The 51,167-nt window shown below is 63.5% G+C and carries 48 protein-coding genes and 3 pseudogenes; 25 read left to right on the top strand and 26 right to left on the bottom strand.

Annotation, left to right across the window (positions count from 1 at the left end; genetic code table 11):
• Positions 1-273: 273 nt before the first annotated feature.
• Genes FJ039_05430 through FJ039_05420 form a run of 3 tightly spaced genes read left to right on the top strand, consistent with a single transcriptional unit; the run spans position 274 to position 3,232 of the window.
• A complete protein-coding gene (locus FJ039_05430) occupies positions 274-2,163 on the top strand; it encodes a HAMP domain-containing protein (GenBank protein MBM4405612.1) in 1,890 nt (629 codons plus the stop codon).
• Positions 2,052-2,324 (top strand): ATP-binding protein, encoded by a 273-nt coding sequence (locus FJ039_05425; protein MBM4405611.1) that lies wholly within the window; start codon positions 2,052-2,054, stop codon positions 2,322-2,324. Before FJ039_05430 ends, FJ039_05425 begins: the two co-directional genes overlap by 112 nt.
• A gap of 11 nt (positions 2,325-2,335) precedes the next feature.
• The gene (locus tag FJ039_05420; protein ID MBM4405610.1) at positions 2,336-3,232 is read left to right on the top strand and encodes a response regulator transcription factor; all 897 of its coding nucleotides are present in this window, start codon (positions 2,336-2,338) and stop codon (positions 3,230-3,232) included.
• On the opposite strand, the gene FJ039_05415 is transcribed toward FJ039_05420, so the two are convergent.
• The gene (locus FJ039_05415) at positions 3,129-3,605 is read right to left on the bottom strand and encodes a peroxiredoxin (GenBank protein ID MBM4405609.1); all 477 of its coding nucleotides are present in this window, start codon (positions 3,603-3,605) and stop codon (positions 3,129-3,131) included. The two genes, FJ039_05420 and FJ039_05415, sit on opposite strands and share 104 nt — an antisense overlap.
• Positions 3,606-3,773: 168 nt before the next feature.
• Here FJ039_05415 and FJ039_05410 point away from each other — a divergent pair, with 168 nt between their 5' ends.
• Entirely contained in the window at positions 3,774-4,217 is a 444-nt protein-coding gene (locus tag FJ039_05410; GenBank protein MBM4405608.1) for a hypothetical protein, read from the top strand.
• On the opposite strand, the gene FJ039_05405 is transcribed toward FJ039_05410, so the two are convergent.
• Positions 4,214-6,745 carry a CoA transferase gene (locus tag FJ039_05405; GenBank protein MBM4405607.1) on the bottom strand — a complete coding sequence of 844 codons (2,532 nt, stop codon included), beginning with the start codon at positions 6,743-6,745 and terminating at the stop codon, positions 4,214-4,216. The genes FJ039_05410 and FJ039_05405 overlap by 4 nt on opposite strands.
• Between FJ039_05405 and FJ039_05400 the strand changes: the two genes are divergently transcribed.
• From FJ039_05400 to FJ039_05390, 3 genes are read left to right on the top strand one after another with little or no spacing between them, the layout of a single operon-like run.
• A complete protein-coding gene (locus FJ039_05400; protein ID MBM4405606.1) occupies positions 6,699-7,853 on the top strand; it encodes a CoA transferase in 1,155 nt (384 codons plus the stop codon). The genes FJ039_05405 and FJ039_05400 overlap by 47 nt on opposite strands.
• Complete coding sequence (locus tag FJ039_05395) at positions 7,789-9,117, top strand: CoA transferase (GenBank protein ID MBM4405605.1); 1,329 nt, start codon at positions 7,789-7,791, stop codon at positions 9,115-9,117. Before FJ039_05400 ends, FJ039_05395 begins: the two co-directional genes overlap by 65 nt.
• A gap of 1 nt (position 9,118) precedes the next feature.
• Positions 9,119-10,366: a CoA transferase gene (locus tag FJ039_05390; protein MBM4405604.1), complete on the top strand. Its 1,248-nt coding sequence runs from the start codon at positions 9,119-9,121 to the stop codon at positions 10,364-10,366.
• A 255-nt stretch (positions 10,367-10,621) separates the two neighbouring features.
• Here the strand turns inward: FJ039_05390 and FJ039_05385 are convergent, their stop codons facing one another.
• Positions 10,622-13,036 (bottom strand): CoA transferase, encoded by a 2,415-nt coding sequence (locus tag FJ039_05385; protein ID MBM4405603.1) that lies wholly within the window; start codon positions 13,034-13,036, stop codon positions 10,622-10,624.
• A gap of 88 nt (positions 13,037-13,124) precedes the next feature.
• Between FJ039_05385 and FJ039_05380 the strand changes: the two genes are divergently transcribed.
• The 8 genes from FJ039_05380 (at position 13,125) to FJ039_05345 (ending at position 18,734) form a co-directional block, all read left to right on the top strand.
• Positions 13,125-13,691, top strand: a complete 567-nt coding sequence (locus tag FJ039_05380; protein MBM4405602.1) for a CoA pyrophosphatase — start codon at positions 13,125-13,127, stop codon at positions 13,689-13,691.
• A 12-nt stretch (positions 13,692-13,703) separates the two neighbouring features.
• Positions 13,704-14,258: a pyridoxamine 5'-phosphate oxidase family protein gene (locus tag FJ039_05375; protein MBM4405601.1), complete on the top strand. Its 555-nt coding sequence runs from the start codon at positions 13,704-13,706 to the stop codon at positions 14,256-14,258.
• Positions 14,258-14,629: a DUF385 domain-containing protein gene (locus FJ039_05370; GenBank protein MBM4405600.1), complete on the top strand. Its 372-nt coding sequence runs from the start codon at positions 14,258-14,260 to the stop codon at positions 14,627-14,629. The genes FJ039_05375 and FJ039_05370 overlap by 1 nt, the downstream gene beginning before the upstream one ends.
• A gap of 6 nt (positions 14,630-14,635) precedes the next feature.
• Positions 14,636-15,490: a hypothetical protein gene (locus tag FJ039_05365; GenBank protein ID MBM4405599.1), complete on the top strand. Its 855-nt coding sequence runs from the start codon at positions 14,636-14,638 to the stop codon at positions 15,488-15,490.
• A 395-nt stretch (positions 15,491-15,885) separates the two neighbouring features.
• On the top strand, positions 15,886-16,011 hold the full coding sequence (locus tag FJ039_05360; protein ID MBM4405598.1) for a hypothetical protein: 126 nt from the start codon (positions 15,886-15,888) through the stop codon (positions 16,009-16,011).
• Positions 16,012-16,069: 58 nt separating this feature from the next.
• Positions 16,070-16,825: an SDR family oxidoreductase gene (locus FJ039_05355; protein ID MBM4405597.1), complete on the top strand. Its 756-nt coding sequence runs from the start codon at positions 16,070-16,072 to the stop codon at positions 16,823-16,825.
• A gap of 90 nt (positions 16,826-16,915) precedes the next feature.
• A complete protein-coding gene (locus FJ039_05350; protein MBM4405596.1) occupies positions 16,916-17,926 on the top strand; it encodes a C-terminal binding protein in 1,011 nt (336 codons plus the stop codon).
• Between the two features lie 115 nt (positions 17,927-18,041).
• Positions 18,042-18,734: an RraA family protein gene (locus FJ039_05345; GenBank protein ID MBM4405595.1), complete on the top strand. Its 693-nt coding sequence runs from the start codon at positions 18,042-18,044 to the stop codon at positions 18,732-18,734.
• A 212-nt stretch (positions 18,735-18,946) separates the two neighbouring features.
• Here FJ039_05345 and FJ039_05340 read toward each other — a convergent pair whose 3' ends face one another.
• The 6 genes from FJ039_05340 to FJ039_05315 form a co-directional block, all read right to left on the bottom strand.
• Positions 18,947-19,882, bottom strand: a complete 936-nt coding sequence (locus FJ039_05340; GenBank protein ID MBM4405594.1) for a TIGR03619 family F420-dependent LLM class oxidoreductase — start codon at positions 19,880-19,882, stop codon at positions 18,947-18,949.
• 262 nt (positions 19,883-20,144) lie between these two features.
• Complete coding sequence (locus tag FJ039_05335) at positions 20,145-21,035, bottom strand: SDR family oxidoreductase (GenBank protein MBM4405593.1); 891 nt, start codon at positions 21,033-21,035, stop codon at positions 20,145-20,147.
• Between the two features lie 54 nt (positions 21,036-21,089).
• Positions 21,090-21,515 carry a Zn-ribbon domain-containing OB-fold protein gene (locus FJ039_05330; GenBank protein ID MBM4405592.1) on the bottom strand — a complete coding sequence of 142 codons (426 nt, stop codon included), beginning with the start codon at positions 21,513-21,515 and terminating at the stop codon, positions 21,090-21,092.
• A gap of 117 nt (positions 21,516-21,632) precedes the next feature.
• A complete protein-coding gene (locus FJ039_05325) occupies positions 21,633-22,817 on the bottom strand; it encodes a hypothetical protein (GenBank protein ID MBM4405591.1) in 1,185 nt (394 codons plus the stop codon).
• Positions 22,818-22,840: 23 nt separating this feature from the next.
• Positions 22,841-24,169 carry a CoA transferase gene (locus tag FJ039_05320; protein MBM4405590.1) on the bottom strand — a complete coding sequence of 443 codons (1,329 nt, stop codon included), beginning with the start codon at positions 24,167-24,169 and terminating at the stop codon, positions 22,841-22,843.
• A gap of 37 nt (positions 24,170-24,206) precedes the next feature.
• Entirely contained in the window at positions 24,207-25,523 is a 1,317-nt protein-coding gene (locus FJ039_05315; protein ID MBM4405589.1) for a CoA transferase, read from the bottom strand.
• Positions 25,524-25,618: 95 nt separating this feature from the next.
• Here FJ039_05315 and FJ039_05310 point away from each other — a divergent pair, with 95 nt between their 5' ends.
• Both FJ039_05310 and FJ039_05305 read left to right on the top strand, forming a co-directional pair.
• Positions 25,619-27,301, top strand: coding sequence for a hypothetical protein (locus FJ039_05310; GenBank protein ID MBM4405588.1), 1,683 nt, complete (start codon positions 25,619-25,621; stop codon positions 27,299-27,301).
• A 466-nt stretch (positions 27,302-27,767) separates the two neighbouring features.
• Positions 27,768-28,763 (top strand): cyclase family protein, encoded by a 996-nt coding sequence (locus FJ039_05305; GenBank protein MBM4405587.1) that lies wholly within the window; start codon positions 27,768-27,770, stop codon positions 28,761-28,763.
• 300 nt (positions 28,764-29,063) lie between these two features.
• Here FJ039_05305 and FJ039_05300 read toward each other — a convergent pair whose 3' ends face one another.
• The 5 genes from FJ039_05300 to FJ039_05280 all read right to left on the bottom strand — a co-directional run bounded on the left by FJ039_05300 (position 29,064) and on the right by FJ039_05280 (position 34,087).
• Positions 29,064-29,381: a hypothetical protein gene (locus tag FJ039_05300; protein ID MBM4405586.1), complete on the bottom strand. Its 318-nt coding sequence runs from the start codon at positions 29,379-29,381 to the stop codon at positions 29,064-29,066.
• A 1,652-nt stretch (positions 29,382-31,033) separates the two neighbouring features.
• Complete coding sequence (locus FJ039_05295; GenBank protein ID MBM4405585.1) at positions 31,034-31,381, bottom strand: histidine triad nucleotide-binding protein; 348 nt, start codon at positions 31,379-31,381, stop codon at positions 31,034-31,036.
• Positions 31,382-31,450: 69 nt separating this feature from the next.
• A complete protein-coding gene (locus FJ039_05290) occupies positions 31,451-32,584 on the bottom strand; it encodes an acyl-CoA dehydrogenase (protein ID MBM4405584.1) in 1,134 nt (377 codons plus the stop codon).
• Between the two features lie 30 nt (positions 32,585-32,614).
• Positions 32,615-33,793 carry a hypothetical protein gene (locus FJ039_05285; GenBank protein MBM4405583.1) on the bottom strand — a complete coding sequence of 393 codons (1,179 nt, stop codon included), beginning with the start codon at positions 33,791-33,793 and terminating at the stop codon, positions 32,615-32,617.
• Positions 33,794-33,847: 54 nt separating this feature from the next.
• On the bottom strand, positions 33,848-34,087 hold the full coding sequence (locus tag FJ039_05280; GenBank protein ID MBM4405582.1) for an Lrp/AsnC family transcriptional regulator: 240 nt from the start codon (positions 34,085-34,087) through the stop codon (positions 33,848-33,850).
• Positions 34,088-34,290: 203 nt separating this feature from the next.
• Here FJ039_05280 and FJ039_05275 point away from each other — a divergent pair, with 203 nt between their 5' ends.
• The 4 genes and pseudogenes from FJ039_05275 (at position 34,291) to FJ039_05260 (ending at position 36,298) form a co-directional block, all read left to right on the top strand.
• The gene (locus FJ039_05275) at positions 34,291-34,494 is read left to right on the top strand and encodes a type II toxin-antitoxin system HicB family antitoxin (protein MBM4405581.1); all 204 of its coding nucleotides are present in this window, start codon (positions 34,291-34,293) and stop codon (positions 34,492-34,494) included.
• Positions 34,491-34,700 (top strand): annotated as a pseudogene (locus tag FJ039_05270) (type II toxin-antitoxin system HicA family toxin). Before FJ039_05275 ends, FJ039_05270 begins: the two are co-directional and overlap by 4 nt.
• 13 nt (positions 34,701-34,713) lie before the next feature.
• Positions 34,714-35,573, top strand: a pseudogene (locus FJ039_05265) (6-pyruvoyl tetrahydropterin synthase).
• Positions 35,555-36,298, top strand: a complete 744-nt coding sequence (locus FJ039_05260) for an SDR family oxidoreductase (protein ID MBM4405580.1) — start codon at positions 35,555-35,557, stop codon at positions 36,296-36,298. Before FJ039_05265 ends, FJ039_05260 begins: the two are co-directional and overlap by 19 nt.
• Before the next feature lie 3 nt (positions 36,299-36,301).
• On the opposite strand, the gene FJ039_05255 is transcribed toward FJ039_05260, so the two are convergent.
• On the bottom strand, positions 36,302-37,393 hold the full coding sequence (locus FJ039_05255; protein MBM4405579.1) for an amidohydrolase: 1,092 nt from the start codon (positions 37,391-37,393) through the stop codon (positions 36,302-36,304).
• Positions 37,394-37,432: 39 nt separating this feature from the next.
• The gene (locus FJ039_05250) at positions 37,433-37,636 is read right to left on the bottom strand and encodes a hypothetical protein (protein MBM4405578.1); all 204 of its coding nucleotides are present in this window, start codon (positions 37,634-37,636) and stop codon (positions 37,433-37,435) included.
• 272 nt (positions 37,637-37,908) lie between these two features.
• On the opposite strand from FJ039_05250, the gene FJ039_05245 reads away from it, so the two are divergent.
• A complete protein-coding gene (locus FJ039_05245) occupies positions 37,909-38,448 on the top strand; it encodes a hypothetical protein (GenBank protein ID MBM4405577.1) in 540 nt (179 codons plus the stop codon).
• 180 nt (positions 38,449-38,628) lie between these two features.
• Here the strand turns inward: FJ039_05245 and FJ039_05240 are convergent, their stop codons facing one another.
• The 7 genes and pseudogenes from FJ039_05240 to FJ039_05210 all read right to left on the bottom strand — a co-directional run bounded on the left by FJ039_05240 (position 38,629) and on the right by FJ039_05210 (position 45,010).
• On the bottom strand, positions 38,629-39,033 hold the full coding sequence (locus FJ039_05240; GenBank protein MBM4405576.1) for a metallopeptidase family protein: 405 nt from the start codon (positions 39,031-39,033) through the stop codon (positions 38,629-38,631).
• 6 nt (positions 39,034-39,039) lie between these two features.
• Positions 39,040-39,585, bottom strand: a complete 546-nt coding sequence (locus FJ039_05235) for a YbhB/YbcL family Raf kinase inhibitor-like protein (GenBank protein MBM4405575.1) — start codon at positions 39,583-39,585, stop codon at positions 39,040-39,042.
• A 76-nt stretch (positions 39,586-39,661) separates the two neighbouring features.
• Complete coding sequence (locus tag FJ039_05230; protein MBM4405574.1) at positions 39,662-40,924, bottom strand: hypothetical protein; 1,263 nt, start codon at positions 40,922-40,924, stop codon at positions 39,662-39,664.
• Positions 40,925-40,960: 36 nt separating this feature from the next.
• Positions 40,961-41,275 carry an antibiotic biosynthesis monooxygenase gene (locus tag FJ039_05225; GenBank protein ID MBM4405573.1) on the bottom strand — a complete coding sequence of 105 codons (315 nt, stop codon included), beginning with the start codon at positions 41,273-41,275 and terminating at the stop codon, positions 40,961-40,963.
• Positions 41,276-41,601: 326 nt separating this feature from the next.
• Positions 41,602-42,051 (bottom strand): annotated as a pseudogene (gene rpiB, locus FJ039_05220) (ribose 5-phosphate isomerase B).
• Between the two features lie 77 nt (positions 42,052-42,128).
• Entirely contained in the window at positions 42,129-43,811 is a 1,683-nt protein-coding gene (locus FJ039_05215; protein MBM4405572.1) for an MFS transporter, read from the bottom strand.
• Positions 43,812-43,837: 26 nt separating this feature from the next.
• Positions 43,838-45,010, bottom strand: a complete 1,173-nt coding sequence (locus FJ039_05210; protein ID MBM4405571.1) for a hypothetical protein — start codon at positions 45,008-45,010, stop codon at positions 43,838-43,840.
• Positions 45,011-45,031: 21 nt separating this feature from the next.
• On the opposite strand from FJ039_05210, the gene FJ039_05205 reads away from it, so the two are divergent.
• Positions 45,032-46,342 carry an amidohydrolase gene (locus tag FJ039_05205; protein ID MBM4405570.1) on the top strand — a complete coding sequence of 437 codons (1,311 nt, stop codon included), beginning with the start codon at positions 45,032-45,034 and terminating at the stop codon, positions 46,340-46,342.
• Between the two features lie 68 nt (positions 46,343-46,410).
• A complete protein-coding gene (locus FJ039_05200) occupies positions 46,411-47,079 on the top strand; it encodes a mycothiol maleylpyruvate isomerase (GenBank protein MBM4405569.1) in 669 nt (222 codons plus the stop codon).
• Positions 47,080-47,099: 20 nt separating this feature from the next.
• Here the strand turns inward: FJ039_05200 and FJ039_05195 are convergent, their stop codons facing one another.
• Together FJ039_05195 and FJ039_05190 are read right to left on the bottom strand one after the other, a co-directional pair.
• Entirely contained in the window at positions 47,100-48,200 is a 1,101-nt protein-coding gene (locus FJ039_05195) for a Zn-dependent alcohol dehydrogenase (protein MBM4405568.1), read from the bottom strand.
• Between the two features lie 35 nt (positions 48,201-48,235).
• A complete protein-coding gene (locus tag FJ039_05190) occupies positions 48,236-49,501 on the bottom strand; it encodes an MFS transporter (protein ID MBM4405567.1) in 1,266 nt (421 codons plus the stop codon).
• Between the two features lie 484 nt (positions 49,502-49,985).
• Here FJ039_05190 and FJ039_05185 point away from each other — a divergent pair, with 484 nt between their 5' ends.
• Positions 49,986-50,768, top strand: coding sequence for a cytochrome c biogenesis protein CcdA (locus tag FJ039_05185; protein ID MBM4405566.1), 783 nt, complete (start codon positions 49,986-49,988; stop codon positions 50,766-50,768).
• Positions 50,769-50,794: 26 nt separating this feature from the next.
• On the opposite strand, the gene FJ039_05180 is transcribed toward FJ039_05185, so the two are convergent.
• Positions 50,795-51,167: transposase (locus tag FJ039_05180; protein ID MBM4405565.1), on the bottom strand; the 373-nt coding region annotated here is incomplete at its 5' end.

Genomic DNA, 51,167 nt, shown 5'->3' with positions numbered 1-51,167 from the left:
GGGTCGCCGCCGTGACGCCCAACTCCCGGGACAGCGCGTCCAACTCTTCCCCATGCAGCAGCCGCATCACCGCTCCGCTCTTGCGCCGAGAGGAGAATCTCCCTCGCTCAACGCGGCCTCGATCAAGTGCTCCCTCGCCCTTTCCATCCATCATGGACACCTCCTTAGAGTTTGTGGCATCATGCCCCAATTCCGTGTCCAAGAAAATCCTAGGGCGGGGGAGCGCTCATCATCGTTCTCTTCGTCGTCCTCTACGGCAGCTCTCGCGTCATTGTGCTCGATGGTTTTCGCAGCCGTGAAGAAACGGAATCCAAGCGAGACATCGAACGGGTCATCGGCGTTTTCAACCGTTTCCTAGACAATATCAAGAACACGAACATTGATTGGGGCGCGTGGGATGAAGCGCTGAGCTTTGTGGAGGGTCAAAACCCGGACTTCATCAGCGCCAACCTGGTGAACGAGACCTACTTGCGCCTTGGGCTCAGCGTCATCGTCTACACTAACGCCGAAGCAAGCATCGTCTATAGCGGCGGTTTCAACCAGGACGATGGAATCCCGACCCAGGTACCGCAAGGCCTGAGGCCGCTGTTGGCCCCAGGCCAGCCGCTGGTCTCCCATACAGGCCTCAAGAGCGGCATCGCCGGACTTCTCTCTTTGCCGGAAGGGCCGATGCTCATCACTTCCCATCCCGTGCTGACAAGCACTGAGATGGGCCCGATACGGGGAGCCGTCATCTTCGGCCGCTTTGTGGACAAGGGCGTGGTGGCCAGCCTGAAGGAGACCACCCTCTTTAATGTCGAAGCGAGAAACGCCAAGAACCCCAGCCTGCCGGGGGACTTCCGCAAGGCTATCGAGCAGGCCGATGAGAAAGGGCTCTACACCAAGAAGGTCAGCTCGGATACCATCGGCGGCTATGCCGTGATCAACGATATTTCCGGCGCACCTGGTCTCATCCTCCGCGCTGATATCCCGCGCGGCGCCCTGGCCCAAGGCAACACCACTGTCCTCTTTGTCATCATCGCCCTTATCGCCAGCCTCTTCGTCTTCGGCTTCGTCGTTCTCGTCCTTCTCGACCGCCTCGTCCTCTCGCGCGTGGAGCGTCTCAGCAACGGCCTGCGCGAGATCGCCGTCAGTGGGAGCCCGTCCAGCCGCGTCACCGTCCCGGGAAGCGACGAAATCACCAGCGTCGGCACCGCCATCAACGATATGCTCGCAGCCATAGAGCGCTCCCAGGCCGAGCGCGCCCAGGCGCAAGAGGCCCTCCTTGAAAGCGAAGCCGTCAACCGCGCCATCCTCGTCGCCGTGCCGGACGTCCTCTTCCGCGCCAACCGGGAAGGCAGGACCCTTGCCTTCGCCGGCGCCAGGCAGTTCGAATCGCGCCTACCGAACACCCGCATCGTGGAGAAGGCGGGAAGCGACGTTATCCCGCCTGAGTACGTCGCCGATCATGTCCGCAATATCCAGATGACGCTCGATACCGGCTCCTCCCGAATCATGGAGTACCAATCGCTGGATAACAACCAGATCCACTGGTTCGAGGCGCGCTATGTGGTATGCCAGCGCGACGAGGGTCTGGTCATGGTGCGCGATATCACCGAGCGTAAACTTGCTCAGGAGCGGGAGGACGCCGCGCGCCTCAAGTTCCTGCGCGTCCTCTCTCATGAACTTAGGACCCCGCTCACCCCTGTCGCTGCATCGGCCGGTCTCCTGGAGGACGTGCTGGAGCCGGAGCCGGACTCCCAGGAAGGCAAGCTCCTCTCCAACATCAAGTCTGGCGCCGACGTTCTACGCCGCCGCATCGACGATATGCTCGATGTGGCCGCCTTCCAGGCGCGCACCCTGCCGCTAGACCTTGCTGAGATAGACACAAAGGTCTTGCTTACTGAGCTCTGCGACCTTCGCGATGCAGAGGCGAAACGCCGTGGCGAATCCACTCAACTTGAGATCCGCGATCCGCTGCCCAAGGTTACCGGCGATGGGCCGCGCCTGCGCCAAGTAGTCTCCACCCTGCTCTTGAACGCCATCAGGGCGAACCCCCCCCAGGCAAGCACATATCCGTCCAAGCCTTCGGGGACAACACCTTTGTCACCGTCCGCATCCGCGACCACGGAAAGACGATCTCTAAGGAGGGCCAGGCCAAGCTCTTTGAGCCCTATTTCGTAGCGGCGCAGGACCGGCAGGAACAGCAGGGGCTGGGGCTGGGCCTCTCCCTGGCACGCCAGATCATCGAGGCCCATGGCGGAAAGATCGGCGTGCAAAGCGCGGACGGAGAGGGTAATATCTTCTCGTTCAGTATCCCCATTGACGGGCCGGCAAAGGCTTAGAGGGAAATGCAGTGAAAGTCCTTGTCATCGAAGATACCCGGGAAGTCCTGGATATCATCACCCTTTGCCTCTCCGTGCGATGGCCGGATAGCAACCTGATTACCGCACAAAGCGGAGCGACCGGCCTGAACTTCTTCAAGACTGAGAACCCAGACCTCGTCCTGCTGGACCTCGGCCTGCCCGATATTGATGGCATGGACGTCCTGGAGCAGATCCGCAAGTCGTCCACCGTGCCTATCATCATCGTCACTGGCCGGGGCGAGGAGAAGTCCCGCGTCAAAGGCCTGGAGGGCGGCGCGGACGACTATATCGTCAAGCCATTCTCCCACAATGAGCTCCTAGCCCGCATCCGCGCTGTGATGCGCCGGGGCGCACGGAAAAACTCCATCGCCGATGACGGCGTTGTCAAGGGCAGCGGCATCTCCATTGATTTCGCAGGCCATATCCTCAAGGTGGACGGCCAGGAAGTCAGCCTTGCGCCCACGGAATGGAACCTCCTGGCCCATCTCGCCAGCCGCGATGGAAAGGTGGCCACCCACAAGGAATTGGCCGAGTCCGTCTGGGGCGTTGACCAGATGGACCCCGCCGCTATCAAGATGCCGTCCGCCGCCTCCGCCTCAAGCTCGGCGATGATGCCGTCCCACCAAAAATCATCCGCTCCCACCGCGGCGTCGGCTACAGCTTCGAGCTCGGCGGCGAAGCGCCCCACGCCCCGCCCGAATAGTCGCTCCCGCCTCCCGGAATGGAAACGGCCCCCGGCGATCGCCGGGGGCCGTTGTATATCCCGTCCAGCTGTGACTGAGGCTACTTTAAGCCGGCAAGGGTTGCTTGGACCGCCGCATAATCCGGCTCGATGCCCGGGTTCGGCGCGATCCACTTCATGCGCACTACGCCGCCCTTATCAATGACAAACACAGCGCGCGTGGCGGAGACATAGCCCTCCAGCCCGGCCAGGTTCTTGAACCCGGCCCCATACTGCTGGATCACCTGCTTGCCGAAATCGCTCAGCAAGGGAAAGCCGAGCTTATTCGCATCCGCCCACGCTTTCTGAGCGAATGGCGAATCCACTGTCACGCCAACCACCTGCGCATTCAAGCTGTTGAGCTGGGCGGCGCTGTCCCGGAAGGTGCAGGCCTCCTTGGTGCAAACGCCGGTGAAGGCACCGGGGAAGAACGCCAGAACCACATTCTTCCCCTTGAACTCGCTGAGCTTCCGCTGCTTCTTCGTCTCCGCATCGTACAGGCTGAAGTCCGGTGCGGGCTGTCCTACGTCCACTGACATGCAATCCTCCATCTAGAATGACGTCCGCCTCTGGCGGACGGTTGGGATCAACCGCGCAATTGTAGCATGAAGAGCCTCGCTCCCAACGCCCTACAAAGACCAGTGTTTACATTGCTGTAACGGCACATTTACGCGGCTGTAACATGCCGAGTTTATCTTGGAACTCAAATGCTTGCGCACAACTTTGTACCGCGAACCCTCATCCTGACACGCCAGCGCTGTCGCCATTGCCAAGGAACCCTTTGGCTGGAAGGCGATGAGTGGAAATGCTCCGCCTGCGGGCGGGCCCTGCAAGCACCCAAGGTGAGCCAACCTGCGCCTGAGGTATTTCAGGCAAACAGCCTGACGCGATTTGTACGGGAGTGCTGTGTTTCGAGCCCAGGGGCGTTCGTGCCCGCAGCGCGCCTCTATGCCGTCTATGAGCGGTGGTGCCGCAACCATGCGATGGAGCCCATCAGCCGCATCGCCTTCTCTCGCGCCCTCGCGCAGGCGGGATACACAAAGCACCGCACACGGCTGGCGCGATACTGGAACGGCATCCGCTGCCTAACCGTAGAAGAGCCTCAGGCTCTTCGGGCGTCGCTGGCGGCTCCCATCAGCCAGGCTGGCTAGCTTGGCTCCGTCCATTTTATGACGCCGCGCCCCTTCAGGTCGGCGATGGCCGATTGGCTATAGCCGATGGAGGCCATGATTTCCCGCGTGTGCTGGCCAAGGATCGGCGGCGCGAGCACCGCCTGCCCCGGCGTTTTGGAGAGCCTCGAGCCGATGCCCGTCTGCCACATCTTGCCGTAGGCGGCGTGAGGGTACTCTGCCACCCAGCCGTTCTCCCGCGCCTCCGGGCTCTTAGGCAGGTCAACCCCGTCATAGCCATAGTGGACCTTGGATATCTCGGCGGGAACACGCGCTGCATCAAGCGCCGCCAGCCATGCCTCTGCCGTGCGCGATTTGAAGGCCTGCTCCAGCAGTTGCGCCAGGGCCGCCGCATTGCGCCCGCGCGCCGACGCATCGGCAAAGCGGGCCTCTTTGGCGAGTCCCGGCTGGCCGATTGCTTTGCACAGCCCTTGCCACTCCTTCTCCTGCACTGCCGCAAGGCAGATCCAACCTTCGCGCGTCTCGTAGAGGCGGTAGAGCGGACCGAAGCCGTAGAGTTTGCTATCCAAATCAGGCCGCTTGGGCGTCCCTTTGCCGCCTAAGGAGACATCCGAGTGTATCCACAGCGCCGCGTCCAGCATCCGTGAGCCCACGAACTGCCCCTCGCCGGTGCGTTCGCGGTGGTACAGGGCCAAGAGCATGGACAGGCCCCCCATCATCGCCTGCACGTAATCGCACAGGCCGCTCCGCAGCCAGGTCGTCGGCGGGTTGCCCTCGCCGGAGTCCCGGCGGAGCGCGCCCGTGTAGGCCTGCATGATCTGGTCCAGGCCGCCGCGTTCTGCCTTTGGCCCATCAAAGCCGAAGGGCACATTGTGGCAATAGATAACGTTCGGGTTGACCTTCTTGATCGTTTCGTAGTCCACCTTGAGCCGTTCGGCAACGCCCGGCCTCCAGTTGTGGTGGACGATGTCCGCCTCCGCCGCTAACGTATGCGCGATCTGCTGGCCCTCCGGAGAATAGAGGTCCACCGCGATGGCTCGCTTGCCGCGCTGGCAGCCGTAGAAGGCCCAGGCGTGGCGCATCGGGTCGCCGGTGGTGCGCTCCAGCTTGATAACGTTCGCGCCCAGATCGGCCAGGAGCTGCGGGCCAAGGGGGCCGGCAAGGAAATCGCCCATGTCCAGCACCTTCACGTGCTCCAAGGCCAGGCGGTTCATCTTGGCCCGCGGCGTCCCCTTTCCCGCGGACGGCTTTGCCGTTGGAGTAGAGGCCAAAACATTCGCCGTATGCTGGCCGGGCAGCGGTGCTGGGCCCTGCACCTTCGGAGGCGTCTTCCTCATCGTGAACGGCACGCCCACCTGCCGGATCTTGCCGTAACGTGGGTCGTTCACTTCGACGATGAACTTGTTATGTTGGATCTGGTCATCGGCAAAGGCCTCTTCCGATTTCTGCACAGGCAGCCAGATGCAGTCCGTCTTGGTGAAGATGTCTTCCAGCTCTTTCCAGGTCTTCTTCTTATACGCCTCGCACAGCTCCCAATAGATCTCCCGCTGGCGCGCGATGGGCACATCCAGCGGCACGTTCATATAGCCCTCTTTGAGGTCCAGGAGCTTGGCGAACTCATCCTTGAACCGCCGGGTGCCCATGCCGAAGAACCAGACGCCGTCCTTCGATTCATAGATCGTGGGAAGCCAGGGGATGCGCTCGCCGTTTACCCAGGATCCGGGGGAGTGCACCTGATAGCGCTCGGCGCCCCACCAGTTCATCGTGTAGTTCGCCATGGCGCCCAAGAAAAGCGAGGTCTCCACCAGTTGACCCTCGCCCATTCGCTCGCGCACGTCCAGCGCCGCCAGGGTGCCGTAGATCGCCATGAAAAAGGCCCCGATGTTCACATACGGCACGCCGATCATGATGGGGCCGGAGCGCTTCACGGAGGGCTGGCCTTCGCACAGCGGCTGCTCCGATTGGAAGCCCGTGCGCGCCTGTACCAGCGCCTCATAGCCAGGCCGGTCCGCCAGCCGGCCCGTGGAGCCGTAGCCCGTGATGCTCGTGTAGACCAATCGTGGGTTTCGGCGGCTCAGCCTCGCGTAGTCAATGCCCAGGCGCTTGGTGACGCCGGGGCGAAACGATTCCAGGACGATATCGGTCGTATCGGCCAGCCGCAGGAAATCGGCCAGGCCGGCCTTGGACTTGAGGTTGAGGTGAACGCTCTTCTTGCCGCGGTGCCAAGCGGTCTCGCCCGCCGGATAGGCGATGCGCGGGCCTCCGGGCGGGTCAACCTTGATGACCTCGGCGCCGTTATCGGCCATCATCATGCCCACAAGGGGGCCGGCCATGCCGTGGGTGAGATCGAGGACGCGAAGGCCGTGGAGCGCGCTTGGCATCGTGATGCCTCCAGTAGTGAAGGGAGCGCCGGGAAGATAGCATCGCCCCGGTAGTGTGTCAATTTCCTCCGTTGCTTCTTGACACCTGGCGGAAGCCGCCCATAGACTCGCCGCACACGCTATGCCAACAGCCCGCCACGCCCTCGATGGTCTTCGCGTCCTCTCCATCGGCCACACCTATCCCGGCCTCTACTGTATGGCCATCCTTCGAGATCTCGGCGCGCGCATCGTGCGCATCGAGCGTGTGGGCGAAGGGACCGTGGACCCCAAGTACGAGGGCCTGGGCGGCATGATTTCCACGGACTCCCTCAAGGCGGGAACCTCCGAGTGCCGCCTTGACTTGAAGCAGCCAAAAGGACGCGAGGTCTATCACCTCCTGGCCCGCAAGGCAGATGTCATCCTGGAGGGCTTCCGCCCTGATGTCGCGGACCGACTCGGCATCGGCTTCAAGTCCTTGGCAAGAAAAAACAAAAAACTCATCTACGCCGCCATCAGCGGTTACGGGCAACAAGGCGCCTGGCGGATGCGCCCGGGGCACGACCTCAACTACCTGGCCGATGCCGGCGTCCTGAACCTTAGCGGCGATCCGGGAGGCCCGCCCGCCACCGAAGGCGTCACCGTGGCCGATTGCACGGCAGGGCTCAACGCCGCTATCAACATCCTGGCGGCCATCCAGCTGCGCCAACGCACAGGCAAAGGCCAGTTCCTGGACCTCGCCATCGTGGACGGGCCGCTCTTCCTCATGGCGGCCGAGTTCGAGCACTCCTGGCGCACCGGCGATTCGCGCAACAAGGGCGCCATCCACTTCACCGGGCGCTACCCATGGTACGGCCTCTATGAGACCAAGGACGGCCGCCACCTCTCCGTCGGCGCTATCGAAGCAGGCTTCTACGCCAACCTCTGCCGCCTCATCGGCAGGCCGGACTTGGAGACCAAGCGCTTCGTCTCCAAGGACGAGCTTCCGGCCGTCCGTGGCGAGTTCGCCAAGGCGTTCAAACAAAAGACGCTGGAGGAATGGACGCGCCTATTTGAGGGGCAGGACGTCTGCATCTCTCCGGTGCTCACAACGGCAGAGACCCTCGCCTCGCCCCTGGGCAAGCGCATCGTGAGGCCGGGAGCGCCTAAGGGCGTCAAGCTCGTCCGATCGCCCGTGCGCGCGCCCCTCGCCAAACTGCAAGGGATACGTTTCACCTCTCAGGTTCTGCGAGAATATGGCTTCACCGCCGCAGAGGTCCGCGCACTCCAAGGAGCAGGCGCCGTTGGAAAAGATAGCTAAGCCGCAGACGCCTCTGGCCCTCGCCGGCTACCGAGTCCTGGACCTTACTGGGGAGATCGGCCATTACTGCGGCAAGATGCTCGGCGATATGGGGGCCGATGTCATCAAGATCGAGCCGCCCGGCGGCGATCCTGTCCGCTTCATCGGCCCCTACTACAAGGACCAGCGCGACCCCGACAAGAGCCTGCGCTGGTTCTCCGCCAACACCAGCAAGCGCGGCGTCACGCTGGACCTCTCCAAGCCACAAGGGCGGCGCATCATGGAAAAGCTCCTGCCCACAGCCCAGGTCATCGTCACCAGCTGGACGCGCAAGGAGGCCCAAGCCCTGGGCATGGACGAGGCGGCGGTCCGCAGGCGCTACCCCAACCTCATCTACACCTCCATCACCGGCTACGGGCTGGACGGCCCCTACGCCAACTATCGCTGGGCGGACATCACCGGCATGGCCCTTGGCGGCCTTATGTACCTCATGGGCGACCCGGACAGACCGCCCATCGTCTTCCGCGCCCCCCAGGCCTACTTCCACGCCAGCAGCCAGGGGGCGCTCGGCACGGCCCTCGCTCTCTACCACCGCACCCGCACCGGCATCGGCCAGCTGCTGGACGTCTCCATGCAAGAGGCCGTCACCTTCAACCTCAACGGCCCGGGCACCATCGTCAGCTGGTGGACCGTGGAGAAGAGCGGCATCCGGCGGGAGGGCGGCTCCCTCAACTTCCGCTTCATCAAGTGGCACGTCATGCTCCCTTGCAAGGACGGCTACACCGCCAATACCGGCGTCCTTGGCTGGGATAAGTTCCCGGTACTCCGCGACCTGATGGCCAAGGAGGGCGTGGCGGAAGACCTCCTGGACCCTAAATGGGAATCCGCCACCTCATTCCCCCCCGGGCCGGGACAGTGGCAATGCACCCAAGCCGAGCTGGACTACGTCTATGACGTCTTCACAAAATGGCAGATGCGCCACACTAAGGAAGAAATCCTGGAGCTGGCCGTCAAGCACGCCCTGCCCGTCTTTCCCGTCAACGCCTCGGACGATCTCCTGCACAGCAGGCAGCTGGAGGCGCGGGAGTACTGGATAGACGTGCCGCACCCGGAGCTGGGGACCACCATCCGGTACCCCGGCGGCCATGTGAAGCTCTCCGGCACGCCCATGCGCATCTCCCGCCGCGCCCCGCTCATCGGCGAGCACAATACCGAGATCTATCGCGACGAGCTCGGCATCAGCGAGAGCGAGCTTCGCGACCTGCGTGCGGCGAAGGTGCTCTGAAATGACCACGCCCCTGCCCTTCGAAGGCCTCAAAGTCATAGACTTCTCCTGGATCGGCGCAGGGCCCCTCACGGCGCAGTGGCTCGGCAACTTCGGCGCCACCGTCATCAAGGTGGAGCACCACCAGCGCTACGATATCCTGCGCAACTCGCCGCCCATCAAGGGCGGCAAGTTCAACGTCAACGGCAGCCACTACTTCGCCGCCTGCAACAACAACAAGCTCGGCATCACCGTGGACCTCAACACCCCCCAGGGCCTGGAAGTGGGCCGAAGGCTCGTGAAGTGGACCGATGTCATCGTGGAGAACTACATCCCCGGCACCATGAAAAAGTGGGGGCTGGACTACGAAGGGTCCCGCGCCATCAACCCCAGCGTCATCATGGTTAGCCTCACCCTCCAGGGGCAGACCGGCCCCCACGCCCAATCGCGCGGCTACGGGCCCATGATCATGGGCCTGGCCGGCATCGCCCAGCTCGGCGGCTGGCCCGATCGCCCTCCCGGCTGCGCCACCATCCCCTACCCGGACTGGCTCGCCCCCGTCTACACCACCTTCGCCCTCGCCGCCGCCCTCGATTACCGCCAGCGCACCGGCCAGGGCCAGTACATAGACGCCGCCCAGCTTGAAGGCACCATCCACTACCTGGGCGCATCCGTGCTGGACTACACCGTCAACGGGCGCGTCTGGAACCGCGAAGGCAATAAGCTCATGGAGACCGATGTCCCTTACGCCGCCCCCCACGGCGCCTACCCCTGCATCGGCGACGACGCCTGGTGCGCCATCGCCGTCTTCAACGATGCCGAGTGGGCCACGCTGGTGCGGCTCATGGGCGATCCTGCCTGGGCCAAGGACCAGCGCTTCGCCACGCACCAATCGCGCTGCCGCAACACAGAGGCCCTGGACGCGCACATCGGCGCATGGACCAAGGGCTATGCGCCCGTGCCGCTCATGGAGCTCCTGCAGGCCAACGGCATCACTGCCGGGGCCGTCCACAACCAGCAGGCCCTCTTTGAGGACAAGCAGCTCAACGCCCTTGGGCACTACCAGTGGCTTGAGCACCCCGTGATGGGCCGCTATCACGCCGAGCTTCCCGCCGCGCGCCTCTCCACGACGCCCGCCCAGCTCCGCCGCCACGCCCCGCTCCTAGGCGGGGATAACGACCATGTCTACCGCTCCATCTTGAGCTACACCCAGGAAGAGTACGACCTACTCCTCGCTGAAGGCATCGTCGGCTATTACGAGGCGACCTAGGCCGCCTTATCCCCTGGCCTCTTCCGTAGCCTGAAGACGAGCAAGTGTGGAAGGGGTCACTTGGCCTATCTAGAAAGTGGCGTCGGCTCTGGTCGGCAAAGCGTCCCTCCCTTCGTGTGCCATTCTGATGGCATGTGCTCATTCTTATGAGCTGTGCTCTTCTGAGAGCAACAAGAGGGATAAGAGGTCGAGTCCTTGAGATCTGTCCTCAGGCCGGACCTTCGGCCTCGATTACACATCGGGAGAGAGGTCTCCCTACGCCTTCGCCGCCTCCGGCTGGTGGCAGACGATGCTCCCCGCCGCCGCCATCTCCTCGATCGTCTCCTCGTCGTACCCCACCTCTTTGAGGATTGCCCTCGTATGCTCGCCCAGGTAGATGCTCGGCCCCCACGTCGGCGGCGTCTCCGAAAAGCTCCACGGCGGCCCGTGGCGAAAGTACTTCCCGCCCAGGCTTGGGTGGGAGGTCGGCACAAAGAATCCAGCCTCCTTCACCCACGGCGACACATTCAGCCACTTCCCGTGATCGAACTCCGCCACCTCCACGCACGGCACGTCCGCCGCGGTGAGCAGACGCTCCCACTCGGCCGCCGTCCGCGAGGCAAAGACTCGCTCTAACTCCTCGCCCAGCGCCGCGTCGTTCGCCCCTCGCGATTGCTCCGTCGCGAAGCGCGGGTCAGCCAGGAGCCGCTCGCAGCCCGCCACCTTCGCGAAGGCCCGCAGTTCGCTCTCCTTGGGGCAGGCCAAAAAGACCCAGCCCTGCCTAGTCCTATAGAGGCGGTACTGCGCCGAAAGGCCGTTCAGTTGCTCGTCGGGCACGGGGCGCTCAGGCTTTCCCTTGTACGAAAGCCCGTCGTCCGCGTTCACAAAAAGGTTGCCCCCCAGCATAGAGGTCTCCACATACTGCCCCTCTCCCGTCATGCGCTGGTGATAGAGCGCCAGCATCGTCGCCGAAGCCGTGGCCAGCGCCGCCGTCGGGTCTGGATTCGATTCGTTCGCCCGGCGCAGGATATTGCTCTTCTCCTGGATATCGCTCAGGTTATTGCCCTTTGATGTGGGATAGGCTTTGCCCAGCGCGTAGCGCGGGCCGCCTGTGATCGCCCCTGCGATAGGGTGAAAACCCGTCCGGTGCGAGTGCGGCCCGGTGGAGCCATACGCCCCGGCATAGACGTAGACGATGTTCGGCTTAATCTTCCGCGCGCTCTCATAATCTATCCCCAGCCGTAGCGGCGCACCGGGGCGGTAGTTGTGGATCAGCACGTCCGCCTTCGCGATAAGCCGCTCCATCGCCCGGCGCGCCCTCGGCGACTTGATGTCTATCGCCAGCGCCTCTTTCCCCTGGAGCGTCTTGCACATCCTGGGCCAGCCGATGGCCCGGTACAGATCGCCCGTCACCGGCTCCACCTTGATGACCCGCGCCCCAAGGTCTGAAAGGAGGCAGGTCACGACGGGCGTGGCGATGAATGAGGCGAACTCCAGGACAGTGACGCCGCTCAGCGGATGTTTCGGCACGCCGCCTCCCCTTGCCGCTATGCGCCGCGCGGGCTGAGCTGCCCGCAGCAGCTCCTGGTCCTGCCCCACCTCCGGCGCGGGCCTTGCAGGCGTTAGCGGCGTTGCCGTCAGCCTGCCGATGGGCCCCAGCTGCGTCGTCGCCCCCACTCGCGGGTCCGCAATCTGCACCGTGTTGCCGTTATGGATCGCCTGCGGGTGCTGCATCCCCTCCTGCGTCGTGCGGAACGGCTCGCACGCCACGTCCGACCTCATAAAGATGCCCATCCACTCGTCCCGCGTCTTTTCCAGGATCTTTTCCAGGCATGCCCGCTGGACCTCTGCCTCGCGCTTCGGGTCGGTGAAGTTCGGCATCGTCTTGTAGCGCTCGTCCTTCAGCATCCACTCCAGGCCGAGGACACGCATGTAGTTCCACATCGTATCCACCGTCAGGTTGGCTAGCTGCAGCCAGTAGCCGTCTTTGGTCAGCGCCGTCATGTACGGCGGGATCGGCCCGCCGGCATAGCCCCGACGGAACGGCGCCGCCCCTTGCCCCTCTAGCTGGGCCGCGATCCAGCTCGTCAGGTCAAAGGTCATCAGCGCCTGCACCATGCTCGTCGTCACCCGCTGGCCGCGCCCTGTCTGCCCCCGCACGATGAGCGCCGCCAACGTGCCCTGCACCGCCAGCATCGCCGCCCCGTACCCGGCAATGGGCAGCGCCGAATAGTTCGGCCCGTCCTTCTCGATGATGCCCCACACCTGGTCCATCCGGCCCGCCGTGGCATGGATGATGTGCTCGTAGCCCTTTACATTCGCCAGAGGCCCCTTCTCGCCGAAGCCCGTGATACTGCAATAGACCAGCCCCGGATTCTCCTTCGCCAGCGCCTCATAGCCGATGCCCAGCCGTTTCGCCACCCCCGGCCTGAACGACTCAATGACCGCGTCCGCGCTCGCCGCCAGCCGCTTCGCGTCGGCCTGCCCCTGCGCCGATTTCAGGTCAAGGACAACGCTCTTCTTCCCCCGATGCCACATGATGGAGGCATACTGCCTCCGCGTCGGGTCGCCTCCCGGCGGCTCCACCTTCACCACCTCCGCTCCCGCATCGGCCAGCACCATCGTCGCCAGCGCGCCGGGGAAGGCGCTCGTGAAGTCAACAATCCGAAGGCCTTGGCAGGGGCCGGACATACGCGTCTTGCTCCTGTGGAAATTGGCGGGAGTATAGCATGGTGAACCTGTCCCGCAATCGTAATCGTGCGCGTGGTATCATGCCCCCATGGACCTCTCTGAACTTGAGCGCCTGCTCAACCGGCGGTCCCGTGTCCGTATCCCCAGCGAAGGCCGCCCCATCGCCGCCGTCCTCATCGGCCTCTTCGGCCCGCCGCCCGATTACAAGATCGTCTACACCGTCCGCACCTCCCACGTCGAGCACCACAAGGGCGAGATCTCCTTCCCCGGCGGCGGCAAAGACCCGGAAGATGCCACGCTTGTGGAGACGGCCCTTCGCGAAAGCTTCGAAGAGGTCGGAATCGAGCCCGACGACATCACCGTCCTCGGCCTCATGGACGATATCGTGACGCGGAGCAAGTTCGTCGTCACCCCCGTCGTCGCCCGCATCCAGCGCGACCCCTACCCCTTCATCCCCCAGGCCCGCGAGGTGGACAAGGTCCTCGAAGTCCCCCTCTCTCACCTGCGCGACCCGCGCAACCTTGCCCCTCACCCCGACGACCCGACGGGCCAGCGCATCAAGATTCAGTCCTACCGCTTCGGCGAGCACATGATCTGGGGCGCAACCGCCCACATGACCAATCGCTTTCTTGACCTGCTCAAGCCGCTCTTCTAGTGGGAGAATCCCATGGGCAAACTGCACCCCGTCCTCGATGAACGATTGGCCGCCTTCATCCGCCGCCAGAAGCTCTTCTTCGTCGCCACCGCGCCTCTCTCCGGCCAGGGCCACATCAACCTCTCGCCCAAAGGCCTCGATACCTTCGCCATCCTGGACGATACAACCGTCGCCTACCTCGATCTCCCCGGCAGCGGCGCGGAGACCATCGCCCACCTCAAAGAGAACGGGCGCATCGTCATCATGCTCTGCGCCTTTGATGGCCCACCCAACATCGTTCGCCTCCACGGCCGCGGCGAGGTCGTCGAGCCTTCCTCCCCCGACTTCCAGAGCCTCCTCGCCCGCTTCCCCCGCCTTGATGGCGTCCGCTCCATCATCCGCGTCCGCCTCCACCGTATCTCGGACTCCTGCGGCTATGGCGTCCCCCTCTTCACCTACGCCGGCGAGCGCAAACAGCTCGTCCAGTGGGTGGAGCGCAAAGGCCCCGAGGGCATCCGCGACTATCAACGGAAGAACAACGTCCAGAGCATAGACGGCCTCGCCGGACTCTCAGATGGGAACGCCTGATGCCCGTAGACCCAGCCATCCTCAGAGCCCTCGAGGGCACAAAGATCGTGGACATCACCACCATCGGCCGGAAGAGCGGCAAGCCAAGGCGCATCGAGATATGGACCCACATGCGCGATGGCAAGCTCTACATCACCGGGCCGCCCGGCAAGCGCGATTGGTACGCCAACATGCTCAAGAACCAGGAGATGACCCTGCACGTCAAAAAGAAGGCCAAGGCCGATCTTCCCGCCCGCGCCCGCCCCATCCTCGAGAAGAAAGAGCGCCTCGCCGTTCTCTCGAAATTCACGGATAACGAGCTGGGCGATGGCCCGGTGAAGAAGTGGATCAAGAGCTGTCCCCTCGTCGAAGTCGTCCTCCTCGGTCGCTGACTCCCGATGCTCCTCGCCATCCTCCTCCCGCTCGTCCTCCTCCTGGTCGCCCTCGCCCTTTACGCCCGCCTCGTGGAGCCCAACCGGCTCCGCATCCGCCGCCGCGTCCTCGGCCTCCCCTCTTGGCCCGCCGCCCTTGATGGCTTCACCATCCTCCACATCTCCGACCTCCATATCGGCAGGCGTCCTACCCCTTCGCGCAAGCACCTTCGCCGTGCCGCCGGCCTCCATGCCGATCTCTACATCGTCACCGGCGATTTCCTCTCCAACGGCCAGGGCCTGGAGCAGGCGTGCACCGCCATGCGCGATTTCGCCAACGGCAAGACCGTCTACGCCGTCCCCGGAAATCACGAGCACATGAACTATCGCCTCGGCATCCCAATCCCCGGCAGGTTTCGCGGCAAGGGCATAGATGCTGCGGGCAACCTCCGCGCGCTCAGCCACGCGGGCCTCACCTTCCTCGTCAACCGCCACGTCGTCCTCACCCGTAGCGGCGCGAGCTTCGTCCTCGCAGGCTTAGACGATCGCTACAACAAGGCCGATGACCTCCCGGCTGCCCTCCAGGGCGTTCCCTCCGGTCTCCCCGTCATCCTCCTCAGCCACTCCCCCGATCTCTTTCCCCATGTCGCCCAGCGCAGCATCGCCCTCACCCTCAGCGGCCACGCTCACGATGGCCAGGTCCGCATCCCTCTCCTTGGCGTCCCCTTCACCGGCACCATCCACCCCCTCAGACCCGCCTCCGGCATCCACAAGCACGGCGACTCCCTCATGCACGTCAGCCCCGGCCTCGGCGCCAGCATGCTTCCCATCCGCTTCTGCGCCCGTCCGGAAATCACCCTCATCGAACTTCACCGCACATAGCAGTCTTCCCCTGTCGCCCTGAGGCGCGGCGATTCCCAATCGCCACGACGAACGGGCCTACGCTCCCCGGCTTGTCCCCGCAACCTACATTCTCCCGTAGGGGCGGTCCGATTCCATCGGACGAACGCGGTCCTTTCCGAAGGACTCCGAGTGCCGCACCGGAGCGCCCTCCCTGGCTTCCCACAGGGCTCCGATACATCGGAGCGGCCAGCCCTCCCCGCCGGGCACACCCTGTGCCCCTACCCTCTCCCAGCTTCCCAGTGCAACTCGGGAAGCGTCCGGGAGAGCCATTCTGATAGCTTGTGCTCATTCCTATGAGCTACTGCTCGTCTTCGAGCAACGAGAGGGCACTCCCATGTCGAGTCCTCGAGACCCCGATGCCGCATCGGGAGTGAATCCTCTTCCTCCTCCTTCCGTTGACGCACCCTAGCCCCAATGCTACCATCCCGCCAGCTTCCGAATGCCCCTTCCTCTCCAGCCGCATCTCCCAATCTCTGCAACCTGTGAAAATCGGTGGATGAAATCCGAAATTCCTTCCGAAAACCCCCGTGATCTGTGGATAAACTCCCCGGAGCTGCCATGAAACTCAAAGGAAAAGTCGCCATAGTCACCGGTGCCTCCCAGGGCATCGGCGAAGCCTACGCCTATGCCCTCGCCGGCCAGGGCGCCTCCGTCGTCCTCGCCGATATCAACGAAGAAAAAGGCAAAGCGGTTGCCAACTCCATCTCCCGCATGCGCAAACGCGCTACCTTCATGCGACTCGATGTCGCCGACGAAAAGAACTGCATGGATGTCGCGGAAAAGACGGAAAAGCTCTACGGCGGCATAGATATCCTGGTCAACAATGCCGCCATCTACCACAGCATGCGCATGGACACCTTCACCACCGTCCCCATGGACTACTACAACCGGTTCATGGCCGTGAACCTCACCGGGCAGATCCTCATGACCCGCGCCGTAATCCCCGCCATGCGCAAGCGCGGCAAGGGAAAGGTTATCTTCCAGTCCTCCGGCGCCGCCTACTCCGCCGCCAGCAGCCCCTACGCCCTCTCCAAGCTTGGCGTCCTCGGCCTCATGCGCGGCTTCGCCGTGGAGCTGGGCAAGGACAACATCAACGTCAACGGCATCGCCCCCGGGCCCATAGATACCGAGGCGACCATGGTCACCCTCCCCAAGCAATACATAGGCCGCCTTGTGGAAGGCCAGCCCCTCAAGCGCATGGGCCACCCCTCTGATCTCATCGGCGCCCTCCTTTACCTCTGCTCCAGCGAAAGCGACTACACCACCGGCCTCATGATGGTCGTTGATGGCGGCAGGACCGTAGACCGCATCTAGGAGCCCGCATGCTGAACCGAAACGCTCCTTATCCCACCGTTTTGTCCCTGGTAGTCACATAAGCGGATCACGCCGAGGTGTACGCCTTCTATGACACCCATCCTTGCCGTCCACTCCGATTCTCCTCCCGAATTCATCGCCAACTCCGCTGAGGCCAAGACCCTCGGCGCTCACGGCGTTAGCGTCACCGGCAAGCGTTGCGCCTCTGACGCCGACCTCATCGAACTCGCGAAGGATGCCCATATCATCCTCAACGGCCTTGTCCCCATCACCCGCAAGGCAATGGAGAACCTCCCCAAGACCATCGCCGTGGCCCGCTATGGCGTCGGCTACGATAACGTGGACATCGCCGCCGCCACCGAGCACGGCATCGCCGTCATCTACGTCCCCGATTACTGCGCCGAAGAGGTCTCCAACTCCGTCTTCGCCTTCCTTATCGCATTCGCCAAACAGCTCATCCCCATGGACGCCGCCGTCCACAAGGGCCAGTGGCCCCTTCGCGATTTCATCCCTAAAATCCGCTCCATCCAGCAGGAGCGCCTCGGCGTCATCGGCCTCGGGCGCATCGGCATGGCCGTGGCGCAAAAGGGCAAGGCCTTCGCCATGGATGTCGTCGCCTACGATGCCGTCCTCAAGCCGGAGCAGATCGCCGCCAAGGGCATGAAACCCGTCTCCTTCGATGAATTGCTCTCCACCAGCGACTACATCTCCCTCAATGTTCCCCTCTTGCCCTCCACGCGGCGCCTCATCGGCCGGGAGCAGTTCGCTAAGATGAAAAAGACCTGCTTCCTCATCAACACCGCCAGGGGCCCTGTGGTGGACGAAGCCGCTCTCATCGAAGCGCTGAAGTCGGGCCGGATCGCCGGGGCCGGGCTGGACGTCTTTGAAAAAGAGCCCCTCCCGCCCGATAGTCCCTTGGTCAGCATGCCCAACGTCCTCATGACCCCCCACTCCGGCTCCCAGTCCCCCGTCGCCAACGCTCGACTGCGCAAGCAGCTTTGCGAGGAAGTCCTCCGCGCCCTTCGCGGCGAATGGCCCCTCAACATCGCCAACCCGGATGTGAAGCCCCGTGCCCGCCTCTTCAAACGAACCCTTCCCTAACCCTTGGTAGGTAACGGCCTAAAGCCCTCCCCGAAGAATCTTGGTATGGGTAAGCCCTTAGGGCCACCCGAGCAAAAAATGGTCGCCCTCAGGGCTGCCCAAAAAGGAGACCCATATGCCCGAAGCTCCATTGACCGCCGATCAACTGGCCCGACTCGCCAAAATCACCTCGCCCACCATCTGCAACGCCATCGAAACCTTCAACGTCATCCCCTACAGCGAAGGCTTCATGACCCCTGAGATTAAGTGCATCCTCCCCAAACTCGGCGTTATGACCGGCTATGCCGTCACCGCCACCATCTCCGCCCGCGAGCCCGGCCCTAACCCGCCCCGCGTCAAGAGCGCCGACCTCTGGGATCACATCCTGAGCATCCCTGCGCCGCGCATCCTCGTCATCCATGATGAAGACTACCCCAACCCCATCGGCTCCTTCTGGGGCGAAGTCAACGCCAGCATCCACAAGGCCCTCGGCGTCATCGGCACCGTCACCGATGGCGGCGTCCGCGACTTGGACGAAGTCGAGCGCGCAGGCTTCCACTTCTTCGCCAAGGAAGTCCTCGTCTCCCACGCTTACGTCCACCTGGTGAGCTTCGGCCTTCCCGTCCGCGTCGGCGGCATGGTCGTCAACCCCGGCGACCTCCTCCACGGCGATAAGCACGGCGTCGCCAACATCCCCCTCTCCATTGCCGCCAAAGTCGCCGACGCCGCGACTGCTATCGAAGAGAAAGAACAGCGCATCATCCAGATGGCCCGCAGCGCCCCCTCCCCCGAAAAATTCCACGAAATGATGACCCAGCGCCGCTCATAACCCTCTCCCCCCTCCGTCACCCTGAGAAGCAGCTATGCCAACTGCTGCGACGAAGGGCCTACGTCCCTGGGTTACAAAGCAACCCCAAACCCATGTAGGGGCGGTCCGATTCCATCGGACGAACGCGGTCCTTTCTGAAGGACTCTCGTTCCTACGAGTCCGAGCCTCTCGGACCGTGTGCCGCACCGGAGCGCCCTCCCCGGATTCCTGCGCTACCCCTTGTGCCACCCCGGCACAACCTCCTCCGCCAGCCGCCGCGTCTGCTCCATCGTCTGCTCCGGCGGACATGCCGCCCGCATCACGAACTTCGTCACCCCGCGCTTCACATATTCCCCGATGAGCGCCGCTATATCCTCCGCCGTTCCCAGCGCATTCAGCTTGCCTATTGGCACTTCCGGCCGTGATCGCGCCCCTATCCCGTACTGCGCCGCCGTCCGCTCCGCCTCCTCCCGGCTCTTTGCGAAAAGATAGCTCACGATGGCCCCGTAGTGGTCCTCCGGCACCGTGCGACCCGCCTCCCTCGCATGCCGCCGTATCGCCTCGATCCCTCGTCCCGCCTCCTCCGGCGTCACCAGCGAGGCCATCCACCCATCCCCCAACCGCCCCGCCCGGCGGAAGGCCGCCTCCGTCCTCCCGCCGATCCAGATCGGCGGCGCAGGCTTCTGCACCGGCTTAGGCTCCACCGTCACCTTCGTCGTCTTGTAATACTTCCCCTGGAACGTCACCTCGTTCTCCGTCCACAGCCGACGCATCAGCGCCATCGCCTCATCCGTTCGGCCCGCCCGCTCCTTGATATCCGTTCCCGTCGCCTCGAACTCCGCCGCGTTGTCCGTCCCGATCCCCACGGCGGGCAGCATCCGCCCGCCCGAGATGAAATCCACCGTCGCGATCTCCTTCGCCAGCACCACGGGGTTCCGCAGCGGCAGCGCGAGCACGCTATTCCCGAACTTCATCCGCCTCGTGCGTGCCGCCAGCGCCCCCATGAACGTCATGGACTCTAAGCTGATCGTAGGCGCCACCACCCTGTCCGCCAGCCATATTGAATCAACCGCCGATCCCTCGCAAAAGTCCACCCACTCCCACAGCGGCGCCGCCTCGCGCCTCGGGAACGGCCATCCCATTAGTCCCACGCCTATCCGCACCTTCATCGGTTCCCCTCCATCTGCCCCTGTCCGGGTTGCCTCCGCAACCCAACACAGACTGGGTTGCTCAAGCAGCCCCTATCCCTTTCGAAGATTCTGTCCGCAGGCCGGACCTTCGGCCCGGTCTGCCGGAACCACTCGCAGGGAAGGGACCAAGGGATAGGTTCCCCATCCTCAACCAAAAAGGGGCGCCCCTTTTTGGGAGCGCCCCTTCACTCGCACAAATCGCGCCTCGTGCCGCGAGACTGCTGGCCGTCGCGCCGAGCGACTACTGCTTCTCCTCAGGCTTCGGCAGGCCGTTGTAATAGGCATATGGCGGCTTGCCCAACCCATAGTTCTCCAGCTGGCCGAAGTAGACTCGCTTGAACACTTCCTTCAGCGAAGGGATGTCCCATCCGCCCGGCTTGAAGATGCCCGTGTGGTACGTCGGCTGGCGCATGATCCGGTACAGCTCCCCCGTTGAATTGAACGCCTGGCCGTGCACCCAGAACGCCTCGTCGCTGCACAGATAGGCGATCAGCGGCGCCGTCCACTCCGGAGGCAGCGCGCGCCTGTTCGGGTTCTTTTGTGCATCAGGGATGCTCTGCGTCATCCGCGTATCGCCGCTGGGCGCCACGCAGTTGACGCGGATGTTGGACCGCGCCAGCTCAACCGCCCATGTATAGGTCATCGAAGCGATGCCGCCCTTCGCCGCCGAATAGTTCGATTGGCCGAAGTTCCCGTGGTGCGCCCCGGACACGATGTTCATGATGACACCGCTCCGCTGCGCGCGCATCAGGCGGATCGCATGCTGCCCGCAATAGAACGTCCCCTTCAGGTGGACGTTGATCACAGCGTCGAACTCCTCCACCGTCATATTCCACACCGTTTTATCGCGCACGATGCCCGCGTTATTCACCAGGATGTCAATGCGCCCGAACGAGTCAACGCACTTCTGGATGATCTTCCCCGCCGATTCGTACGGGTACACGCTCTCCGCGCTGACCACGACGGTTCCCCCCGCCTTCTTGATCCCTGCCGCCGTCTCCTCCGCCACGTCCCGGTCAACGTCGTTCACCACCACCTTCGCGCCTTCCTTCGCGAACAGCTCCGCGTACGCCTTGCCCAAACCCCGGCCCGAGCCGGTGATCACGGCGCACTTGCCTTCAAGGATGCCCATGTTGCCTCCTAAACGTGCTTTCTGCAGCGCCCACCCTGGGGCGGTGCGATGATACTATGCCTTCACGAACTTCGGAAGTGAGATCTCTTCGTTCACATCCTCAAACTGCACCTTCACCGCCATCCCGATGCTCACCTCTTCCGGCTTGCATCCCACGATATTGCTCATCATCTGCACCCCTTCATCCAGCTCGATGATCGCCACGATGTACGGCAGCTCGTCCCGGAACCCCGGCGCGATGTTCTGCCGGATCACCGTGAACGTGTGCACCTTCCCCTTCCCGCTCACCTGCACCCACTCCACCTTCGCCTTCGGGTCCCCCGGCGCCATGGCCCGGGGGTAGAAGAACAGCTTCCCGGTGGACATGTTCTTCTGGATGAGCAGCTTATGCTCCTTGCACCCCTTCCAGAACGGCTCGCTCTCGTCGTCTATGACCGGCAGCGTCTTTGCATACTTCTTCACCGGCGGTTGCGTCGTCATCGCGTCACTTCCTCCGGGCGGCCTTCCCGCCGCCCTCTCTTGCCAAGCTGATAATCCGTGTCCTCAGTGGTATTAAATCTTCCCCGCCTGTGCAATCTGTGGATAAACTCCCTACCCCTACTTGTTCGAAAGCAGCAGCGTCGTCGTATTGTGCCGCGTCCCCATATACCCGCCGATGCCGTTCACCAGCCCCACCTCCGGGTCCTTCACCTGGCGCGGCGTCCCCTTGAAGTCTCCCCGCAGCTGCTTCACCGCCTCCACCAGCAGGAACATCCCGCGCATGCCGGGGTGGCATGAAGAGAGCCCGCCGCCGTCCGGGTTGATCGGCAGCTGCCCCCCCACGCTGATGCGCCCGCCTTGCACAAAGGGCCCGCCTTCGCCCTTCTTGCAGAAACCCAGGTCCTCCAGCGTGATGAGGACGTTGATCGTGAAGGCGTCGTAAATCATCAGAAAGTCCACGTCCTTCGGCGAAAGGCCCGCCATCTTGAACGCCAGCGGCCCCGATTGCGCCGCCGCCGAAACCGTGTAGTCCCGGTGCCCGCTGGACGTGTGCATGCTCGTCTCCGCTCCCCCCATCACATAGACCGGCTTCGTCTTGCACTTCTTCACCACGTCCGGGTGCGCCACGATCACCGCTCCCCCGCCGTCGCTGATGATGCAGCAGTCCAGCAGGTGCAGCGGGTCGCAGATATAGCGCGACTTCAGCACGTCGTCCACCGTGATCGGGTCCCGGTACTTCGCGCTCGGGTTGTTCCCTGCATGCTTCCGCATCGTCACCGCCACTTCCGCCAGCTGCTCCGCCGTCGTCCCGTACTGATACATATGCCGCCGCGTGCTCAGGGCATACGCCCCGATCAGCGTCAGCCCGTAAGGCGATTCGAACTGGTCCTCCCGCGGCACCTCTGCGCCGCCTCCTCCGCCGCCCATCCCGCGCGTCCCGATCTTGCGCCCCTCGGAGGTCGGCAGGCTCCCGTACGCGATGCCGATGCACTTCGCCCGCCCCGCCGCTATCGCCTCCATCGCGTGCAGCACATACAGCACGTAGGAAGAGCCTCCCACCTGCGTGGACTCCAGGTACTGCGGGTAGATGCCCAGGTATTCAGCAAACGAGATCGGCTGCAAGCCGGGGATGCGCGTGGCGCACAGCCCGTCCAGGTCCTGCAGCGTCAGCCCCGCGTCGTCCAGCGCCGCCACCAGGCACTCCGCCTGCAGCTGCATCGCCGTCTTCCCCGGCATGGACCGCGAAGGATGCTCATACGCGCCCACGATCGCGCCTTTTTTGTAGTACGGATTGCTGCTCAACTGCGTCCTCCTGAAAGATATTGCTACGTCACATGCGGCACATAGTCCATCCCGATGTGCCCTTCGCGCTCTAGGCGCCCGTACGTCTCCTCTGCCACGCCCAGCACCTCTTTATACACAAACGCATTGTCCTCGCCTAGCCGTACATCAGGTTTCCTGACTGCGAATTGCACGCTTGACGATTGCCACAGCGGCCCTACATGCAGGTGCGTCCCCGCCTCCGGGCTCGTGATCGGCACAAAAAAGTCCCGCGCCCACAGCTGCGGGTCCTTGCTGATCTCCGCCTCGTCGCACAGCGCCCCCGCGGGCACGCCGGCCGCCTGGCAGCGCAGGAACAGCTCCTGGTGCGATTGCCTCCGCGTCCACTCGCTGATCCCCTTGTCCAGGTCGTCCTGGTTCTTCCACCGCCCCAGGCTCGTCCGGAATCTCCGGTCCTCCGCCCACGTCGGGCTCCCCATCAGCCCCTTCAGCGCCTCCCACTGTCTGTCGCTGGAGACCGCGATCGCGATCCACTTGTCCTGCCCCGCGCAGGGGTACGCCCCGTGCGGCGCCATCGAGCGGTGGCGGTTCCCCAGCGTCCCCTCCACCCGCCCGTTCATCGTATAGTCCATCACCACCTCGCCCACCTGGTTGATGAGCTTCTCTGACTGCGAGCAGTCCACCCACTGCCCCTCGCCCGTCCGGTTCCGGTGCGCCAGCGCGTGCATCACCGCCAGCACGATCCCCGCCCCTGCTGAGGCGTCCGAATGGTTCGTCATCGGCGTATCCGTCGGTTCCCCGTCCGGGTAGGCACGCAGCCACGTGAACCCGGAAAGGTCCTCCATCTGCGTCCCGAACCCTCGGTGCCCCGCGAACGGCCCCCGCGCCCCCATCCCGCTCGATGAGACAAAGACAAGGTCCGGCTTCACCTGCCGCAGCGCTTCATAGCCCACCCCCAGCTTGTCCATCACTCCCGGCGTGCTGTTCTCGATCAACACGTCGGATATGGAGGCCAGCCGGCGCACGATCTCCACGCCCTCCGGCTTCAGCAGGTCCACCGTGAAGCTGTACTTGTTCCGCGCCGCCGAATTGAACATCGCATGGCGGTTCCACGGCCGCTCCCCGGGGTCTTTGTCCACATACGCCCCGCCGATGGATCCCAGCGTCGCCACCAGCGCCTTGGAAGGCCGCGCCATAAAGCCGCGCGTATTCCACTGCCATCGCTGCGTGGACTCGATGAGGATGACCTCGGCCCCCATATCGGCCAGGATCATCCCGGCGTAGGGCCCGGCCCACGTATACGTGTTCGCCAAAACGCGGATGCCTTCCAGCGGGAGCCTCAAACCAAAGCCTCCAACCCTCTCTCCCTCGATGGGAGGGGAATGAGGAGAGGGTGTTCTTCTCTTGCCACTAAATCACCCCCGCCTGCCGCATATGCACCAGGTCCTGCTTGCTGAAGCCCAATTGGCGGCAATACACATCCTCGTTATGCTCGCCTAAGAGCGGAGCCGCCCTCCATCCCTCCGATGGCGTTCGCGCCATCTTGAACAGCGGACCCGGATACTGCGCCGTCCCCGTCTCCGCGTGCGTCACGTCCACGAAAAAGTTCCGCGCCTTCGAATGCGGACTTTCGATCAAGTCCTGCACCGTGAACAGCGCGCCGCACAGCACCCCGTTCTTCCGCGCCAGGTCCAGCACCTCTTGCTTCGTCTTCTCCAGCACCCACGGGTAGAAGAACTCCGCCTCGAACTCAGACCTCCGGTCTTCGTTCGCCTGCTGCTCCCGCGTGTTGAAGCGTGCGTCGTTCGCCAGATCCGGCATCCCCATCATCCGCACGCTGTTCGGGTAGAACTGCATCCCGCCCCAGATGTTTACATAGCCGTCCTTGCATGCGAAGACCCCGCACGGGAACCCTTGCCCTCGAGGCACCGTCCGTTCGATGACGATCCCCTGATACTGGTAGCGCAGCAGTCCCGTCAGCCGCCGGTCCACGCTTCCCGCCTCCGATTCGAAGATCGAAGAATCAATGTGTTGGCCGATCCCGTTATACCGCGCTCCGTAATAGCCGATCATCGTCGCCACCGCCGCCATATAGCCCGCATGGAACTGCGTCGTGCTCGCCGGCAGCCGCAGCGGATAGCGCCCCAGCGGCGCATTCCCCCACATCGGCCCTCCGGCCGCGTACAGCACCATGTCGGTGCCTAGAAAGTCGCGGTACGGCCCCGTCTGCCCGTAGTTGGAGATGGACGTCAGGGTAACGAGCGGATTGCTCTCCCGCAGCACGTCGTACCCAAGGCCAAGCCGCTCCATCGTCCCCGGCTTGAAGCTCTCCACCACGATCTCCGCCTCACGCGCCAGCTCCTTCGCGATCTCCACCCCAAGCGACGACTTCAAGTTCAGCGTGATGCTGCGCTTGTTCGTGTTCAGGTCCAGGAACGACCCGCTGCGCTCCGGCCCCGGCAGGTCCTGAGAAAAGGGGCCGATGCCTCGCGCCGGGTCCCCCTCCGGCCGCTCCACCTTCACCACATCCGCGCCGTAGTCCGCCAGCAGCTTCGTCGCGCACGGCCCCGCGATGTGGTGCGTCAGGTCAAGGACCCGTATTCCGGCCAGGGCTGAATGTTCCATCGGTGTGCTGATCACGCCCTGATCAATGTTCTGCCTTCGGCGCCTGCCATACCGGCTTCCGGCGCTCCACAAAGGCCAGCGACCCTTCGCGCACGTCCGCATGCACGTTGTGCTCGCCGATCACCTTCCACCCATACTCCATCCCCTCTTCGCGCCCGTAGTTCAGGCTCCCCCAGATCGCCTTCTTCGAGTCAATCATGGATTGCGGCGAGTTCGTCAGCAGCATCTTCGCGATCTCCCGCGCCCGCGCCATCAGCCGGTCCTTCGGCACTACTTCGCTGATCATCCCCAGCTCAAAGGCCCGTTGCGCGCTCATCCGCTCCTGTCCCCCCATGAGCGACATCCGCATCACCGCCTCGAACGGCATCCGCCGCACCAGGCCGATCGGCTCATGCCCGGAGACGAGTCCCACCTTCACGTGCGTATCGAAAAAGGTCGCGTGGTCCGCCGCGATCACGATGTCGCTGTCCGCCACAAAGTGCAGCCCGCCGCCCACCGTCATCCCGTTGATCGCCGTGATCACCGGCTTCCAGCATTGCGTGTGGATAGCCGTGAAATACAGGTCCCGGTGCTTCTCGTCCGGCTTCCGGATCGGCGGCGAATCGTTCGCCATCCCCTTCACATCAATCCCCGTGCAGAAAGCCCGATCCCCCGCCCCCGTCACGATGGCCACGATTGTCTTCGGGTCCTTCTTGATGTCCGCCCACGCCGCCTGCAGCTCCTCGTTCATCACCCAGTTCAGCGCGTTCAGCACCTCCGGGCGGTTCAGCGTGATGGTGGCGATGCCTTCCGATTTGTCGTACAAGATCGTCTTGAAGTTCTGCATCGCCGCCTCCTCTGGCGCGCTGTGGGCAAAGCCCAGCCTGCTATCAGGAAATGGGCCGTCGGCGCTGGCTATTATACCTGGGAAAGAACTAGGGTCAATCGCCCTGCAGCGTAGGCCCTGGCGGCTGCTCAAATCGTGGGGTACATCGCCCGTATCCCGTTCGCCTTGTCCGGCGCCCCCGCTGTCTGTAGAATGCCTTCCGCCACAATTGCATCGAGCCTTAGGAGTGCCACGCCCCTTGTACTGGTGCCATCTCATCAACTGCTTCCAGCCCGAGTTCAAAAGCGACGACATCATCCGCAAGGCCGCTACCGTCTGCTACCTCCCCCTCTTCGATCTCTTCGAAGCCACCCCCAAGGCCCACCTCACCGTCAACTTCGATGGCCGGCTCGCCGAGCGCCTCGATGCCGTCGGCCACGCCGAAGTCATGCGCCGCCTCGCCGCTCTCGTGAAACGGGGCCAGATCGAGCTCACCGCCAGCGCCTTCGGCGGCAAGCCCCTCAACACCCTCCCGCCCGACGAAGCCGCCGCCCTCATCGAGCAGAACACCGCCGCCTGCCGCAAGTACTTCGGCGAGCTCTACAAGCCCGTCGGCTTCTTCCCCCCAGAGATGTCCTACACCCCTGCCCTCGCGCCCATCATCAAAAGCCACGGCTATAGGTGGGTCGTCATGGACGAGATGGGGCACAGCGGCAGACCCGGCACTGCCAAGGCCGACCGCACCTATAAGATGAACAGCAGCCTCGGCCTCCAGGTCATCTTCCGCGATCGCTCCATCAGCACCGGCATCCTCTACGGCAACTTCGCCGATACGAAAGCCATGCACGAAGCCATCCGCGCCCGCGGCGAGCACAACGCCTACCTCTTCACCGGCATCGAGGCCGATATCTACGGCATGCGCCGCACCCAGCCGCGCGAGCTCCTCGCCGAAATGATCAAACACACACCCATGCAGATGGTCACCGTCTCCGAGCTTCTCCACGCCGTCCACCCCACCGAAGAAGTCTCCCCCGTCCCCGCCTCCTGGAGCACCTGGGACACCCTCGCCTTCTAACCCCCTCTGTCGCCATGAGGAGCGGTGATACCTAATCACCACGACGAACGGGCCTACGCTGACCGGGTTGCCCCGCAACCCACATCCCGTAGGGGCGGTCCGATTCCATCGGACGAACGCGGCGCGCGCCTACCCTCTCCCAGCTTCGATTCATCGGAGCGTCCGGGAGAGCCATTCCTATGGCGTGTGCTCATTCCTATGAGCTACTGCTCTTCTTAGAGCTACAAGAGGGCACGCACAGGTCGAGTCCTCGAGACCCCGATGCCGCATCGGGGGTGAGGTCTCTTTATCCCCTCTTCTCTTGGCCATTCTGATGGCGTGTGCTCATCCCTATGAGCTACGGCTCCTTCTAAAGTAACCCAAGAACCGGGCTGAGCTCGCCCCCTCTCCCCCGTTCCCACATTTGCCTGCTTCCGCTACTATAGCCCCGCTATTCCCAATCGAACGCCACCTAACGGAGGCCCCCATGACTGAAAAACTGCGCTGGACACCACCCACGTACACCGTGGACGCCAAAGGCAAAGTCATGGGCTACGTCAACAAAGACGTCAACAACTGGGGCAAATGGGGCCCCGACGACGAGCGTGGCACCCTCAACTACATAGACCCCCAGACCGTCATCGCCGCCACCAAGCTCGTCAAGCGCGGCAAAGTCATCAACCTCGCCCTCAACATAGACCCCTCCGCTCCCTTCAACCGCGCCACCCCCATCAAGTGGATGTCCTCCACCAGCGCCGATGGCATGCTCCTCCCTACCGAAAAGCTCTACTACCCAGGCCTCCAGGTCAACGACGATTGGATCACCATGCCCCTCCAATGCTCCACCCAGTGGGACGGCCTCTCCCACTTCTGTTATGAAGACGTCATGTACAACGGCTTCTGGGGCGGCGATGTCTCCGCCTCCCAGGGCCTCAGCCACCTCGGCATCCACCAGCTTCGCGAACACCTCGTCGGCCGAGGCGTCCTCTTGGACATCGCCCGCTACAAAGGCCTCGACTTCATGACCCCCGGCATGCCCGTTACCGCCCAGGACCTCGAAGGCTGCGCAAAAAAGCAGAACGTCCAGATCAAGCGCGGCGATATCCTCCTCATCCGCACCGGCCACCTCGAGCGCTGGCCCAAGGTTCCCCTCAACGAGCGCATGGCCTGGATACGCGGCGGCGAGCCCGGCATGGGCGTCTCCTCAGCCGGCTGGCTCCACGAAAAGCAGGTCGCCGCCATCGCCGTGGACAACTCCGCCGCCGAAGTCACGCCATTCGAAGATTCGAAGGGTCCCCGCGCCTTCCCCTGGCACGTCCAGGTCATCCGCAACCTCGGCATGCAGGTCGGCGAATACTGGAAGCTCGATGTCCTCTCCCAAGACTGCGCCCAAGACGGCGTCTACGAATTCTTCCTCTCCGCCCCTCCCCTCAACATCACCAACGCCGTCGGCAGCCCCATCAGCCCCGTCGCCATCAAATAGCGAAGCTTGAGAATCAGCTATCCCAATCGCTGCGACGCAGGGCCTACGCCGCCTGGGTTGCCCCGCAATCCACCTCCTCTGTAGGGGCGGTCCGATTCCATCGGACGAACGCGGTCCTTTCTGAAGGACTCCGTGTGCTTCACCGGAGCGCGCGCCCTCACTCCGCGTGTGTCTTCACTCCGCATGCTGCATCGGAGCCGCACCGAAACGCGCGCCCCTACCCACCAACCCCCCCAAACAGAAACGCCCCGGCTTCCCGGGGCGTCTCTCATTCCTCGACTCTATGTATTTGTCTTTGTCTTACGCGGCGACCGCTTCCGCATGCCGCTCCGAGACAATCTCGAGCAACAGCTCCTGCGTCCCAGGCTGCGCCATCCGCTGCAGCTTTGCCCGCAGCGCGATCGTGTGGTCCAGCATCGCGCTCCGGTCCGCAAGGTCGCGACTCTCCCACACGCTGATGCGCGCGAGAAGTCCCGCCTCGTTGATCCCATCGAGCGTATACCCCTCGATGAACCCCGGCTGCGTTGCCAGGAAATCGCCCAGCTCTTCCAGCGTCGCCGCCACTTCCTTCTCGTACCCCTTCGCGGGGCGGATGATCGTTTCACGTACGATTTTCATTTGGATAAGTCCTTCCTTGAGTTAGCGCCTCTTCGGGTCGCCACTCCCTGATGCCGCTTATTTAGATGCCGAAGTAGGTGGCCGATGTCCAGGTAGAGAGGTCGTCCCGACGTGTCGCCCGCGCATTCCCCAGGTGCATCTCACCGATCTCCTCGAGCAACGCCGCCACTTCCGGGTCATACCCCTTCGGCTCTTCCACCGTCTCAACGATCGCGCTCATCTCGATGCTCCTTCGTCAGTGCCGCTCTTTTCTTGCGGTCACTACGGAATCAGTCTAAATACGCCCGACACGTTGCTCCAAACCCAAAAAATCTCCGAAATATTACGAACTTTATCGTCACAATCCGCCTCCAGTTAGCCTAATTAGCGAATTGCTCCCTCCCCATTACTCGAATCGTTGCGAATTTCGTCACAAATGCAACATGCCATCCCCGCACAAACTCGTCAAAATCGCTGTCTGTACCTGTTGGACCACCATCTCCCCATTCACGTCTCACCCGCTAATTTCGAACTGATTCCTAGACCCTGTCCGAAACACTCGCGGCTCCCACTTCCCTCAGTCCGCTCACTCTCCTGTGGATCACCTCTGGATCGCTTTCCTCTACGGAACCGCGCTCCCTGCTCCTTTTTGCCTCTGCGCCCTCTGTGGATTGTCCTCTTCTCTACTTCCCTAATCTTCTAATCTGTGCAATCGGTGGATGGACTCCTAGATTCTCTTGCTCTCTCACTACTTGACAGTGATACGTATTATTGAAATAGAGGTGAATAGCCTTTGCCTATGCCACATCGTATGCAATCAAGCCCCGGAGCTGCCCACCGCGCCGAGTGCACCGGCACACGGTCGCAGCTCCGCCGCCGCACTCGGCAAGGCGCAAGAGGAGGATCGCGATCCGCTCTCAGTCACTCACACGCGAACGTGACCGGCTGACCCATGTCGCCGAGGGCACGGTGAAGAACGCGCCGGACCGGTACGGCGTCGCCCTTCGATCGTTGGTGCTGGCGCGCCCTCAAGGCCGCCCGCTCCCCGATCGGGTTAGACGTTCGCAGCCCTGGTGCGGTGCCGGGGCGCCTCATCTCGGGACAGGCGCTTCCATGGAAGCCCCGTCGGGCCGGTTGCATGCGAACCCTTCCCCATCTCGCGCGGATCGCACACCCTCCCCCATCCCCAGCGAAAGGAGCCCTCGAAGCAGGCGCGCCTCCACAGGCGGATGCTCGTGAAAGGCTTGCCCAAAAAGGCTCGTGAGCCAAAAGAAAAGCTCCCCGTAAATGAACGGGGAGCCTGAAAAAGCAACGACGGACGAAAGCTAGCTTTTCGGCCAGGGCTTCTCACCCATCAGCACGTCCATCGGCACCACCTTGCGCCGCTGACCTGCGTTGGCCCGCTTCTGGGAGATGCCCTTGCCGCTGGCGCCCCGGAACTTCTTCGCGCCCTTCTTCTGTGGTGCTTGTGCCATAGTCCTATGCCCTTTCGAAATAGCGTGGAACAGGGGCCAGTATATCAGAAGAAACTAGTCACAAACAAGAAACGCTCGGTGGCTCACCCATCGTGTAAACGCCCCTGCGTTCATACCGCAAGGTCGTTAGCCCTCGCGCCGCGCGAGCGAGTAGAGGTAAGCCCTCAGGGCTACCCGCTAGGGCGCACGCGGTGCGCCCTACCCCATGCCGCCGCGCATCTGCCGGCCGCCCAACACATGCATATGCAAATGCCCAACCGTCTGCCCGCCCTCGCCGCCGCAATTGATCGTCAGCCGGTAACCCTTCCCGGCGATGCCCGCGTCCGCCGCCGCCTTGTTCGCCATCAGCGTCATGCGCCCGATCAGGTCGGCCTTCCCCTTCATGATCTCCGCCACGGAGGCGATGTGCTCGAACGGTATCACCAGCAGATGCACCGGCGCCTGGGGATGGATATCCTTGATCACAAAGACCTTCTCATCCCTATCCACCATCTCGCTCTTGATCTCGCCCGTGGCGATCTTGCAGAAGATGCAGTCTGCCGGCATGGCGCGCCTCCTGAAAAGAAGAGAGGCCCCGATCGCTCAGGGCCTCTCGAAACTCCCATGTGCTGCGGACTAGATGCCGATCTTCTGCGCCACCAGCTCCCGGTGGAAATCCCCGTCGCCGAAGGCCAGCTCGGCCGCCTTGGCCCGGCGGAAGTAGAGCTGCATATCGTGTTCCTTCGTGAAGCCGATGCCTCCGTGGATCTGGTGCCCAAGGGCGCACACGCGGCGGTAGGCGTCGCTCACCCAGGCCTTCGCCATGGAGACTTCCTTTTCGGCGTCCAGCCCCTCGCTCAAGCGCCAGATCGCCTCATAGGCGATGTACCGGGAGCCGTCCACATCCGTCACCATATTGGCGCAGTGGTGCTGGATCGCCTGGAAGCTGCCGATCGGCCTGCCGAACTGCACGCGCTGCTTCGCATAGTCAACGCTCATCTCCAAGACCTTCTGCGCGCCGCCCACCATCTCCGCGCATTTGCCCGCCGCTCCCCACAGGGAGATCGCGTGCACGATCTGCCAGCCCTTGTCGGCGTGGCCCAGGACATTGGCGGCCGGAACCTTCACATCCTTGAACGTCACCTCGCTCTGATGATCGGAGGCGATCGTCTTCAGCCCCTCGAACTTGATGCCGGGGCTCTTGGCGTCCGCCAGGAAGAGCGTGATGCCGTCCTCCGCCTTGGCGCCCTTGCTCGTCCGGGCCACCACAAGCAGCGTATCGGCCACGTGGGCATGGGGGATGAAGAGCTTCGTGCCGTTCAGCACGTAGTGGTCGCCTTCCTTCTTGGCCGTCAGTTCAACGCCGCTGGCCTCCCAGGTCGCGCTCGGTTCCGTCTGGCAGTAGACCACGATCTCGTTGCCGTCGGCGATCTTGGGCAGGTGCTTCTTCTTCTGGGCGTCGTTGCCGAACTTGGCGATTGGCAGCGCGCCCAGGACCACGGTGGAGAAGAAGGGGCCCGGCAGGAGCGAGCGGCCGTGCTCTTCCAGCAGGACGCACAGGTCCAGGAAGCTGTTGCCCGTGCCGCCGTTGGCCTCGGGAAGGGCCAGGCCCATCCAGCCCAGGTTCGCCATCTTCTTCCAGAGTTCGGGAGAGTAGCCCTTGGCGTCCTCTTCCATATCGCGCACAAGCTTCTTCGGGCATTCCTTGTCCAGGAAATCGCGCGCCGAAGTCTTAATCATCTCTTGCTCTTGGCTCAGGCCCAGGTCCATCCGATGCCTCCTGTGTTCTTGGCGTATCGCCTAACGCGGCAGTCCAAGGCCGCGCGAGGCTATCACGTTGCGTTGAATCTCGCTTGCCCCACCAGCGATGGTCATGCCGACGGAGCTATAGTATATGCGGTTTACGCGCCCCATCAAGGGGGCGTATCGTACCTGATTCTCAATTTGTCCGTACATTCCTACGATTTGCATGCTGGAAACCCCCAACCTCTTGAACGCCTCCGTATTGAACACCTTCGCCACCGATGCCTGGTAGTCCGGCCGTCTCCCCTCGGAGGCCATCCACGCCACGTTGTACGCCAGGTTCCGCCCGATGCACATCTCCAGCCAGGCGTCCGCCAGCTTGTGCCGGGCCGTCGCCGTCTTCCGCACCGGGACCTCCTGCCTGGACGCGCTCACCAGCTCCACCAGCCGCTCCACAATCCAGCGCCCCATGGCGGAGAAGTTGATGAAGCTCGAACGCTCGCTCTCCAGGAGGGCCATGGCGTAGTACCACCCCTGGTTCAGTTCTCCCAGGAGGCTCTGCCGCGGCGTCTCCATATTGTCGAAGAAGATCTGGTTGAAGCCGTCCATCCCCGCCATGTTGATGATGGGCGTGATGGTGATACCCCTCTTGATGGCCCGCAGGTCAACCAGAAGCGCGCTGATGCCCTTGTGCTTGGGGAGGGCCTGGTCTGTGCGGCACATCAGGAAGAGGTAATCGGCTTTGTGGGCCCCGCTCGACCAGATCTTGGAGCCGTTCACCACAAAGACATCGCCCTTCAGGTCGGCGCGGGTGGAAAGGCCTGCCAGGTCGGAGCCGGCCCCCGGCTCGCTGAAGCCCTGCGCCCAGATCACCTCGCCCCGGGCTATTCGTCCCAGGTGCTCTTTCTTCTGGGCGTCGCTCCCGAACTTCATGATCGTCGGACCCACAATGCCCACGCCCATCAGGTCCATGCCGGGCGCATCGTGGTAGGACATCTCCTCCATAAAGATCGTCTGCCGCAGGAGAGAGGCCCCCTGGCCGCCGTACTCCTTGGGCCAGCCCATCGTGAGCCAGCCCTTCGCGGCGAGCTTCTTCCGCATCGCCATCTCAAAGGCGTCCCCGCTCTCATGCATCGCCGCAAGTTTCCCCGTCCGTCCCAGGGGCACTTCGCAGTTGAGGAAGGCGCGGAGCTCGGCACGGAACGACTCTTCTTCAGGAGTGAAGCGATAGTCCATGCAGGCAGGATACCCAGTCAGGCCCTAGCGGGGAACCGGCAAAGGACGCACCGGCTACGGGAGAGAGACGGCGAGGCAGGTGACCGTGCGGACGATCCCCTGGACCGTATGGATCCGGCTGGTGACCACATCGCCTACCGAATTCAGGTCCTTCGCCTCCACCACTGCGATGAGGTCGTACGGCCCGGTGACGGCGTCCACACCGGCGACGCCCTTCACGCCCGTCAGCGCCGCAAGGACGTCCTTCGTCTTGCCCACAGAGGTTTCAATGAGGACAAAGGCTCGCGTAGACATAGGTGCCTCCCTGTCTCGCACAGGTTTGCGCCGTCTGATGCCACCGGGATCCGGCGCGAGGCCATTCTAACACCTGAGGTGACCGTGTCAACGAATTGCCGGGGTGGGCGGCATACGCCAAACCATATGCTAAAATCCGAGATGCGGGCCAGGTCCGATTCCACAGGCGGCGCTGAGCGAGTATCCGTCCGAAAGGCAAATCCATGAAAGTTAAAGTGGTCGTCCACGAAGCGGAGGAAGGCGGGTTTTGGGCTGAGGTTCCTGCTATCCCGGGCTGCGCTACGCAGGGCGAGACCTATGATGAGCTCATGCGAAATCTGCAGGAGGCCATCGAGGGCTGCCTGGCTGTGCAAGTGAAGACTCCAAAAGTAACGGGTAGAGATAGGATCGTTGAAATCGCCGTATGAGGGCGGTTTCCGGCAGAGAGCTGGCAAGGGTATAAGAGCATCGAGGGTGGAATCCGCTTAGGATTCAAGGTAGTCATCACATCTACGGCAAGCCAGGGCTGAACATCCGCCTCTCCGTGCCGGTACACGGAGCAAAGCCCCTGAAGACGGGATTGTTGAATCACCTGATGAAGTTAGCCAATCTCACTGAACAGGATCTCCGCTAGGCGGCTCATAACGATGCCGGAAGCAACGCTTACGAAAACCTTTGAGTTCTCCGCTTCGCACCGCTACTACCGAAATGAGTGGTCGGAGAAGAAGAATCTTGAGGTCTTTGGGGCCTGCGCCTACCCCAACGGCCACGGGCACAACTACATGCTCGAGGTGACGGTGAAGGGGCCGATAGACCCGGTTACCGGCATGGTGATCAACATCGTGGATATCAAGGCGGCGGTGCTGGACGTGCTCGAAGAGTTCGACCACCGGCACCTGAACCTGGATATGCCCCACTTCAAGGGGAAGATCCCCACCACGGAGAACTTCGCCGTTGTGCTATGGGACAAGATCGGGAGGGCGTTACCCAAAGGGGCGCGGCTCCACGGCATCAAACTGCACGAGGACGAAGACCTCTCGATCGAATATTTCGGGGGCAGGTGATGGCGAAGCAGGCCGCAGGAATAACCCCGGGCGCCGTCTATCTCTCCAGGCGCTACCGCTTTGTGGCGACGCACCGCCTCTACGCCGATGCGCTCTCCGAGGCGCAGAACCAGGAAATCTTCGGCAAATGCGCCAATCCCAACGGCCACGGCCACAACTACCAGGTCTATGTGACCATCGCGGGGCAGATTGACCCGGTGACGGGGATGAGCGTGGACCTGGGCAAACTGGACGCCCTGGTGCACAAGAAGGTCGTGGCGCGATACGACCACCGCCACCTGAATCTGGACGTGGAAGATTACGTTGACCAGGTGCCGACTGCCGAGAATATCGTCCGGCAGATCTGGGAGCTTCTTGATGGCAAGATCCCAGGGGCGAAGCTCCACAAGGTGCGCCTGATCGAAACGCGGGACAACGCCTTTGAATACACAGGTGGCAGATAGTGGGCACAACTCCGCTCACCGGGAAGGTCTGCATCGTCACGGGCGCTTCGAGCGGCATCGGCCTGGCGGTGACGAAGGCGCTCCTTGGCGAAGGGGCAAAGGTCGTCCTGGTGGCGCGCACCGAATCGAAGCTGCACGATACCGTGAAGCGGCTGAAGCCCGCCAAGGGCGCGGCCCTCGTTGTCCCTGGGGATGTGGCCAAGACGGCGCATGTGAAGCAGATCGTCCACCAGGCGATGAAGGCCTACGGCAGGGTGGACGTTCTGGTGAATGCCGCCGGCGGCGCAGCCTTCGGCCCCATCACGGAGACGACGGACGAGATGTGGGAGAGCATGCTGAACGGCAACCTGAAAGGGACGTTCCTGATGTGCCGACAGGTGGCGCCGCTGATGCTGAAGGCCGGCAGCGGCGACATCGTGAACATCGGCTCCATCGCCTCACACCAGGGATTCGACGGCTCGACGGCTTACACGGCCTCGAAGCACGGGCTGCTGGGCTTTTCCCGGGCGCTGGCGGCTGAGGTGCGCAAGAAGGGCATCCGCGTGATGACGGTTTCCCCCGGCGCGGTGGACACGCCGCTCTGGGATTCCTCGGGCGGCGGCCCCGGCCGCGAGCGTATGCTGAAGGCGGACGACGTGGCCCACACGGTGCTCTCTGCGCTAAAGCTCTCATCCACGGCAACGGCGGATGAGTTCCTGGTCATGCCCCGGGACGGCGTGTTGTAGGGTTTACCCGCCGTAAAAGGCCCTGGGGTTCTCTTCGAGGATCTTCTTGAGGGTGCGCTTGGAGATGCGGCTCTCAAGTTCCACAAGCTCCTCGGTGAGGTCCGGCTCGTGGTCGGGGTGCGGATAGTCGCTGGCGAAGAGGACCTTGTCGTCGCCGATCCACTTGATCATGTCGCCGATGTAGGGCTCGTCGGCCTCAAGGGCCACCCAGCACTGGCGGCGGAAGTAATCGGAGGGCTTCATCGTCATGTTGTCGCCCAGTTCAAAGCCGGTGTTCTTGTAGCGCTGGTCGAGCCGCCAGAGCCAGTAGGGCATCCAGCCGCAGCCCGCCTCGAGGAAGCCGACACGGAGTTTCGGGTGCCGCTGGAGGACGCCGCCTTCGAGAAGGGAGAGGAAGGCCATCATCTGCTCCATGGGGTGAGAGCAGGACCAGAGGGCGAAGTCGGAGTCGAAGCGGTCCTGGCCGGCGGTGGCGAGGGATGCGTGTGCCCCTTCGTGGACGCCGATGGCCAGACCTTGCGATTCGCAGTAAGCCCAGAGTGGCTCGTAATCGGGACTGGCGAGGGTCCGTTCGCCGACGGGGTTGGGGCGGATGTAGACGCCGCGCATGCCGAGCTGCTCATGGGCGCGTTTAACCTCGGCAAGGGCGGCCTTCGGGTTGTAGAGGCTGACGCCGGCGACGGCCTTGAGGCGCTTGGGCTCGTAGCGGCAGAACTCGGCGAGCCAATCGTTATAGGCGCAGACCAGGGCTGCGCCGGTGCCGGGGTCCATCTCCCGGATGTGCCACATGAAAAGACCCTGCGTCGGATACAGGAAGGACTCGTCAATACCCATCTTGTCCATCGCCCGTATCTGCGACGCAGGGCCCCAGCCCATTTCGATGTACTCTTTGTAGAGGGCTGCGGTCTTCCGGCGGAACTCCTGGAAGACCGCGTCGCTCAACTTGAAGTTGGTGTCACGCCCCCGGTAGATGCGCTTGCCGTTCTGGAGCTTTGGAGCGTCGGCCCGGTGAGTGGGGTCGATCCGCTTGTCCCAGAGCTCCGGAGGCTCCTGCACATGCCCGTCTACATCGATGATGTAATAGCCTTTGAGCATTTCGTGCGAGGCTATGTTTGTGGAAGGCTGTCCCGAACGTTAGGCCTTTTTGAGCATCGGCAGGCCGGTGCGCTTGCTCTCGATGACCTTGTAGCCCGCGGGAAGCGCATCCATCGCGCCCTTGCCGGCCTTGCTGGCAAACCAATAAATGGTCTGCTTGCCGTTGCCGCCGCGCAGCGTCACTGTCTTCGAATGGAGAAAGTACGCCTTGCCTGCCTTTTTGCTCGTCACGCTGTATGCCACTATCGTCCTCCTATATATTTTTGTCCTACGCCTGGGGCGCAGAACGATTCCTCCAGATTCTAACCCATATGACAAGGGTTTCGTCAATACCTGGCGGGAAATTGGCCCTTCCCCAGGAACCGGTGAAACGGCTTTCATATCTGGCAAATCAGGAGTTTCAGCACCGAAAAATTGGTGTCTCAGGACGCCTCGGTTTGGGCGTTGACGGGGCCTTTTAGGGCCGCTAGACTGCCCCAAAAGGCTCTCCAGAGGCCTTTTCGGAGGTGGCGGCGATGGTGACGCTGGGCAAGCGCCAGAACTTTCTTCCGATACCGGTGATCCCCGACCATACGGAATATCTCGATGCAGGCGCCATCACGATCGGCGTGGGCTACCGCCTGCTGACGAACGAAATCATTGACGCGTACCTGGTGAAGGTGGGCTATACGCGGCCGAAGACGGTGAATTACCAGCCGGACGATGGCGGCGTGAGCATCTTTGTCTTCAGCAAGGAGAACGGGGAGTACAAAGAGCATCTCCGCCTGGATTGCTTCGATCGAGAGCCGCATTACCACTACGTCTTCCAAAAGGAAAACGCCCAGGACCGGATCTTCTTAGACCCGGTAGTTACCGGGGATGCGATGGAGTGGGCCTTCCAGTGCCTGACGCAGCGATTGCCCGCCGTCCTGCGGCATGTGGGCCAGCCGGAGCTTGCCGAGAAGGTGGATGCGAAGCGGATCGCTGCGCTGCTGCCTGAGGTCCGCGCCGCGGTGAAGCGCTCCGAGGAGCGCTACGTAAAGGCAACGGGCAGGCAGGCGATCTTCACGCACTAACCAAATCTTTTTGATTCGGCTGGGTGAGGTGACGCGAAGCACTTACGTGCTGCCCCTGCGCGCCACGCAGGCATCGTCACCCTCTCCTCTCGGGCTTCGCTCGAGTTCCTCTCCCATCGAGGGAGAAGAGGGGAACCCCGCAGCTGCATCGTTGCGAAGCGCATGCAATTGACAAGCTCATTACCCGTAGCCGAGCTCGTCCAGCTTGGCATCGTCTATGCCGAAGTGATGGGCAAGCTCGTGGACGACGGTGTGCTGGATCTCATCCACCAAGCCGTCCTGCGTCCTGCAGACGGCCTCGATGGGCCCCTGGAAGATGAAGATGCGGTCGGGCTGGACCATCCCATAATTCGAGTCGCGCTCGGTGAGCGGCACGCCTTCATAGAGGCCGAAGAGCTCGTGCTTATCACTTAGGCCGTTCTCGCGCAATTGCTCGCGGGAAGGCCAGGCCTCGACGAAGACGGCGACGTTATCGAGCATCGCCGCGATCTCCTCAGGAAGGGCCTCCAGCGCCTCTTGGACGACCTTCTCGAAGTCGCGCCGCGAGAGGTGGATGCGGCTCCCCGACTCCTCAGGCTGCGGCATGCACCGCTATGCCTTGACGCCGAAATAGACGAGGAAACTGGAGCGCGCGAGGACGTTCCCGGAGATGGCGGCGATGAAATCGGTGTAGCGAGCGCCGGGAGCAAGGGGGAGCTTGGCCTTGCTGAGGGCGTAGGCGGTGAAGACGTATCGGTGGGCCTTATCGCCCGCCGGGGGCGCGGAGCCGAGGTAGCCCTGGCGGAACTGGTAGAAGGGCGAGTCCTTGCCGAACTCGAGGCAGGTGTTGTCCAGCTGCTTCGCGCCCTTGGGGATCTTTCCCTTTGGGCTTGCCCCTTCGGGGAGGCTCTTCACGTTCGCCGGGACGTCATAAAGGACCCAGTGGACGAAGAGATCGCCCGGGACCATGCCCGGGCCGGGGAGGCCGAACTTGCCCCAGGGAACATCGGGGTCCACCAGGGTGACGGCGTAGCTCTTTGCGCCCTTGGGCGCGCCGGACCACTTGAGCGGCGGGGAGCTGTTCTGGCCCTTGGCCATGGTGAACTTGTCCGGGTAGATGCCCTGGTCTTCTATGGCGGGAGAGGTGAGGATGAACATGGTGCCTCCTGGATCGCGATGGGATGCGCGGGAATGAGATTAGCACATGGGGACAAGGGGGATATGCGGGCTGTGGCTAGAGCATGTCTACAACGAGCGTTGACCAGCCGAACTCCTTGGCGCCGTAGCCTTGCCCGGTGATGGGGTTGTAGTACTCCCGGAAGCCTGATTTGAGCACCAGCTCCGCCGACTTCTGCGCGATGTGGCGCGCCTGCTGCTCAAAGCCGTGTTTGCGCAGGCCTTGGTAAAGGAACCAGTTGGTGTTGATCCAGGTAGGTCCGCGCCAGATAAGGAAGGTTTCATCGGCTTTGAAGGCGCGCTCGTGTTTGGCGACGGTAGGCACGGGATAGGGCAGCCGGAACTCTTCGGCGTTGAGGAGGTGCTCTTCCACGAGCCGCGTCGCCATCTCCTTGGGCAGGCCATCCAGAAGAAGGGGCATGAGGCTGGCGATGGTGACGGTCCGCAGGGGGCGCTCGCTCTTGCCAGCAAGGCCCCAGAAGAGGCCGGTGCGCGCATCACGGCACTTGGCAAGGAGGGCTTGTTCCGTGCGCTCCGCCATGCGGGTAAACGGCGTAGCCTCCGCCTCCTGGCCGGCCGCTCGGCACATGGCGGCGATGGCGCGCAGGCCCTGGGCGTAGAGGCAGTTCATGAGCACATCTTCCACGTTAAACGCATCGCGGCGGAAGATCGTCGGCAGGTGATAGCCGCGCCCCAGGGTGAGGTTGCCGATGTCTAGGAGGCGATCGCGCACCTGGAGGCCCCAGCGCGAGGGGTTGGCGCTGCCGAGGGCTTCATCGTAGGCGGGCAGATGGTCCATGCCCGTCTCGTACGGGGAGATGACGGAGATGAGGCCATCGGCATCCGGGTCGCGGTGATCGAGCAGCCAGAGGTAGTAGCGCTTGCAGCGATCAATCGCCTCGCGCAGGAAGTCCTTGTCCCGGGTCGCATCGGCGACGCGAAGGGCGGCTTGCGCGAGGACGGGCGGCTGGATGAGGGCGGTCATCTTAGGCCGCCACGAGGGCTTGCCTTGGATGTAGCCTGTGGGGCCAGAGCAGAAGCGCGTTCCCCAGAAGACCATATGGGGAATGAAGCCGTCCGGGCGTTGGATGGACCAGAGGGTGCGCAGCTCCTGTTTGGCGGCGCCTGGGTCTATGTGCGTGAGCGCGATGGCGTGGAAGCAGGAGTCCCAGAACCACTGCCACCGGTATTCGAACCGCGAGGGGCAGACGTAGGAGTAGTCGCGCTTGAAGTGGCGATCGTGGCCCTTTTTGCGGTTGGCCGCCAGGAGATCGGCGGCGGCTTGGAGGATGGAGGCGCGGTCTTCGGGCGAGATGGGCATGGGCGCTCTCTGTAGAGGGCGCAGGCCCTGCTTCCCCTACCGCTTCCAATCCCCATCCGCGGGGAAGACGTTGTGGGCGCGCACGATCTTGGGCGGCTGGGCGAAGAGCTCTTTCGTCGCGGCGCGCCAGGCGGCGAAGTGCGGCATCTTGGTGTGCGCCTGGAGGGCCGCCTCGTCGTTATAGACCTCCACATAGGTGAGATGCTGAGGGTCCGCCTGGTCTTGGTAGACATCGAAGCGGAGGCAGCCCGGCTCGTTCTGAGTGGAGCCTCTGGCATCATCGAGGCTTGCTCGCAGGAGGGCATCGGCCTGGCCGGGCTTGGCGTAGACGTCTACCACAAGTACGTACATCGGGGACTCCTTTGTTAGAGCTTGGTGATGTTGCGCCCGCGGACAAGCTGGCGCTGGACGATGAGGGGCCTGGTGGCCTCCACCCACTTCGCCAGGTAGGGCGCTTGCGTATGGGCCTTCATGGCATCGGCATCGCGATAGACTTCATAAAAGACGAACTTATTGGGGTTCTGCGTATCTTCGATGACGTCAAAGCGGAGGCAGCCCGGCTCGTTGGCCTTGGTGTTGCGCGCATCCTCAAGGGATGCCTCGTAGAAGGCCTGGCGGCTTTCCGGCTTCACCTCAAAGGTGACGATGAGCACTTGCAGATCGCCCGGCTTCGCGGTGCCCAGGGCCTCCACGGCCTTCACTTTGTTGAGGCGGCGCACGTACTTCGCCTCACCGCTCACGAACTTGGCGTTGACATAGGCGGCCACGATCTCCCGGGTGGGCTCCACGCCGATGATACGGCCGCCCAGGCACAGCACGTTCAAATCGTCGTGCTCGACGCCCTGGTGGGCCGAATAGGTATCGTGGCAGACGCCCGCGCGCACGCCGGGCACCTTGTTGGCGGTGACGCCGGCGCCGACGCCGCTGCCGCAGACGACGATGCCGCGCTCGGCCTTGCGCGAGGCGACGGCTTCGGCGACAGCCGCGGCAAAATCAGGATAGTCGTCCAGGGCATCGTAGGCATGGGCGCCGACATCGAGGACCTCATGGCCCATGGCCTTCACCCATCCGGCGACGGTGTTCTTCAGCCCATACCCGGCGTGATCGCCGCCGATCGCGATGCGCATAGGAGGCTCCGTTTAAGAGACGAGGGATTCAGAGGCAGAATAGTACGCGCCGCGCCGCACCGTTGCAATGCCCGAGACTACTTCGGCTTGCCGTTGGAGGGAGCCGCCTCCTGGGCGGGCTCGCTGTAAGAGGCGCGGAGCTTCAGCTCCTTGAGGAAGAGGCCGATCACGGCGCTCAGGGCCACGAAGGCGATGGAGATGGCGAAGACGAAGGCGATGGATTCGGCGAGGGAGGCCTTGAGGCCGGTGATGAAGGAATCGTAGAGCGCCGGACCATCGGCCCCCAGGCGGTCGAAGCGCCCTTGGATGCCGGCGAGGGCGTTGGCGTTCACCAGGGATTCGGGCTTGGTGATGGCGGAAAGCTCGGCGGCGGGGATGCGCTCCGTGACCGCCGCAGGCGTGTTGGCGATGAGGCGGCTATCAAGCCGGGCGTTCAGGATCGCGCCGAGGATAGCCACGCCCACAGTGCCGCCGATGTTGCGGAAGAACTGCACCGATGAGGTGACGACGCCGAGGACGGAGTGCGGGAAGGCGTTCTGCACGGCGATCAGGAAGACCGGGAAAGTCATGCCCAGGCCGAAGCCTACCAGGGTCATGTTGCGAATGACGGTGCCGTTCGTCGCATGCTCGTCTACCTGCGTCATCAGGACGCAGCCGATGAGCATCAGCACCGGCCCAAGGACGGCCTGGGCGCGGTACCGGCCCGACCTGCCGATGAACTGGCCGCTGAGCATCGCGCCTACGGTGATGCTGACAGACATAGGCGTGAGGACGACACCGGAACGGGTAGCCGATGTACCGACGACACCCTGGACGAGGAGGGGCACAAAGACAAGGGCCCCGAACATGGCGATGCCGGTGAAGAAGACAGAGACGACAGAGACGGTGTAAATGGAGCTTTTAAAGAGCGTCAGCGGAAGAAGCGGGTCCTTGGCGCGCGCCTCATTGATGACGAAGGCGACGGCCATGACACCGGAGACGACGAGCATGCTGACGGTCTGGGGCGAGCTCCAGGCGTAGGTGCGGCCCCCAAGAGAGAGGGCTAGCAGGAGCGGGACGATGGAGGCCAAGAGGCAGGCAACGCCTGTGTAGTCAATGTACGTTTGGGCGGCGCGGCGGGGCTTGTGGGGCATGGTGCGGCTGAAGACGGCGAGGGCCACAAAGCCGATTGGCAGATTGACGTAGAAGACCCAGTGCCAGCTGAGGCTGTCCGTGAGAATGCCGCCGGCGAAAGGACCGATTGCGCTGGCGATGGCGAAGACGCTGCCGAAGACGCCCTGCCACTTGGCCCGCTGGGCCGGGGGAAAGAGGTCGCTGATGATGGCGAAGGAGAGGGAGAACATCATGCCGCCGCCGATGCCCTGGATGCCCCGGCAGACGATAAGCCAGGCCATGTTCTGCGCCGCGCCGCAGAGGGCGGAGCCGCCGATGAAGACGACCATGCCGAAGATGAAGAAGCCGCGGCGGCCGTAGAGGTCGGAGAGCTTGCCCCAGATGGGGATGCCCGCCGTGCTGGTGAGCATATAGGCGGTGGCGACCCAGGGCAGGTGGTCCAGGCCGCCGAGATCGGAGACGATGCGCGGCAGGGCCGTGGAGACGATGGTCTGGTCCAGGGAGGCGAGCAGGAGGCCGGCCATCACACCGATGATGACGCCGATGAGCTGCCTGCGAGGCAGGCCGTGGAAAACGGAGGCCGCTCCGGCAAAGATGGCATCCGGCTGCGCGGCAGGCGACGACCCTTGCGGGCTTTTGTTCCTCACGGTATTGGGCGCTGCGTTCTAGGCGATTACCGGGGCAGGCCCAGGCCGCGCTGAGCGATGACGTTGCGCTGGATCTCCGGGGAGCCGCCGCCCACCTTGCAGCCTGTGCGCAGGTAGCCTCGGCAGGCCTGGCCGTTAAGGGGCACGTACTTGCTTCCGGTATCTAGGGAGCCCAGCATGCCCAGGAGTTCGATGGCGAACCACTGGACCTCGGCGCCGAGATCTGAGGAGAAGAGCTTGGCGACGGAGGCTTCCATGTTCGGCACCTTCCCGGCGCTCTGCATGGAGAGGACTTTGTAGGCCATCATGCGCGCCACTTCGATCTTGATGGCCAGATCGGCGGCGCGGTTGCGCATGATGGGATTCGTCAGAGCGCGCTTGCCCACGGGGTTCGTCTTGCAAAACTCGATGAGGTCGTCCAGGTTGCGGCGCGCTCCTGCGGAGCCGGCGATGTTGGAGCGCTCGAAGTCCAGGGTCGTTGTCGCGACGTACCAGCCTCGGTTCAGCTCGCCGAAGAGGGCATCCTTAGGCACACGCACGTTATCGAAGTAGACCTCGTTGAAGCCGTGGCCGTTGTCCATCTGGCGGATGGGCTTCACAGTGATGCCCTTGATATTCATGGGGAAGAGGAAGTAGGAGATGCCGCGATGCTTGGGCGCTTCAGGGTCAGTGCGGGCCAGCAGGTGGATGGTATCGGCCACGTGGGCGTAGGAGGTCCAGATCTTCTGGCCGCTGATAAGGAAGTCGTCGCCGTCCTTCACCGCGCGGGTCTGGAGGTTGGCCAGGTCTGACCCGGCGTTGGGCTCGGAGAAGCCCTGGCACCAGGTGATCTCCGCCCGCAGGGTGGCGCCCAGGAACTTCTTCTTTTGCGCCTCCGAGCCGTGGATGATGATGGCGGGGCCGAGCTGGTAGGCCTGGGGGTCTATGCCGGGGCAGCGCCAGTAGGCCATCTCTTCCTTGAAGATGGCCTGCATGACGAGCGAGGCGCCCATGCCGCCGTATTCCTTAGGCCAAGACATCCCGATCCAGCCCTTGGCGGCAAGCTTCTTTCGCAGGGCGCGCACCTGCGCCCAGATATCAGGGTCGCTGCCCTCCTGGATCGTCATGGCATCGGCGATCGCCGGGGGCATCTCCTTCTTGATGAAGGTGCGGACCTCCGTGCGGAAGGCCTCTTCTTGGGGGGTGAATCGCAGGTCCATCGGTGGCTCCTAGGCGAGCGTATGCAGTTTGGTAGAGTGGGAACAGGCACGCACTATACCAGGGGCCAGGTTTGCGGCGCAAGGAAGTATCGCGCAATAGCGTGCGCCCTATCTGTTGACCGCCTCCGGATGCGGCAATACAATCGGCGCAGGAGACGCGGCAGGAAATATGGCACAGGAGGGTGTGCGATGAAGTACAAGGTCATCTCCACGGACGACCATCTGCAAGAGGCGCCGGACACCTGGACCTCTCGCATGTCCGCCAAGAAGTGGGGGGGCAATATCCCCCAGCTTGTCCGCCTGCCCAACGGCAACGACACATGGAACATCTACGGCGCGCCGCGCTTCATGGGCACCCTGGGCTCCGTCCACGGCGCCATGCCGGACCGCACCAAGCCTCCCTCCAGATGGGAGGACGTGCCCAAGATCGCCTACGTCCCAGCCGAGCGGGTCAAGGCGATGGAGCAGGACGGCGTGGATGTCCACACCTTCTTCGGCAATATCGCCGGCATCGCGGGGAACACGTTCCAGGACCCGGGGTGGCCCATGGACTTCAACCTGGAGTGCATCCGCGCCTTCAACGATTTCCAGATCGAGGAGTACGCTAGGCCCTTCCCCGGCCGCTTCATCACCCTGGCCATCGTGCCGCTGTGGGACGTGAACGAGGCGGTGGCGGAGGTACACCGGACGCTCAAGATGGGCATCAAGGGCATCAGCTTTGCCATGCCGCAGCAGTGGAAGTACAAGCATATCTGCGACCCCTACTGGGACCCGCTCTGGGCCCTCTGTCAAGAGGCAGGGCTCTCCGTGAACCTCCACATCGGCTCCGGCGGCAGCCAGGGCTACGGCCCCAATCCCAACTGGGAGGGCCTGAGCCCCATGTTCCGCCTGGCGACGAGCTCCACGCGCACCATCTCCGCGAACACGGACGTGATGAGCACCATGCTCTATTCCGGCATCCCCATCCGCTTTCCCAAGCTGAAGATCGTCTCATCGGAGAGCGGCATGGGCTGGGTGCCCTACTTGCTGGAAGTGGCCGACCACCAGTACGAGCGGCAGAAGCTCTGGCAGGAGGGGATGAACATCCTGCCGAGCGCGATCTTCCACCGCCAGTTCTATGTGAACTTCTGGTTCGAGGTCAATGGCGCGCAGCAGCGGCATGTCATCGGCATGAACAACATCATGTGGGAGTCCGATTTCCCGCATCCCACCTGCACCTACCCCGCATCCCAGGACTACATCGCACGGTGTATGAAAGACTGGACGCCCGCCGAGCGCCAACAAGTGCTGGTGGACAACGCCGTCCGCGTCTTCAACCTCAACCCGAACTAAGCTCGCCTTTATCGGCCTGACAAAAAGGGCGAGGGAGTCCTTCGCCCTTTTTTCATTGCCCCGGCGATATGCTGGACGCAGGTCAACGGCGACGGCGCGGCAAGGAGGCGGCGATGAACCAGACGATCCGTGAAGGCTATAGGCAGAGCGGCCTCTTTCTGGAGCAGGTTGTGGGCGGTGTGACCAAGGACTCCTTCGAAGGGCCTGGCCTGGGCGAATGGACCGTCCGCGAGCTCATTGGCCACTCCACGCGCGGGCTTGTCACCGTGGAGCAATACCTGGCCGCGCCCGCGAAGGCGATCAACCTCCAGAGCGCAGTCGCCTATTACGGCAGCGCGGCTTCGTCCGCGATACCTCCCTCAAGCCCGCTTCACGCGCAGATCCTGCAGCGCGCCCGGGATGCGGCGAAGGAGCTCGGCGATGAGCCTGCCAAGGCCATTGCAGTGATGCGCAAGCGGGTGCAGGCGCTGGTGGAGAAGACGCCGGACGATGCGCCTATGACGGTCATCGGCGGGCGCGGCATGCGGCTCATAGACTACCTGCCGAGCCGGTGCCTGGAGCTGGTGGTGCACTCGCTCGATATCGCCAAGGCGACGGGCCAGAGTGTGCAGGCGCCGCCTATCGCCTTGCAGGTCTGCCTTCACCTGATGGCGGATGTGGCCCAGGCGCACAACAAGGGCGAGATGCTGCTCCTCGCCCTCACCGGGCGGGAGAGCCTGCCCCAGGGCTGGGTGTAGGTTCGCTAGAAGACCTGCCGCTACTCCATCAGCATCACGGTGCGGATCGCCGTGCCGCGCTCAAGGTCGCGGATCGCCTCGTTGACGTCCTCAAGCCTGGCGTAGCGCGTGATGAGCTCGTCTATCTTCAGGCGGCCCTGCATATAGAGGTCCAGGTAGAGCGGGAAATCGCGCGGGGCCCGCGTGGAGCCGAAGCGCGTGCCGATGATGGTGCGATCCTGCACAAGGCTCGTCGGCGCGATGGAAAGCTCGGACTTGTCCGAGACCACGCCCACCACGACGCACTTGCCGCCGGCGCGTATCGCCTGGTAGGCCTGCTGGATCGTCTCCACCCGGCCGATGACCTCAAAGGCATAGTCCACGCCGCGGTTGCGCGTCAGCTCCTGGATGCGCCGCACCGGGTCCTCCATGGAGGCGTCCACCGTCTCCGTCGCGCCGAAGTCGCTGGCCTTGGCCAGCTTGGATTCCAGGAGGTCCACGGCGATGATGGCGGAGGCGCCCGCCAGCCGCGCCCCTTGGATGACGTTCAAGCCTACGCCTCCGCAGCCGAAGACGGCCACGCTCTGCCCGGCCTCCACCTTGGCCGAGTTCATCGCCGCGCCGACGCCCGCCGCCAGGGCGCAGCCTACCAGGCAGGCCTTCTCCAGCGGGATGTGCTTGCCGATGGCGATGGCGCTGCTCTCATGGATGATGGCGTGGTTGGCGTAGGCGGCCGTATTCGCGAAGTGATAGATGCGCCTGCCGCCCTTAGCGAGCCGCGTGCCGCCATCGTAGAGGCAGCCGTTGGGGCCGCGCTTATGCTCGCAGAGGTGGATCCTGCCGGTGGTGCAATCGTCGCAGCGGCCGCAATAGGGGGCCAGGTTGATGACCACATGGTCGCCGGGGCGGACGCTTCGCACCATCGCGCCCACCTCTTCCACGATGCCCGCCGCCTCGTGCCCCAGCACCATCGGCAGCGGCCAGCGCTCTCCGCCGTGGTGATAGATGTGCAGGTCGCTGTGGCAGACGCCTGAGGCGACGATGCGCACCAGCACATCCTCATCCTTCACCGGGCCAAGCTCCACATCCTCAATCTTGAGCGGCGTGCGCGGCTGGTAGAGGACGGCGGCCTTGGTCTTCATCGGCGTCTCCCTAGGCAGGCTGGCGTGAGTATAGCCTATGCCATCGCTTGGGAGGCCTTCTGCGTCTTCTTGGGCTTGGAGAGCAGGATGAGGGGGATGCCCAAGCCGCTGACGCCGGCGAGGAGGATGAAGCCCGGCGCGTAGCTATCCGTGGCGTTATGCAGAAGGCCGACGATGGCCGGGGAGGCGACGGCGGCGGGGCTGAGCACCGTGAGGATCATGCCGTTGATGGCGCCGAAGCTCTTCCTCCCGAAGTAATCGGCCTGCATGGCCGGGCGGAGCGGCAGGGTGCCGCCATAGCCCGCGCCGAAGGTGATGATGAAGGGGACAAGGGTCCAGGCGCTGCCGATGGCGACGAAGCAGAAGAGGCCAGTGATCTGCAGGACGGCGCAAACGGTGTAGATGTACCGCTTGTTCGCGCGATCGGCCAGCCAGCCGATGAAGAAGCGGGCGCAGACGCTCACTAGGGTGAAGGCGACGATCACCCAGCCGATGACGTTGCGCGAATAGCCCTTATCTTCCAGCGCGGCGAAGGAGAGGGACAGGACGGGGGTGATGCTGAGCTGGATGCAGGCGAAGCCCAAGGCCAGGAACCAGAATGAGCGGCTGCGCATGGCCTGTTTGAAACTCACCTCAGGCTCGTCTTCGGCAGGGGTTGTCGCTACGCCGGGGGTTGCCTGCGGCGGCGGGCCGCCGTCCACCTGGTAGCCGTATGGCTCAGGCCGGGGCTTGATGATGAGCAGGATGGGGAGGCTGAAGATCCAGAAGCCTCCGGCCATGACGAAGAGGGCATGCCGCCAGCCCAGATTATCTATGAGGAAGGCGACGGCGGGGACCAGGATGCCCGCGAAGCCGCCCCCGGCGACAACGATGGAGAGGGCCTGGGCGCGCTTCCGCTTGAACCAGTGGGTGACGGTGGAAAAGCCCACCGAGGGCGATTGGAAGCTGAGGCCCACAGAGCCCATCAGAAAGCCGATGTAGAACATCCACAGGGAGCTGGTGAAGCCGAGGACGATGAAGGACGACGACATGAGGACGGTGCCGAAGAAGATAGGCCCGCGCGCGCCATACCTGTCCACGATCTGACCTACCACAGGGGCCAGCAGGCCGTTCTGTAGTCGCTGGAGGGAGAAGGCCAACGCCACGGCGCCGACGCTCCAGCCCAGGTCTTCCCGCACAGGGTTGACGATGGCGGGGGTGCCATAGACGAAGGTCCCGGCGGAGTAGGTGAGGATGACGAAGAAGGCCCAGGTGATCCACCAGCCGTAGAAGACGTTGGAGAAGGGGCGTCGTTTCGTCAAAAGGGGCCTTGCTTGGGAGACCTGCGACTATTATGGGCGCTGCACTGGCGGGCGCAAGGCAGAGGCATTCGGTGTAGCGGCGCCCCTGAACCTGTTGGCGTGGTGGAACTTGCCGCTTGTAGCGCTTTGTAGCGCTGCTGTAGCGCTGCCCTGAGCCGCAGGGTGTCGCGCTGCCGGTTGAATCTGGTGGAGGCCTTCTAAAGGTCTAGATGCCGCCCTCGCGCCAACCGTCTCGCGCATGATGCTAGCGAAGGGTGCGCGATGGCGAAAGTGGCGGATGGCAGAGAGGGAGACTTCTCCCTCTTGCCCCATACAAAGGAGCACACGAAGGAAGGGACGCTTTGCCGACCACAGCCGAGGCCACTTTCTAGATCGGCCAAGTGACCCCTTCCACGCTTGCTCGTCCTTGGGTAGGGGAGAGGCTAGGGAATTCAAACCTACCAGTGGCTGAATCCGTACAATAGAAGGGGCTGACGCCCCTCCTATGACCATCGAAAGCCTTTCCATCGCGTCCTTGGGGCTCGCATTTGCGGGAGGAGTCGTCTCCTTCGTCTCGCCGTGCGTGCTGCCGCTGGTGCCGATCTACCTGGGCCACCTTTCAGGCGTCTCTGTGCAGAACGGCAAGATCCAAGGCGGCAAGACGACCTTTCTCCACTCCATCGCCTTCGTCGTCGGCTTCTCCATCGTCTTCATCGCCCTTGGGGCCACGGTAGGCCTGCTGGGAGGGACGGCCGGCGGCTACGACGCCCTGATCGCGCGGGTGGCGGGCGTTGTGCTCATCGTCTTCGGCCTCTATATGGCCGGGGCCTTCAGGTTGCCGGTGGTGCGGCCAGTGCTGGCCCCGGCGGCGAGCTTCATTGACCGCTTCTACTACCGTGAGGTTCGACCACAAGGGCCGCACGGGGAACGACCCTCCTACTGGAAGTCGGCGGGGGTAGGGAGCGCCTTCGCCGTTGGGTGGACGCCGTGCATCACGCCGGTGCTGGGGGCCATCCTGACCCTGGCCTACAACTCCGCCGCTGAAGGGACAGCAGGGACATGGAGCGGCGTGGGCAAGGCAAGCCTTCTTCTCACCTTCTACGCCGCAGGGCTCAGCATCCCCTTCCTTTTGGCTGGGGCCGCCCTGGGCCAGATCACGCTCTTCCTGAAGAAGATGAACCGGTTCCTGCCCATCGTCACCATCGCCAGCGGCCTCTTGCTGGTAATCGTCGGCCTGCTCATCTTCTTCAATAGCGTCACCGAACTCAACAGATTGTACCGCCCCTGATTTCTTGGACAGTGATGTGATTGTATTCATGCGGCAACCACAGGGCAAGCGAGCAACTGACGGCGTGCTTGCTCTGGCGTCGCGTAGCGATGGCGCTCGACGAGCCACTCCCGGTTGTACCGCTCCTTGAAGGCAAGGAGCGCGAGGCGCAGCTCCTCCACGGTCTCAAAGGTTCGCACCCGGAGCAGTTGCTCCTTGGGGGTGCGGATGAACCGCTCCACGCAGCCATTGCCCTCCGGCTCCCGCACGAAAGCGGGACTGGAGGCAATCCGCAGGAAGCGGAGCTCGTCTTGGAAGTGGTCGCTCATGTACTGGCTGCCGTGGTCATGGCGCAGGACAAGGCCCGAGGCGACGTCGGCGCCGTAGCCGCCAAGGTGCTGGCGCACTCCTTGGCGCAGC

The organism is Chloroflexota bacterium (assembly GCA_016875535.1).
Lineage (GTDB): Bacteria > Chloroflexota > Dehalococcoidia > SHYB01 > SHYB01 > VGPF01.
Note: the sequence above shows the minus strand (reverse complement) of the source record. Positions and strands in the feature narration are given on the sequence as shown.

Bases quoted from the DNA above. Each gene is read 5' to 3' on its own strand.
- FJ039_05355 (MBM4405597.1), top strand. From the start codon at position 16,070: ATGAAACTCAAAGGAAAAGTCGCCATAGTCACCGGTGCCTCCCAGGGC.
- FJ039_05385 (MBM4405603.1), bottom strand. From the start codon at position 13,036: ATGTCCGGCCCCTGCCAAGGCCTTCGGATTGTTGACTTCACGAGCGCC.
- FJ039_05390 (MBM4405604.1), top strand. From the start codon at position 9,119: ATGACCACGCCCCTGCCCTTCGAAGGCCTCAAAGTCATAGACTTCTCC.
- FJ039_05365 (MBM4405599.1), top strand. From the start codon at position 14,636: ATGCTCCTCGCCATCCTCCTCCCGCTCGTCCTCCTCCTGGTCGCCCTC.
- FJ039_05305 (MBM4405587.1), top strand. From the start codon at position 27,768: ATGACTGAAAAACTGCGCTGGACACCACCCACGTACACCGTGGACGCC.
- FJ039_05415 (MBM4405609.1), bottom strand. From the start codon at position 3,605: ATGTCAGTGGACGTAGGACAGCCCGCACCGGACTTCAGCCTGTACGAT.
- FJ039_05185 (MBM4405566.1), top strand. From the start codon at position 49,986: ATGACCATCGAAAGCCTTTCCATCGCGTCCTTGGGGCTCGCATTTGCG.
- FJ039_05410 (MBM4405608.1), top strand. From the start codon at position 3,774: ATGCTTGCGCACAACTTTGTACCGCGAACCCTCATCCTGACACGCCAG.
- FJ039_05290 (MBM4405584.1), bottom strand. From the start codon at position 32,584: ATGGACCTGGGCCTGAGCCAAGAGCAAGAGATGATTAAGACTTCGGCG.
- FJ039_05400 (MBM4405606.1), top strand. From the start codon at position 6,699: ATGCCAACAGCCCGCCACGCCCTCGATGGTCTTCGCGTCCTCTCCATC.
- FJ039_05370 (MBM4405600.1), top strand. From the start codon at position 14,258: ATGCCCGTAGACCCAGCCATCCTCAGAGCCCTCGAGGGCACAAAGATC.
- FJ039_05245 (MBM4405577.1), top strand. From the start codon at position 37,909: ATGGTGACGCTGGGCAAGCGCCAGAACTTTCTTCCGATACCGGTGATC.
- FJ039_05395 (MBM4405605.1), top strand. From the start codon at position 7,789: ATGGCTTCACCGCCGCAGAGGTCCGCGCACTCCAAGGAGCAGGCGCCG.
- FJ039_05240 (MBM4405576.1), bottom strand. From the start codon at position 39,033: ATGCCGCAGCCTGAGGAGTCGGGGAGCCGCATCCACCTCTCGCGGCGC.
- FJ039_05300 (MBM4405586.1), bottom strand. From the start codon at position 29,381: ATGAAAATCGTACGTGAAACGATCATCCGCCCCGCGAAGGGGTACGAG.
- FJ039_05310 (MBM4405588.1), top strand. From the start codon at position 25,619: ATGGATTGCGGCGAGTTCGTCAGCAGCATCTTCGCGATCTCCCGCGCC.
- FJ039_05230 (MBM4405574.1), bottom strand. From the start codon at position 40,924: ATGCCCATCTCGCCCGAAGACCGCGCCTCCATCCTCCAAGCCGCCGCC.
- FJ039_05340 (MBM4405594.1), bottom strand. From the start codon at position 19,882: ATGAAGGTGCGGATAGGCGTGGGACTAATGGGATGGCCGTTCCCGAGG.
- FJ039_05225 (MBM4405573.1), bottom strand. From the start codon at position 41,275: ATGTACGTACTTGTGGTAGACGTCTACGCCAAGCCCGGCCAGGCCGAT.
- FJ039_05195 (MBM4405568.1), bottom strand. From the start codon at position 48,200: ATGAAGACCAAGGCCGCCGTCCTCTACCAGCCGCGCACGCCGCTCAAG.
- FJ039_05345 (MBM4405595.1), top strand. From the start codon at position 18,042: ATGCCCGAAGCTCCATTGACCGCCGATCAACTGGCCCGACTCGCCAAA.
- FJ039_05295 (MBM4405585.1), bottom strand. From the start codon at position 31,381: ATGCCGGCAGACTGCATCTTCTGCAAGATCGCCACGGGCGAGATCAAG.
- FJ039_05380 (MBM4405602.1), top strand. From the start codon at position 13,125: ATGGACCTCTCTGAACTTGAGCGCCTGCTCAACCGGCGGTCCCGTGTC.
- FJ039_05255 (MBM4405579.1), bottom strand. From the start codon at position 37,393: ATGCTCAAAGGCTATTACATCATCGATGTAGACGGGCATGTGCAGGAG.
- FJ039_05315 (MBM4405589.1), bottom strand. From the start codon at position 25,523: ATGCGGACGTGCGCGAAGGGTCGCTGGCCTTTGTGGAGCGCCGGAAGC.
- FJ039_05330 (MBM4405592.1), bottom strand. From the start codon at position 21,515: ATGACGACGCAACCGCCGGTGAAGAAGTATGCAAAGACGCTGCCGGTC.
- FJ039_05200 (MBM4405569.1), top strand. From the start codon at position 46,411: ATGCTGGACGCAGGTCAACGGCGACGGCGCGGCAAGGAGGCGGCGATG.
- FJ039_05375 (MBM4405601.1), top strand. From the start codon at position 13,704: ATGGGCAAACTGCACCCCGTCCTCGATGAACGATTGGCCGCCTTCATC.
- FJ039_05405 (MBM4405607.1), bottom strand. From the start codon at position 6,745: ATGGAGAGGACGCGAAGACCATCGAGGGCGTGGCGGGCTGTTGGCATA.
- FJ039_05280 (MBM4405582.1), bottom strand. From the start codon at position 34,087: ATGTCTACGCGAGCCTTTGTCCTCATTGAAACCTCTGTGGGCAAGACG.
- FJ039_05335 (MBM4405593.1), bottom strand. From the start codon at position 21,035: ATGGGCATCCTTGAAGGCAAGTGCGCCGTGATCACCGGCTCGGGCCGG.
- FJ039_05205 (MBM4405570.1), top strand. From the start codon at position 45,032: ATGCAGTTTGGTAGAGTGGGAACAGGCACGCACTATACCAGGGGCCAG.
- FJ039_05210 (MBM4405571.1), bottom strand. From the start codon at position 45,010: ATGGACCTGCGATTCACCCCCCAAGAAGAGGCCTTCCGCACGGAGGTC.
- FJ039_05285 (MBM4405583.1), bottom strand. From the start codon at position 33,793: ATGGACTATCGCTTCACTCCTGAAGAAGAGTCGTTCCGTGCCGAGCTC.
- FJ039_05275 (MBM4405581.1), top strand. From the start codon at position 34,291: ATGAAAGTTAAAGTGGTCGTCCACGAAGCGGAGGAAGGCGGGTTTTGG.
- FJ039_05235 (MBM4405575.1), bottom strand. From the start codon at position 39,585: ATGTTCATCCTCACCTCTCCCGCCATAGAAGACCAGGGCATCTACCCG.
- FJ039_05350 (MBM4405596.1), top strand. From the start codon at position 16,916: ATGACACCCATCCTTGCCGTCCACTCCGATTCTCCTCCCGAATTCATC.